Source organism: Campylobacter portucalensis (assembly GCF_009690845.1).
Classification (GTDB): domain Bacteria; phylum Campylobacterota; class Campylobacteria; order Campylobacterales; family Campylobacteraceae; genus Campylobacter_B; species Campylobacter_B portucalensis.
In genome coordinates, this window is the sequence record NZ_VWSJ01000004.1 from 57,672 (window position 1) to 114,251 (window position 56,580).

Here is a 56,580-nt window from a genome sequence, read left to right on the forward strand (position 1 = left end):
GAAACATATGCTAATTCTTTGAATCATTTATGGCTAGCTTAATAGCTAAATTTTGCTTTAAATAAGTGTAAATTTAAATTCTATCTTGTATGATATAAAAAATTTCTTAGCAACAAATATCCAATATTATAAGAAGAAGTGATTTGCTGAAGTTAGCCATAAAGCTAGATTTGATATGGCAAATACGTAAAAGCATAATTGAAGGAATTTTTTTGTGGATAGAATAATTAAGATAAATATAAAAATTTTTGAATTATTTTGAGATAATAAAACCTTCAAATTGAATGTAAAAAATAATGAGAGCTTTGATGCTAAAAAGTGTTGTGGAATAAGTGGTGGCAAGTTTATATTTTAGGGAAAAATAGCCAAAACTGCTTTTACTGATTTTAGGCGGATGTATTGACTTAAAAGCCTTAAAATTTACTAAGATGCGAAAATTTATAGTAGATTTGCTAAGCCAATTATAGTAAAATAACATATCTAACGAGATCGAATTTTAGACTTATGCTAAACATATACTAGTTGATTTTAAGAACTTTTAGCTAATTATTATTTTATTTAAAAACAAGTTTAGATATAAAAATTAATAAAAAATCGGTAAGAAAAATTTTTTAAGCTAAAAAAATTTAAATACACGCAAATTTCAAGATCAGAAAAGACTTGAAGCCTTTTCTGGAGTTATTGTTAATTTTTAACTATTATATTTACTCTTCTATTTGGTGCTAGACACTCAATTAATTCTTGTTTTTTAAGCTTTTTATCGCACTCTTTTACAGGTTCACTCTCGCCAACTCCATAAAATAAAATTATTGTTTCATCAAAACCATTCTTTGTAAATTCATCTTTTACACTTTTTGCTCTATCAAAAGATAAGACTAAATTTGAAGATTCTTTGCCAATCATATCTGTATGTCCAACTATTTTTATGGTTTTTGCTTTTTTAGAATTTATTTGAGATATGATGTTATTAATCTCTTTTACTCCATCTTGTTTTAAGGTTGATTTTGCAAAATCAAATAAAATATCGTTTGAGATAGTGAAATTTTGAGTATTTACTAAATCTTGACAGCTTTGTGGCTCATAAAAGAAACTTCGAGCTTTATATTTGTTATCAAAAATGATTTTAAATTGACATATTTTATCTTCTTCTTTGGCTGCTTGTTTTAGATTAAAAAGATAATCCCATTCAATAACACCATATAGTCCTTCATCAAAATGTGGATGATCTATTAAGCTTTTTATCTCATCTTTAGACATTCCAGCTTCTATTTTTCTTAAATTTTCTAAGCTAGGATAAGTTGGACCATTTCTAGAAATATCTTTTGGATCTGGAAATTTAACTTCATCTCTTGACACTATCCCGTCTTTTGGAATTCTATCGCTTACTTTGTAAGAACATCCACTAACAGCTAATAAAGTCAAGCTAAAAGCTAGTAATTTTAAACATTTTTTCATATTTTTCCTTTTTTCGAATTTATGTTTTGATATATTTTTGAATTTTTGCGATACATTGGTTGAATTTGATTTATATAAACTAGACTATTTTTTATGTTTGATATTTCATAATTATTTTTTGTTCCAAAAGATGTTACTGACTCATTTTTTAACTTAAATAGTTTTACATTTTTAGGAAGAGATTTTTCAAGACCTTTTTTCTGAAAAGTCTCATAGCTTCTATCGCCATATTCTCCATCTAATTTATCATCTTCCATTATAAAAAGATATAGAGTTTTTGTAGTTTTTGCTAATGAATTTAGATGTTTTTCAAGCAGATCTATACGAGGCATTATAAGTAAAATTTCATCTGAATTTATAAGTGGTTTATTCTCATAATTTTTAAAATCTTTATATATTTTATAGCCCGTTTGAGATAATTCTAACAAAATATCTGCTTCAATCCTATCAGCTTCTCCAATAAGCGGAGTTGGAAGATTTGTTTCCATCATAAAACCAGCACGAAAAGTCTCTTTTAGAAAATCTATATTGCTAGATGCAAAAATAGACATTTTTAAAGCAAATAAAACAAAAAAAGTTGATATCAAAAATTTAAACACACTTTGCCTTTATATAAATTTAGCCCACTATTATATCATAATTTTTATTAGTTAATGTAAAATTAAAACATAAAATTTATCATTAAACTCTTAAAAAAATATCAAAACTAAAATTTAAAGCAATATCTTCATTAAAAAATTCCACTCTATAAATCATATCGTGAATGCAGTTACTAAAAATAACAATCCCTTCATAATTGCCATTTTGGTATGAAAAATCCACGTTAATCTCGCCCATATACATATTTGTGCCTTTAATTTTTGCTTTTAAATTTAAATTTGGAGTTAAACCTGAAATCTTTAATAAAGTCTGATTCATAGCGCGAAGTGGTTTTGGTGTAAGAGATACATTGATTAAAGCTCCTTGATAATTATACACACAATCTTCTATACTTAAATGGCATTTTAAATTTAATTCAGGCAAGGTGGATGGAGTTTTATCAAAGGTATTATAAATTTTCCAACCCGCAAAAATAGCTACAATAAATAAAAAACTAACTATTTTTTTCATATCTCAATATCTAGTTCTATTCCGATTGGACAGTGATCGCTTCCATAAATTTCATCCAATATAAAGGCATCTTTTAGATGGGGTTTTAAATTTTCACTAATAAAAAAATAATCTATCCGCCAACCTATATTTTTCACTCTAGCATTAAATCTATAGCTCCACCACGAGTATTTTTCTAAATTTGGATATAAATATCTAAAAGTATCTATAAAACCACTTTCTAAAAGCTTACTTATCCACTCTCTTTCGCAATCTAAAAATCCACTTCTTTTGCTATTTGCTTTTGGATTTGTAAGATCTATTGGCATATGTGCTGTATTGACATCGCCACAAATTATGATTTTTTTATCCTCTTTTTGTAAATTTTTTATATAAGATAAGAAAGAATCGTAAAATTTCATCTTATAATCAAGCCTATCATCGCCATTTTGACCATTTGGAAAGTATATATTAAATAAAACTATATCATTAAAACGATGTTCTAAAACCCTTCCTTCATCATCGCTAAAAAACATAGATTTCATACAAGTTGTTTGAAAATTTACCAAACTCATTACGCCTGAATATCCCGCCTTTTTTGCTTGATTTATGTTTATTTCTTTAAAAGGAAGTTCATAAATTTCAGATGGAATTTGATCGCTATTTGCCTTAATCTCTTGAAGTGCTAAAAAATCAGGATTAAATTCTTCTATCCATAAAAATGCATCCTTATTAACTGCTGCTCTTATACCATTAACATTCCACGAAATAAATTTCAAATTTAATCCTTTTTTTGACTTTATTATATAAAATTTTTAATTAAAATATCTTTTAATTTTTTGGTAAATTTATAAATATTTAGCTAAAATATGGCTTTAAAATTTTAAAAGGAAATTATATGCAAAAATTAGGCTTTGTTTTTGGTGGTTTATTTTTGTTATCGTGTGTATATTTTTTTATGTGGGGTTATGAATTTATCGGTAGTGCAAATAAAATTCTTTTTACTTTAGCCGCAATTTTTGGTATTTTTATGGCTTTTAATATCGGTGGAAATGATGTTGCAAATTCATTTGGTACAAGTGTTGGTGCTAAAACTTTAACCTTAACTCAAGCTCTTTGTGTGGCCGCTATTTTTGAGGTAAGTGGTGCAGTTTTAGCGGGCGGAGAAGTAACATCAACAATCAGAAATGGCATAATTGATTTAAGTAAGATAAACGTATCTTCAAATGATTTTATTTTTATAATGACAAGTTCTTTAATGGCTGCTTCTATTTGGCTTTTTGTGGCTACTAAAAAAGGATGGCCAGTCTCTACAACTCACGCCATAATAGGAGCAATAGTTGGTTCTGGCATAACTCTTGGTTTTATAATAGACAATCCTACTATCTCTCCTTTTTCTTTAGTTAAATGGTCAAAAATAGGATCTATAGCATTTTCTTGGGTATTATCTCCTTTACTTGGTGGAATTTGTTCTTATATAATTTATAGGGCCATTAAAAAATATATACTAAACTACAACGCAATAGCTGAACTTAAAATAGAAAAAATAAAAAAGAGAAAGAAGAAACTCAAAAAAGAGCATAAAAAAATTTATGATGAACTAGATGAGTCGGGTAAATTGAAACTCAATGAAGCTATGAATCGCGATATATACACAATGAAAGATCCAAATTTTAATGTTGATGAGTTAGACAGTGAATATTTTATTGAAATGTGCAAACTAGATAAACAAAAAGATGAGCTTAAATCGCATCACGCTCTTGAATTTGGTGTTCCTTTAATAGCTGCAGTTGGAGTTGGTCTTGTAAGCAGTATGCTTATATTTAAAGGGCTAAAAAATTTGGATTTAGGATTAAGTATTTTACATAATTTTTTAATTATAGCGATGATAAGTTCTATAACGTGGTTTAGTGTTTTTATATTTGCTAAAACTCAAAGAAGAAGTGATTTATCAAAATCTACATTTTTAATGTTTTCTTGGTTGCAAGTTTTTACAGCTTGCGGTTTTGCTTTTTCTCATGGTTCAAATGATATTGCAAATGCAGTTGGACCTTTTGCTGCTGTTATCGATACATTAGCTACAAATAGTGTAAATAAAGAGACGTTAATATCTCCTGTTGTTATGGTAACTTTTGCTATTTCTTTGATAGCTGGGCTTTGGTTTATTGGAAAAGAGGTTATTCAAACGGTTGGTTCAAATTTGACTAAAATTCACCCTGCTTCTGGCTTTAGTGCTGAATTATCTGCTGCAAGTATAGTGATGATGGCTTCTATTTTAGGTCTTCCTGTATCATCTACGCATATTTTAATTGGTGCTGTTTTGGGTATAGGGATAGTAAATAGCGATACTAACTGGAAATTAATGAAGCCTATAGCTTTAGCTTGGATTATAACTTTGCCAGTTGCAGCTTTGATAAGCTCTATTTCATTTTTGATTATAAGGGCTATTTTTTAATTTATTTTATAAATAAATTTTTAAAAAATTTGCATATTAAAATGTTAAATTTAAAAAGCTTAATAAAATTAATCAGATTTTTTATTATCAGTTTTAATAGAATTTGATGTGAGTTTTCTATTTTAATATAACGCCAAAAACTAGTGCTTTTTAAAATAAATTTTTCTTAATCCTTTTAATTTGGCAATTCTAGTCTTATAATATCCCTAAAATTTTCAATTCTATAGCATTGTGCTTGATTTGGTGGCATAGAAGTAGTTTTGCATCATAAACTTTTAAGTATCAGAGTAAATTTAAGATCAAATTGCTACAAAAATCTAATTTTACGATTTGGTATTTACCATTCGCTTTAAAGGCTCAAATAAGGACCCGTTTTATATCTTCTTTTAGTTTTTTGCTTACAGTTACGAGTAAAACGCAGGAAACTTTAATGCTTGCACACAACTTTTTTATAAAAACAAGCAAGATTTTTATAAAATAGCTCTTTTATTTCGCCACTGAGTTTTAATTTGCAAAAAATTACTTTTTGTTAATTTTCACACTCTTTTAACTTTTAAATTTGAATTTTTTAAAATTTATCTTATTTTTTGAAATTTTACAAATTCTAGCAACCTTTATGACTTTCAAATAAAAATAAAAACTTCAATTTTTCACGAATTGAGTCTAAATTTTAGCGTTAAAATTTCATATCTAAATTTAAATATTAATTTTTAAATTTAGATATTAAGGCTTTTAAAATAAAAGTAAAATTATTCAGCTTTGTTGCTAAGCAGTATGGCTATTAATTTTGTTTTTGGATTCATATTTAAAGCTATTTGAATACTCATCGTAAGTGGCACTGCTAAAAATAATCCGCCAACTCCAAAAACAAATCCCCAAACCAATAAGCTTGCAAGCACAGAAATTACAGAAAGCCCAAGTCCATCTCCTAAAAATTTTGGCTCGACAATAGAGCCTATTATTGTATTTGGCACTAAATATATTAAAAACACCCATACAAAATCTACAAATCCACCACTCAAAAGAGTAACAAAAAGTGCTGGAATGGCTGCTACTACAGATCCTATCGTTGGAATATAATTTAATACAAAAGCAACCACACCCCAAAGAGTTGCATATGGAATTCCTAGCACACTAAGTCCAATACCAATAATTATGCCTGTTAGAGCCGATGATATGGTTTTTATAAGGAGGTATCTTTTTAGATTGTAAGCAAATTCGTGAACAAATTTACTGGTTTGAGGATTTTTTTGATCTATATAATTAATTTTTGCTTTCATAGTAACTGCTTCAAAGAGCATAAAAGCTACTAAAAGAACTATAAAAAATGACATAGATAAAAGTGTGCTTGTTTTTTTTAAAAAAGCACTTGTGGTAGAAAATATGCTATTTGGATCAAAACCTATTAAATTTGCATCGATATAAATAATGTCTTTTTTATTTATCGTATCAATTAAATTTTCAAAAAATACTTTAAATTTTTTTTGAAATTCTGGTAATTCAGCCGTAAAATCATAAATAGCGTTAAAAGTTATATTTCCTAACACACCCAAAATTCCAAAAAAACAAAAAATTACTATAAAAAATGAAGCAACTCTAGGAATTTTTAGTTTCTCTAGATAATCAATTAGCGGAGAAATGATAATTGCTATAAAAATAGCCAGCAAAAATGGCACAAAAATTCCGCTTGCAGCTTTAAGTCCTGCAAAAATAATCACAATACAAGCTAGGCAAATTAATGTTACATGAGTTTTCAAAAATATCCTTTATAAAAATGGTTATTTTATCTTTATTTTTATAAAATTTATATAAAATTGAGTGAAGTTATAAATTCTGCAAAAAAAAGAAAGACGCTAGATTAGAAATTTTGATTACATTGATCTAAGTATTAAACTTTTACAAATTTAATTAATAATCAATCAAATATCATTTTGGCAATAAATTTTTAATAAGCCATATGTAGGTATTGCAAATGTTTTGAGATCAAATATAAAATTTTATATTTAGAGATGCTTTAGCATTACTATATTTAAACTAATAAATTATTTTTAAAAAACTCTTATATAAAAATGATTTTTAATTCTAAATAATATAAACATAAAAAAATAGTTTAAATTATAAACAATAAAAATAATATTATAGGCAAAAATGAAGATGATATTTTAAAGGAGATTAGGGTAATATAGATATATTTATGACAATAAAGGTATTCTTTTAAAGAGCTTTTATGACCCCTATTTTAAATAATCTAAATTAGTTTTAAAATTTAATGACTTTGAAATTTAAAGCTTAACAAAATTTCCTCTTGTGATATAATTTTTTTATTTGATACTTTTCATAATGCTAAAACCAGTACTCTTAAATGCGAAATAAAATAATCTTGCTACTAAGTTTTGCACTCTTTTAGCATTAAATTTAAATTTGTTTAAAAATTTTATAGGTTTAAATTTCACAACACAATCTCAACAATCAGCCCTAAATTTAACAATATGATTTCAATAAGTTCAGCGGATTCAATAAACTAGCTCCAATAAATAAAGTTTTATAACTCTAAATTTATAAATTAACCTTGATAAGTTGTTGGAGCGAGAGTATGGGGTATTGTTTCTGTAAAAGCAAGATTATATTTAAGTAAAATATAGACATAAATTTTAGCTTTTGATGATAGTGGCTTAAAAAAGTTTTTTAATTATAAAACAACAAAAAGAAGAAATTTATAAGGCTTAGATAACTTAGTTTTAAATAATTTCAAAATAACTTAAAATATAAATTTAATATATGATAAAATAGTTTTGATATAGTTTTAACTAAGTGTTTGGGCTGGATAAATTTATAGACCTCTAAATTTAGAAGTCTATAATAACACGAAATTCTATCTAAAAGCTTTATTGATATCAATCGGTAAAGCCCTGTATCCAATGGTCGCACCTAGTCCTTTTAAGCGAATTTCAACCTTTACGTCATCGCTTCCATAAGCAATCTCATTTAAAATAGGCTCTGTTTCGCCAACTCCTATCATAAATTTACCAAGCCCAGCAGTAGCTGAGTAGATAAACATAGTGTCATATTGTGGCTGATACTCAACAACTGAAGTTATCGGACTATACCAATCAAATCCTCTTTGTTTGCCATATTCCCAAACTTGCTTAACAGTCATATTTTTTTCATCTACGATATATTCAACTGCACGACTATATTTCATATCAGGAAGTGCAGGCTGTTCCATCCCTCGACTATCACCATTATCAAAAACGCTTATATGTCTTAAATGAGATTTTGATTTTTCAGGAATCACATAAGCAGTGTGTTGTGTCCAGACAAAATCAAATCCACCCTTTTCATTTAAGTATCCAGGGCATTTTGAGCCATTTACTTCGCATTTTATTTTTTTACCATCTTTATCAATTGGCTTTAAAAGATATTTTTTAAATTCTTTACTCCATCCCTCAGGACTGCCTAAAATCCATTTGATTTTTTTATCTCTGCCAATTTTAACTACAGCACTTTGATGCCTAACTGATAAAATAATGCTATCATCGTAAGGATCATAATTTACACTATTTATATGAGCCCAGTTTCTACCAACCCCAACTCCTGCAACATCACCAAATGGCATTGAGGCATCTTCAAGATCTTCTTTTGAAACAGTTTGACCCGCTTTACTTGCATCAACATTTAAACAAACTGCACCTTGATCCATAGCTAAAATATTTACATCTCTATAAGGATCTAAAATATCATAAATTTTCCACTCATCTACAACTTTTCCACTCTCATCAACTTCAATAATAACATCTCTAACACTTCTTACATTTTTACCATCTTTTCTTTTTTCATCAGCTGATGCAACTCTTATTAAGTATGTTCCTTTTGGAGTTTGTTCTATATGGTGTGAAAAATCAATATATGATAAAGGCAAGCGGCGATTAAAAATTTCTCTACCCATTAAATCATATTTCATATATCTTTGACCCATTCCCCAAATCAAAGCCCCATCATCAGTTTGTTGAAATCCCATCATATTTCCTTTTTCATAGATATTTGATGGATCTCTTATTTCATCAGCTTTCATATACCACCTAATATCGCCATTTGCATCTATAATCCAGTTATATGGCTCGTTGTCCCACTCCATAGCACCGCCAACAGGATGATTCCATACAGCTTGACCTGAATTTGGAGTTGAGGCTCTAATGATGTGATTTAGAAGATATAATCTATCTTTAAATTTATTATCCATTTTGATAACTTCTGCTTTTGGTAGCGTGGATATTTGATTATTTCCAGGACCTGGCATATAAACAGCTGGAGCGTAAATTTTATAAGTTTCATTCATAGCTTTGCCATCTCTTTTATAGCTAACCTCAACTATATTTTGATACTCTGGATAAAGTCCCCAAATAGGAATTCCTCCGTGAAGCCTTATTTGATTATTTGATGGATTATAATTTATATCAATTCCACCATTATCTTTGCCTTTGACGCTTACTTTTACATCTGTAACATCATATCCACCATTTAAAATAACTGCAGTTAAGGGAGCCACTTTATAAGGATTCATATAAATTGCACCAAGATTTCCTGCTGGTTTATAGCTAATTGGACCGCTTGCTCCACCAATTGCTAAAAGCTTAGTTACGCCAACGTTTAAAATCATACCTGCAACTAACACAGAGCCTAAAAACTTTTTCATAATTTTTCCTTTCGATATTTATATTAAATTTAGAGTGCTAAATTTGCACTCTAAATTTACTTCGTAAAAGCTTTTTCTAAGCTAATTGGCATCGCTTGATATCCAATACCAGTACCTGTAAATTTTATCTGAACGCTAGGTTCTTTTGCACCCCATTTAAATTCTAAAAGTTCAGGTGATGCATCGCCAATTGTAACACCTTTACTAATATCAATGTGCATTCCAGCAGTTGCAGAATACACCAATAAAGAGTCTTTATCATCGTGATATTCTGTTAAGCTAGTAACTGCACTAAACCAATCTCCGCCTCTTTCCTTGCCATATTCCCAAATTTGCTCTATTGTCATATTTTTTTGATCTATTTTATAAACAACAGCTCTTGAATATTTCATAGTTGGAATAGCAGGTTGTTCTAAGCCTCTTCCATCGCCGTTATCAAAAGCTGCTAAGTAAAGAATATCTTTATTTGTTTTACTATCTATAATAAATGCAGTGTGTTGAGTCCAAGTCCAGTCAAATCCGCCTTTATCATCTTCGTATCCAGGGCATTTTGAATATTCATCTTCACAAATGATTTTTTCTCCTTTACTATTAATAGGTTGTAAAAGCTTATCTTTAAATTTATCACTCCAACCTTTGTGAGCTCCAACTATCCATTTTACTTTTTTATCTCTACCGATCTTAATCATAGCACTTTGGTGGCGAGATGATATAACGATACTATCATCATTTGGATCATAATCAACCGAATTTACATGAGCCCAGTTTCTACCTGGTCCTGTTCCAACAATATCTCCAAATTTATCACTATCATCAAGTTTTGCCAACTCTTCTTGACTCATTGTTTGACCTGCTTTACTTGCATCTATATTTAAACAAACTGCACCTTGATCAAGAGTTAAAATAACATCTTTTCTGTAAGGATCTAAAATTTCATAAAGCCTCCAGTCATCAACCACATTTCCATCTTTATCAACTTCTACAATAGTATCACGAACGGTTCTGACATTTTTACCATCGGGGCGTTTTGTGTTTGATGAGCCAACTCTAAGTAGATAATTGCCATTTTGAGCGTTGTTTAATGAGTGAGAAAAGTCATTATATCCTAAAGGAAGTTGGCGATTAAAAATTTCTCGACCCATTAAATCATATTTAACATATCTTTGCCCAAAACCCCATGCTAAAGCACCATCAATATCTTGCCTAAAACCCATTTGAATGCCAGTTTTATACATATTTCCTGGATCTAATATTTTATCTGAGTCAAAATACCACCTAATTTCACCTTTTGTATCGACAATAAAAGCGTTTGAAGAATCATTCCACTCTAATGCTCCCCCTGATGGATTATTCCAAACTGCTTGAGAGCCTCTTCCAGGCATTTTACCAGGCACATTATTTATAAGATATAATCTATCAGAAAATTCTTTATCTACCTTTTTTACTTCTACGCTTTCAAAAGGCATACCTGTTTGCATCATAAGACCAGATGGTGTTAAGCCAACAGGACCTGTTGTGATTTGATATGTTTCTGTGATGGTTTCGTCTTTAGAGCCAACAGCTGATTTTGTATATGTAACTTCAACTTTATTTTTATACGCTGGATAAAGCCCAAATATCGGAATCCCTCCATATGTTTTTAAAACTTGATCATTTACTTTATAACTAATAATCTGCCCATCTTCTTTTGGTAAAATTTTAACAAAAACATTACTTAAAACGTATCCATTATTCATAATAATAGCAGTTAATGGGGCTAATCCATAAGGGTTTAGCTTAACAGCTCCTAATTTTCCTTGAATTTGCCAATCAATTTTAGCTCCACTTGGACCGCCGATTGCTAAAGCTTGCGTAGTGCCAACGCTTAAAATCATACCTGCAACTAATGCAGAACTAAGTATTTTTTTCATAGTTTCTCCTTTTAATTTAAGTGTCAAATTTGATACTTAAAGCATAAATTATTTACTTAAAGCTTTCTCAACGCTAAATGGCCACGCTTGATAGCCTGTTGTATCAAAAAGCTGAATTTCAACCGATGGCTCTTTTGCACCCCATTCAAACTCAACGATTGTTGGATTTGGCTCACTTAAAAACGCACCAGTTTTAAAATCAAAAACAGTTCCAGCTGTAGCAAAATATCCCATTATAGAATCTTTATCTCTTTGATATTCAGTTAGCGATGCAACTGGACTATAGAGTGAATTTTCTCTTTCTTTTCCCCATTCCCAAACTTGCTCAACGGTTTTTTTCTTTTGATCTATTTTATACACGACCATTCTGCTGTATTTCATTGATGGAATTGCGGGTTGCTCCATTCCTCTTCCATCGCCATTATCAAAAGCACTTACATAAATAATATCACCTTTGCTTTTTTCATCGATTTTAAATGCAGTGTGTTGTGTCCAAGTGAAATCAAAATTTGAATTCTCACAAACACCTTTTTCGTTACAATCTATCTTTTTACCTTTATTATCAACTGGCGTTAAAAGACTGTTTTTAAATTTATCACTCCATCCTTCACTTGCACCTAAAATCCATTTTACTTTTTTATCTCTACCAATTTTAATAATAGCACTTTGATGACGAGATGAGATTATTATACTATCATCAACTGGATCATAATCAACAGAATTTACGTGAGCCCAGTTTCTACCAGGTCCAGAGCCTAAAATATCACCAAAATGGTCATTATCATCAAGTTTTGCCAACTCTTCTTCGCTTATGGTTTGACCCGCTTTGCTTGCATCTATATTTAAACAAACTGCCCCTTGATCGAGAGATTTTAAAACGCTATCTCTATATGGATCTAAAATATCAAAAAGCCTCCACTCATCAACCACATTTCCATTCTCATCAACTTCAACGATAACATCTCTAACTGTTCTTACATACTTTCCATCTGCTCTTTTTAAATTTGAACTAGCAGCTCTTATAAAAAAGTGTCCATTATCTGCATCGTCCATTGAGTGAGAAAAGTCATTGTAATTTGAAGGTAGGCGGCGGTTAAAGCTTTTATGTCCTAAGATATCGTATTTTGCATATCTTTGACCATATCCAAAACTAAGCCTGCCATCATTATCATTTTGTTTAAAACCCATCATAACGCCAGCTTGATAGATTGTTTCAAGGTCGTAAATTTTACTTGGAAGCATATACCATCTAACTTCACCTGTTGTATCAATAATAAAATTTCTTGGATAATAATTCCATTCTAGTGCTCCACCTATTGGATTATTCCAAACAACTTTTGTGCCAATACCGCTTTTTTCAACGATATTATTTACAAAATATAGTCTATCTTTAAATTTAGGATCTAGCTTTTTAACCTCTGCTTTTGTGAAAAATGTACTTTTTTGCATATCGATGCCAGCTACTTCGTTATAAAGTGGAGCTGTAAAAATTTTATAAGTTTCGTTTATTTTTTCCTCTTTTTTGTTATGAACTCTTGTGTAGCTTACCTTAACTGTGTTTAAATAATCAGGATACAAACCAAAAATAGGAATGCCTCCATGAGTTAGTAAGTTTCTTTTGCTAACTGTGTATGCTATTTTTTGTCCATTTTCCTTTGGAACTATTTCAACACTTACATCTTTTAAAACATATCCACCATTTTTAATGATAGCTGTTAATGGTGCTATCCCATAAGGATTGACAACTGTTTCGCCGATTTGTCCTTGTTTGTGATAATTTACATTTGCACCACTAGCACCACCCATAGCAAATGCTGAATTTACGCCTACGCTTAAAAGCATACTAGTAACCAAAACCGAACTAAAAAGTTTTTTCATACTTTCTCCTTTTATAAATTTAACTAATTAAATTTAAGTGTCAAATTTGACACTTAAAATACGTTTGCTTACTCAAAAGCTAATTTATAATCAACAACCAAAGCTCTATATCCAATGATATTTCCATCAACCATTTTTATTTCAAGCTCTGGTGTAGTTGTGCCATATGCAAATTCATGTAAATACGGAGTAAGTTCTGCTTTTCTTTTTCTAAATGCAACCAAATCACCCATTCCAGCAGTTGCACTATAAACCATCATAGTATCAGTTTTAGGTTGATACTCAGTAACTGAAGTTATTGGACTATACCACTGTAAACCTCTTTCTTTACCAAATTCCCAAACTTGCTTAACAGTCATATTCTTTTCATCTATTTCATACTCAACTGCACGACTATATTTCATTGATACTAATGCAGGCTGTTCCATTCCGCGGCTATCTCCGTTATCAAACGTGCTAACTCTTCTTATATGACCATTTGATTTTTCAGGAATTACATAAGCAGTATGTTGTGTCCATGAGTAGTCAAATCCACCTTTATCATTTAAATATCCAGGGCATTTTGAGCCATTTGCTTCGCAAATTATTTCTTTACCATCTTTATCAATTGGCTTTAAAAGATATTTTTGAAATTCTTCGCTCCATCCTTCAGGACTTCCTAAAATCCATTTTATTTTTTTATCTCGAGTGATTTTAATCACTGCACTTTGGTGTCTTGATGAGATAATAATGCTATCATCGTAAGGATCGTAATTTACGCTATTTACATGTGCCCAGTTTCTACCAGGTCCAACTCCTGCAACATCTCCAAAAGGCATTGAGTTATCTTCAAGGTCTTCTTTTGAAACAGTTTGCCCTGCTTTACTTGCATCAATATTTAAGCAAACTGCACCTTGATCCATAGCTAAAATATTATTATCTCTATAAGGATCTAAAATATCTGATAATTTCCACTCATCAATAACATTTCCCTCTTTATCTAACTCGATAATAACATCTCTAACTGTTCTTACATTTTTACCATCTTTTCTTTTCATATCAGAATTTGCTACACGAAGAAGATATGTATCCTTAACTGTTTCTTCTGTATGATGAGAAAAGTCAATATAACTTCTTGGAAGCATTCTATCAAAAATTTTTCTACCCATTAAATCATATTTTTTATAAGTTTGACCTTGACCCCAAAGTAAATTTCCATCTTTTGTTTGATCAAAGCCCATTAAATTTCCCTTTTTTCGGATATCATAAGGATCTCTTAGTTTGCTTACATCAAGTTGCCATCTAATATCACCATTTGTATCAATCATCCAAACATAGCTTTCATAATCCCACTCTAAAGCTCCACCTACAGGGTGATTCCATACAACTTGACCAGCGTTTGGAAGAATTGAACTAAGATGATTCATTAAATATAAATTATTTTTTACTTTATCGCTAGCTGGAATGATAACTTCAGCTTTTGGAAGGAAAGTTTTTTGAGATGTGCCAGAACCGTAAGTGGTAATAGGCGGAGCGTAGATTGAGTATGTTTCATTCACTTTTTCAGATTTTTGATTTCCTGGCATAAATTTTGTATATATAACTTCTATTTTATTTATATAATCAGGATAGAGTCCAAAAATCGGAATTCCTCCGTGTTGCAAAATTTTAGAATTAGATACATTGTATTTTATATCTATACCTTTTTCGCCTTTACCTTTTACGAGAACACTAACATTTTCAAGATGATATCCGCCCGTTGTAATTATAGCAGTTAGTGGTGCAATCCCATAAGGATTCATTATAACAGCACCAATTTTTCCTACTGAATTATATGTTTTTGGACCACTTGCACCGCCTGCTGCAAATGTTGAATTTACTCCTACACTTAAAAGCAATCCTGCAACTAAAATTGAACTAAAAAACTTTTTCATACTTTCTCCTTTAAATTTACCTAATTAAATTTAAAGATTCAATTAGGTAAATTTGAGTGCCAAATTTGACACTCAAAGTATAAATTATTTACTTAAAGCCTTTTCAATACTAAATGGCCACGCTTGATAACCCATAGCATTTGTCATCTTGATTTCAATACTTGGCTCTTTTGCACCCCATTCAAATTCGTTAATGTGCGGACTTGGAAGACCTGTTGGATTTCCTGTTGCTATATCAAATTGCATACCAGCAACAGCAGAATAAACCATAACTGAATTTTTATCGGCTTGATATTCTGTTAAACTTGTAACCGAGCTATACCAATCAAACCCTCTATCTTTTCCGTACTCCCAAACTTGCTCAACTGTCTTTTTCTTTTGATCGATTTTATAAATTACAGCTCTTGAGTATTTCATAGTTGAGATTGCAGGTTGATCCATTCCGCGACTATCACCATTATCAAATGCACTTACATAAATAATATCACCTTTGCTTTTTTCATCGATTTTAAATGCAGTGTGTTGTGTCCAAGTGAAGTCAAATCCGCCTTTATCACTCTCAAATCCAGGGCAAATTGCACCATTTTCGCCACAAGAGATTTTTTTACCTTTGCTATCAACTGGTGTTAGTAATTTATCTTTAAATTTATCACCCCAACCAACAGGATTGCCTAAAATCCATTTAATTTTTTTATCTCTTCCTATTTTTATAATAGCATTTTGATGGCGACTTGAGATAATAATGCTATCATCTTCAGCATCGTGATCTACTGAATTTACGTGAGCCCAGTTTCTACCAGGTCCAGAGCCAACTATATCACCAAATTTATCATTTGTATCCATAGCAGCTAAATCATCTTCACTTAGAGTATGTCCGCCTGCTTTTGCATCGATATTTAAACAAACTGCACCTTGATCAAGTACTTTTAAAACATTATCTCTGTATGGATCTAAAATTTCATAAAGTCTCCAATCATCAACAACTTGACCATTTTTATCAACCTCAACAATCACATCTCTAACTGTTCTAACATTTTTGCCATCGTGTCTTTTTAAATTTGCATTTGCGACTCTTAAGAAGTAGTTTCCATTTGGACTATCATCCATTGAGTGTGAAAAATCAACATAACCAGCAGGAAGCTCTCTATTGAAAATTTCTCTACCTAAAATGTCGTATTTAACATATCTTTGACCATAACCCCAAGTTAAATCGCCATCATCATTTTGTTTAAAGCCCATCATAACGCCAGCATTGAAGGCTGATTTTAGATTATAAATTTTGCTTGGCTCTAAATACCATCTAATTTCGCCTGTTGTATCAATGATAAAAATTTGAGGATTATAGTTCCACTCTAAAGCCCCACCTGTTGGATTATTCCAAACGACTTTTGTACCCTTTCCTGTTTTTGGCTGGAAATTATTTACAAAATATAATCTATCTTTAAATTTATCAGTTGGTTTTTTGATAACTTCTATCTTATCAAAAAATACGCCCTTTTGACCTTTCATACCACTTACATCAGCAAAAACAGGAGCTGTATAAATTTCATAAACTTCTTTTACTTTTTCTTCTTTGCCTTTGTAAATTTTAGTATATTCAACCTCAACTTTATTTACATAATTAGGATAAAGTCCAAAAACAGGGATACCGCCATGAGTCTTAAGCTCTCCGTTTGCAACTTTATATTTTATCTCTTGACCATTTTCTTTTGGCACAATTCTTACACTTGCATTTTTAATGCTATATCCACCATCTTTAATAACAGCAGTTAAAGGTGCTATATCGTAAGGATTAACGACCAATTCACCTAATTGTCCCTGCACAGCATAATCAATCTTTGCACCACTTGCCCCGCCAATTGCCATAGCAGAAGTAACACCAACACTTAAAAGCATACCAGCAACTAAAACTGAACTTAAAATTTTATTCATTTTTTATCCTTATTATTTATTTTTGCAAAATTTTGTATAAAGCCAGCTACCCAACATAATAACAAGCAAAGCCAGCGATAAAACATAGGCTATCAAAGTGCATTGAGCCATATCCATAAATTTAGCCGATGGAATCAAATACCAACCATCTGCATAAAATTCAGTAAAGAATTTTTGGATAGCATCAAGCTCCACTCCTTCAGGAACGATAGGAGCGTCATATCCACAATCTCCAGTAGGTTTAAACCAATCAGGTGCCCACTCAGCTAAAGGAAGTCCAAAAGGAAAATTAGGATCGGTTGAGCATCCTTGCACACCAAAAGGATCATCTCCGTGAACTGCTTCATGAATTCCGTGCAATTTAACACTATACATTATGCCGATAATAGCACCATAAATTCCAAAAACATAACCAATAATTTTACAAACTACATTTTTAGGATTAATAATAGCAACTAATCCGCCAAGTGCCATAACAAGCATTGAAAATCTAATATAAACGCATTGTTCACACGGTAACATATAAAGATAGTTTTGAAAAAAACTATGAGCTAGAATAACTAGCCCAAGCATCGCAACTACCATTAAACCCCAAAGAAATCTCTGATCTTGCCACTTGCTAATTGCACATATTGGCGAACTTTTAAAGTCTTGACATATACTCATTTATATTTTCCTTATTTCATTTCGTGAAGTTCTTTTATGGTATTAGCCATCTGATCAATACCTTTAACAGATTTTGTTAAAATAAGATATTTTCCATCAACAACGAAAGCTGGAACGCCTTGAATTTTTGCTACCATATATGAGTCGCTATTATTATCCATACCCCATAAATTTAGAAGTTCTTTTACTCTATCGCCATTTAAAGCAGCTTCATAATCAGCTTTTGAAATTCCAACTTCATCAAGTGCTGTTTTTAAGAATGCATCAACATTTTCTGGCTTGCTAGCATCAGCTCCCCATCTCTCTTTTTTATCGTGATAAGCTTTATATAGTGCAAATTTTGCTTTTTTAAATTTTGAATTATCATCAAGTAAATTTGTGCCAGCAGCCTCATCTTTTGCTATCATAACAGCCAAAAGCTCGCTACCATATTTACCAAATACACCTTTTGTTGCTAAATGGTATGGAACAAATTTCATTTCAGGAAGTTTTTCCATAACTTTTTTAGTTACTGCTTTATCGTATTTATAGCAAAATGGACAATCATAGCTAAATACTTTTATAACTGTATTTTGTGCATTAGCAATAGGTTTTTCTAATTTTACATAATCTTTTCCTTCTTCTGCAGCATTTAAACTAACACCTGCTACTAAAGCCAAAACGGCAACTGATTTTGCAATACCTTTAAAAAATGAATTAACTTTCATTTTATCTCCTTTAAAATTAATTTTACGAATTATACAAAAATATTCTTACTAAATTATCACGCCAAAATAAATTTTAGCTTAAATTTAGCAATTATATTTTGAAAATAATCCATAGCCACAAATTTTTATGATATATTAGATTATTTTGGGTGACTTTTTAGGAGATATTATTAGTAATTTTTAGGATTTTATAAATTAATTTAGTAAAAATGGTGTCATTACTGACCTTTACAACCCGCTAGCCCTTGATTTAGATGGCGACGAAGCTATTTCACTAATCGCTGATAAAATTTGAATGATGTATTTGATGAAATTTTAATATAAATAAAATGATAAAAAATAATCTGTTAGAGTAATTTAATAGATTTTTTATTTAATAAAATAACGATAAGTAGTGAAAAACTTGCGATAATGTGATATAATATGTAAAAGACGTTGATTTGGAGAAAAAATATGAAAATTTCTTATAAACCGTTATGGCACTTATTAGTTGAAAGAAAAATGAATAAAGAAGATTTAAAAAAAGCCTCTGGTATCAGTAGTAATATAGTAGCTAGAATGGGTAGAGATGAAAGTGTAAATTTAGAAACAATAGTAAAAATATGCACAGCTCTTGATTGTAAAATTGAAGAAGTAATAGAGATTTATAAGGAGGAGAATTAGTATGAAGCCTTTTATAAAATGGCCTGGTGGTAAAACTGAAGAGCTGAAAATAATTTTAGATAATCTTCCAGAAAATATTAATAGATTTTATGAACCATTTGTCGGTGGTGGAGCAGTTTATTTTGCAGTTGATAATATAAAACAATATTATATAAATGATAAGTCTAATGAATTAATAAATTTATATAAATCAATTCAATCAAAAAATAATATGTTTTTTTACGCAATAAAAGAGATAGATAAATGTTGGAAAATTTTAGAAAAAATAAGTGAAGATTATATATATGAATTATCAGATTTATATAATGAATATAAACTTAACAGAATTTCAGATATTCAACTTAAAGTAAATATAGAAAAATTTATTATAAACAATGCTGAAGAATTTAATGGTATATTAAATGATGAGTTTATTGTCGATGAAAAAAGAATTTTATTAGAATTAGAGAATAATCTTTTTAAGAAATTAAAGCGAATGAAAAAAATAGAAAATGAAAAGGGAAAAATGTCTATAAATGATGTTAAATTAAATATAGAAACTGGATTTAAAAGTGGTTTATATACACATTTTAGATTTTTATATAACAATTCAAAGGAATTATTATTAAATGAAAATTTTATAAGTGCTATGTTTTACTTTATTAGAGAATACTGTTATTCATCTATGTTTAGATACAATAAAAATGGTGGATTTAATGTTCCTTATGGCGGAAGTAGCTACAATAGCAAATATTTAACAAAAAAAATTGAATATATTGAGAGTAAAGAAATAATTAATAGACTTGACAAAACTCTAATATATTCTCTTGATTTTGAAGAATTTTTTTCAAATATAAAACTTGAAGAAAATGATTTTATATTTTTAGATCCACCTTATGATTCTTCTTTTTCAACTTATGCTAATAATGAATTTTCAAATAAAGATCATAAAAGATTGGCAAATTTTTGTAAAAATACAAAAGCAAAATTTATGCTAGTTATAAAAAACACTGATTTTATATATGATTTATACAAAGAATTTGTTATTAAAAATTTTGACAAAAAATATATAGTTAGTTTTCAAAACAGAAATGATAAACTAGCTAAACATTTACTAATTACAAATTATGAGTTGGAGAAAATATAATGCATTCAGAAGCAGAAATTAGAAAAGCTATAAGACCTTTACTTGATAAGTATGGTGAATTAAACACATCAGAGATTAAACAAAGATTAGAAGAGGTACTTGTATATAATGAAGATGACAAAGTAATGTCTGCTACTCGTAAAGAAATTCTAATTTTACAAAGAATAGGAAACATTGTTGCTCATCAAAGCGAGTTGATTAAGGAGTATTTAGAAGGGTTTGTTGTAGATAAGGGAAGTAAGCCTGCAAAATTTATTGCTTTAGAGGGAATAAGAAGCAATAAAAAACCATTATCTTCTGATAAAATAGATAAAAGAAAAAATAGTTTGAGAAGTTTTGTTGGAAGAAAAATAGATTGGAGTAAAAAGAGAGAAAGAAACACAGATGTTGGAAATATGGGAGAAGAGTTTGTATATGAGTTTGAGAAAGAAAGAGTTTTAAATTTTGATTCCACATCAGTGTCTAGAGTACTTCATCTAAGTATTTTACAGGGTGATGGTTTAGGATATGATGTTAGTTCCATCAATGAAGATGGAAGCACTAGAAGGATTGAAGTTAAAACTACTGTTGGAGGGTTAGAAACTCCATTTTATATGAGCAAAAATGAAAAATTATTTTTTGAAACTTATAAAGATGATGGTGCTTATGTATATAGAGTATATGATTTTGATGTTAATACAAGGAGGGGGAAAGTTGAAATAATTAGTGCCGAAGAGTTACTAGAAAATTACAATTTTGACCCAGTTACATTCGCTGTAACAAAAAAATAAATTTAAAGACAATTAGATAAAAATCTAGTTGTCTTTTTATTGCAAGAAAGGAATGGATACGCAAACATAAAACAAGAAAAAAGTAAAAAATAAAACTTAAAGAACAAAAATTACAACAAAAATAAAAACTCAATGAAATAAATTAAAAATTCCTGCTTTTGATGGACTATAAGTTACAATCATATAGTAAAAACATTGATGATTTAATATATTCTCTTAAAGCTTTTATATTATCATAATCTTTACTATCGATACTAATTAACTTCTGTAAATTTACACTCTTTAATTTTATGAATTTCTATATTTGAATTAATTTTATACTTCACAAAATTTTAATGTAAATTTACTTTTTTTGCAAAATAATTTAATATAGATAATCTATTGTCAAATATCGGTGCAGGTCATAACAACTCTTTTATATCCTTATCTATCATCATATTAAATTACCTAAACTGTATTATAAATTAATACGTCAAAAACAAGCAAGTCTTTAAATTTTGCTTCGCCACAATTTGCGATTTTTATATTTATATTTTTCAATTCTAGCTTTTTAAGCTCTATTTGCAATTTTAAATTTTCATTTTAGCTTCAATTAATTTTTGTGTTTTGTAAAATTTGCAAAATATACGTTGGTAATTAAAAACTATAATTGTTACTATTTTTCTTTTATCTAAAATTAGGCTTATATTTCAATATCTATAATATTTGAAAAATAATTTTTCTAAATTTTGCATTTTTTTTCAATAAATTTAAGAACTATTTTCATTAACTCAAGCCCTTTACTTCTATGAGAAATTTCTAGCTTAATATTTTCATCAAGTTCGCTAATTGTCTTATCAAATCCATTTGGAATAAACATAAAATCATATCCAAAGCCATTATTTCCACGCTCTTCATCTATAACCTTACCGTGCATAAATCCATGAGTAGTATAACTTCCAAATTTACAAACTATACAAATAGCAGCAGTATAAAAAGCCCTACTCTCTTGCAAATTTAAAGCTTTTAAATTTGAAATAAGCAAAGCTCTATTTGAGGTATCAGTTGCGTTTTTGCCACTATATCTAGCCGAGTAAATTCCAGGACTAAATTTTAAAGCCTCAACACTCAATCCACTATCATCACTTAAAACTATAAATTCATTTTTTTGCTCATCACTTAAAGCATTAAATACTGCATTTGCCTTAATAAGAGAATTTTCTTTAAAACTCAAACCATTTTCTTCTATTTCAAAAGGCGTTAAAATATCCTCAAATGCATAAATTTTATAACTTTTATAAAAATCTTTTATCTCTTTTACTTTATCTTTATTATTTGTTGCAAGCACTATTTTCAAAATGCAATCCTTATGTTAAAATTTAACTGAATTTTAACATATTTCATACAAATATTATTAAAATTTGAGTAAAATTATAGCTTTTAAAAAGGAATTTTATGTATAAAACTATTTTATCTTTATCTTTTATAGTTGCTACTAGATTTTTTGGGCTTTTTATAGTACTACCTATTTTTGGGCTTTATGCTTCAAATTTAGAGCATTCTACCACAATTTTAGCTGGAGTTGCTATTGGAATTTATGCTTTAATGCAAGTTATTTTTCAAATTCCATTTGGACTCATTTCTGATAAATTTGGGCGAAAAAACACAATGGCTTTTGGTCTTATTATTTTTATAATTGGTTCTTTGATATGTGGCTTTTCAAACGATATTTATCTGATGATTTTAGGCAGAGCTATTCAAGGAAGCGGTGCTATTGGTGCTGTTGGAATAGCAATGATAAGCGATTTTACAAAAGAAGAAGATAGAGGTAAAGCTATGGCAATAATGGGCATTATGATTGGATTAAGCTTTGCTTTATCTATGGCTATAAGTCCGATTTTAGCTAATAAATTTGGTCTTGGAATGCTTTTTCATATAAGTACTATACTTAGCGTATTGTGTATATTTTTACTATATATGGTTGTTCCAAAAGATATAAAAATCAAATCTTTAAGTCAAAATTTATCACTAAAAGAAATTATAAGCGATAAAGACTTAGCTATTATGAATTTAACTAATTTTTTACAAAAAATGTTTATGACAATGGCATTTTTTATCACGCCAATTGTTCTTGTAAGAGCTCTTAAATTTAATGAAGATAGTTTATGGATTGTGTATGTGTTGGCGATGATTTTTGGTTTGATTGCTATGGGGTTAGCTGGATTTTTAGGAGAAAAAAAAGGATTTGCTAAAAATATATTGATATTTGGCGTATTGTTTTTTATGGTCTCTTATTTGTTTTTTGCAATCAGTTCTAATCAATATGCTTTTATAACTGGAGTTATCTTATTTTTTATAGGATTTAATATGCACGAGCCAATAATGCAAAGTGTAGCTTCAAAATTTGCAAAAGCTTCACAAAAAGGAACTGTTTTAGGTATATTTAATTCAGCAGGATATTTTGGAAGTTTTATAGGTGGGCTTTTAGGTGGTATTATGCTTGAAAATTTAGGCGTTAAAGAGTTATCATCTGCGGTTTTTATAATTAGCATTATCTGGCTTTTGCTTTTAATTACCTTAACTAATCCAAATATTTTCAAAAACATATATTTTGAAAAAGAGTTTGATTTTTCAAGACTTATCGACGTCAAAGGTTTTATTGAGTGTTACAAAAAAAATAGTGGATTTGTAGTAAAATACAACTCAAAACTCATAAAAGAAGATAAAATTTTAGATATTTTAGGAGTTAAAGATGGAAAAATTTAAGGGCGGGCTCTATTTTATTTGGTTTGTTTTTAGTATAGCTATAGTTGTTATATCGATGTCTATTTTTAAAACAAAAATTTTAAGTATCCGTCGCGGTTGGTCAAAAATGCAAAGATTTGCTCTTGGATATAAGGTAGAAAAAATCGGCGAATTTGATGAAGAAGCAAATTTAATCTTAATAAATCACAAAAGTATGGTAGATATTATGATTTTAGAAGAATTTCATCCTAAAAATTTAGCTTGGGTAGCAAAAAAGGAGATAGGCGATATCTTTTTTTTAGGCAAAATTTTATCACTTCCTAATATGATAAGCATAGATAGAAACAATCCAAGGTCGATTGTAGGCTTAATAAAAGATGCTAAAGATAGAGTAAAAAATGGTAGGGTAATAGCAATTTTTCCAGAAGGCACAAGAGGAAGAGGAGATAAAATCTTAAAATTTCAAGATGGTGCAAAAGTGGTAGCTAAAAAGTTAAATTTAAGAGTTCAACCCATAGTTTTAAAAGATACTTTGCAAATTTTAAATGTTAAAGAATTTACCGTAAAAAAGGGATTAGTTAAGATGAAATGTCTTGAAGTGGTTGATTTAAACGATGAAAATTGGTATGAAAAAACTAGATTAAATATGCAAAAAGCTTACGATGAGCTTTAACTCATCTAAAAAAGTAAATCCAATTTGATTTTTATCGATTTTATAAAAAACATATAATTTGTATTTTTTATATCTCAATTATCTTTTAAATAGGATAAAATCCTTTAAATGCCCTTAAATTTGAATTTATTAATCATATATGGCTCGATGCCGTCGTTTATATGGATTTACTAATTAATTTTTTAGAATAAAATCATAATAACTGTTATCTTGCATAAATCTTTTTGAATACAAAAAAATCTAAAAAATTATTTGCAATTAAATACGATTTTTAAAAATTTAAATAAATTTTGTCTTGAAATTTCACTAAATTTATAGATTTTATCCTCAAATTTTCACAAAAATATTTTAAATTTTATATCTACTATCAATACCATAAACTCTTATTTTTTTATTTTATTTGAGCAAATATAAAAATCAAAAACTATAAATTTAATTTAAATGAGATTGGATAAATTTAGCCCCAAATTGAGGCTAAATTTTTAACCAAAAATAGGTAAAAATAAAAATAATTTAATAACTATAACATTAGCTATATCTACAAAAAATCCACCCATTATAGGAACTACAATAAAAGCTATACTAGATGGTCCGTGATGATTTGTAACTGTTTGAAGATTTGCAATAGCAGTTGGTGTAGCACCCATACCAAAACCACAATGCCCTGCAACCATACAAGCAGCATTATAATCTTTGCCACAAATAGAAAAAGTTACATATCTTACATATAATATTATAGCTACGGTTTGAATAACTAAAAGTACCATTAATGGAACAGCTAATTTTGCAAGCTCTACTAAATTTAAAGTCATAATAGTCAATGCCAAAAATATCGATAAACATACATTTCCTATTACTCCAACCTCTCTATCAAAAACTTGATGAATATTGAAATATGAAAATGAATTTCTTATAATAATACCTGAAAATAAGCACCAAACAAAACTAGGAAGAGCAATAGCTGTACCTTTTGTAATAGCCGTAAGAGTTGTGCCTGTAAATAGAGCTAAAGCAAAAAGACCTAAGCTTTTTATAAAAGAACTTGATGTAATAAGGCGTTGTTTTTCTGGCTCTGAAAAAATTTCATCACTCGTATCACCTGCATGATTTTGATCTGTTGGCTTTAAATTATATCTATTTATAAGATATCTAGCTACAGGACCGCCGATTAAACCGCCTGCTATAAGTCCATAAGTTGCACTAGCCATAGCAACTTCAATAGCTACCTTATAATCATATGGAGCTTTCATAAATGTCTCGCCCCACGCAGCACCTGTGCCGTGACCTCCGCTTAAGGTTATAGAACCAGCCAAAAGACCTAATAGTGGATTTTCCCCCATAATACTCATAACACCTACGCCGATTAAATTTTGAATAAATAAAAACACACAAACTGCTATACCAAACATAAGAAGTGTTTTGCCGCCCTTTTTTAAGCTTGCAAAATCTGCCCCCAAACCAACGGACACGAAAAACATCAAATAAAGAGGATTTTTAAAGCCTTGTTCAAATTGAAATTTTACATCAAAAACAAAACTTAAAACCAAAAATAAAATAGCAAATAACAAACCGCCTGTTACTGGAATTGGAATGTTGTATTTATTTAAAAATTTAGTCTTTTTAGTCAGTAAATATCCAACCATCAAAACAGCACAAACAATTAAAAAAGTAGAATAAAAATCAAAAACAAGAGTGTAACCTGTTTGATTTGCTACTCCTTTAAGAAAAGCAAAGCTAAAATTCTCCATATTCTCTCCTAAAATTTAATTTAATGGTTGAATTTTAATATATTTTAACTTTAAAAAAAATATATCTTTAAAAAAAATTAAAAATTTAAGACAAAATTTTGTTTTATTGTTTCAATTTTGCTAAAATTACACAAATTTTAATTCAAAGGATAGATATGGCAAATTTACTCATAATTGGGGCTGGTGGAGTAAGCCGCGTAGCTACTGTTAAAGCAGCACAAAACAAAGATACTTTTACTAAAATAACTCTTGCAAGCAGAACAAAAAGTAAATGCGATGAGATAGCTAAATTTATAAAAGAGCGTTTAAATGTGGATATTCAAACAGCCGAAATTAACGCTGATGATACTGAAGCTGTTGTAAATTTAATTAAAAAAACAGGGGCTGAAATTTTACTAAATGTAGCACTTCCTTATCAAAATTTAACCCTAATGGATGCATGCATAAAAACTAAAATCCACTACATCGATACTGCAAACTACGAGCACCCTGACACTCCAAAATTTGAGTATAAGCTTCAGTGGGAAAAAGATGATGAGTTTAAAAAAAGTGGAATTTTAGGACTTTTAGGAAGTGGTTTTGATCCTGGAGTTACAAATGTATTTTGTGCATACGCGTCACAATATCTCTTTGATGAAATTCATTATATTGATATTTTAGATTGCAATGCTGGAGATCATGGATATGCATTTGCAACAAATTTTAATCCTGAGATAAATTTACGTGAAGTTAGTGCAAATGGAAGATACTGGAAAAAAACTGCTAATTCAAGTAGCGATAGAGTAACAAATTGGGATAGTGATGAGTGGGTAGAGACTAAACCTATGGAGATCGGCTTTAAATGGGATTATCCTGAAATTGGGGTAAAAGATACATACTTGCTTTATCATGAAGAGCTTGAAAGCCTTAGCAAAAATATCAAAGGCTTAAAGCAAATTCGCTTTTTTATGACATTTGGAGAAAGTTATCTAACTCATATGAAATGCCTTGAAAATGTTGGGATGCTTAGAGTTGATGAAGTTGAGCATAATGGCGTTAAAATAGTTCCTATTCAGTTTTTAAAGACTTTGCTTCCTGATCCTGCAAGCTTAGGAGCTAGAACTAAAGGCAAAACAAATATAGGCTGCGTGATTCGTGGGCTAAAAGATGGCAAAGAAAAACAAATTTATATCTATAATGTTTGTGATCATGAGGAGTGTTACGCTGAAACTGGAGCTCAAGGAGTTAGCTACACAACAGGTGTTCCTGCAATGATTGGCTCAAAGCTAGTTGCAAAAGGAATTTGGAGCGGTAAAGGTGTATTTAATATGGAAGAATTTGATGCAAAACCTTTTATGGATGAACTTATGACTCAGGGACTTGCTTGGAAAATCATAGAGATGAAACCAGGTGAAAGTTATAAGGTTGGAGAAATTTAATTGGTAAATAAGTCAGGCAAATACCTGACTTAAATTTTAAAATTTAGTTTATTTATATCTAAACGATTAGTCTTTTTATATTGTTTTCATCCTTTTAAATTCGCACTTTTTCGTCTGGAAAAGCCCTTTTTTTGCTTACAGTTAAAAACAAAATTTCTTAACTTTTGAAGCCCGCATATCTTAATATCGCAAATTTCAACAATCCAACGTTAAAATTTTATATCTCTAAAATCACTAAATCATCCACAACGCTAAATCTAAAATTTATAAGACTTCAACTTATATTAAAAAGCTAATTTTAGTGTTGGAATAGATAAGTTATTTGTTTTATCTAATAAAAATTTATTAATTACATAATAAAACTTGTATGAAAAATATGAGAGTAAAGGATATTTTATAGTAAAGAATTACAAGAATAAATTTAAATTATCAAAATAAAGATCTTGAAAATAGTTTTAGATTTAGAAGATATTTTATCTTAGATTTTTGTGGCGTAATTTATTAGTAAAGGTGCAAGTTTGGATATAAATTTTATAAAAATTGATAATAAAGCAAGATTTTGTTTTATTAGCATTAAAATTTAATAAAAATAGGCTTTGTTTTTAAATCTTAGCTCAACAAAACAAAATTCTTTTTTAATATAATTTTTTGCTATTTAGCATAATATCCAAATCAGCACTTTAAATGCAAAAATTTTCTCTTAATTCTTCTAAATTTAGTCCTATAATCCCTAAAATTTTCAATTCTATTAATATCATTTACAAACTCTTTTACTTTTAAACAGCTGTCCAAAAAAAAAGAAAGAGTTATCTTATAATTAGTTTTTAAAGTCAAATTATTTCATTAAATTTAACAATTAATCTCAAATTTTACTACGATATTTTTTCATCAAAACTAGAAAAATGTTTCTATAAGATAATTTTGTTGCTTAATTTTGTACTATTTTAGTTTTGTTTTTCTAAATTTTCAGCAACCCTTATGGCTTAAACTAAGATATAAAGTGTTTATTATAAATTTATAACTTAAAGCTAATTTGCTAGAGTTTAGGTTTTGTTGATTTATAAATTTTATAGATTTATAAAACTTTTAAATGTAAATTTAGCCCCAATTAGGGCTAAATTTATAAATTTATATTTGAATTTTTAGTTAAAACTCTTGATCTATATACATTTGAAACATCAGTTGCATCACCGACTAAAAGTGCATTTGTTGCACAAATCGCCGCACACATTGGAATTTTACCTTCGGCTATACGGTTTTGACCATAAAGCTCTCTTTCTTCGTGTGAATTTGTCTCTTCAGGACCACCTGCACACATCGTGCATTTATCCATTTCGCCTTTAATGCCAAAAGCACCATCTCTTGGAAATTGTGGTGCTCCAAATGGACATGCATATAAGCAATACCCACAACCTATACAAGTTTTTTTATTATGTAAGACTATTCCATCTTCTCTTATGTAAAAGCACTGAACAGGGCAAACTTGAGCACAGGGCGCGTCTGTGCAGTGTTGGCAGGCTATAGTGCTAGCTACTTCTTTACCAGGAACGCCCTCATTTACTATTATCACTCTTCTTCTATTTATGCCAACTGGAACTTCGTGAGCTGCCGAGCAAGCAACTTGACATCCATAACACGCTATACACCTATTATCATCAACGAAAAATTTCATTCTTGCCATAATTATCTCCTAAGCTTTTTCTAGCCTGCAAAGACCAGCATTAAATTCTGAAATTTGAGTTACTGGATCGAAGCCGTAGTTTGTGATTGTATTTGAGCTTTCGCCAACTGTATAAGGTTTAGCATCTTTTGGATATCTATCGCTTAAATCAACTCCTTGCATAACGCCCGCAAAGTGATATGGAAGACAAATTCGATCAGGTGTAACTGATTGTGAATATATGCATTTGATTTTTATTTTTGTGCCTTGTGGTGCATGCACCCACATCATATCACCATCTTTTATCCCATATTTTGCTGCTAAAATTGGATTTACATGAGCAAACATTTCAGGAGTAATTGATGCTAGATATTTACTAGTTCTTTCTATCATTCCAGCACCGCTTAAATTTACAACTCTTAAAGAGCTTATTATTGTTGGAAATTCTTTACTCCAATCTTTTTCTTGTTGTTCGCTTTTAAATTTACTTGCTACACGGAAGTTTCTCTCTTGATCTTCAAAAGTTGGGTATTTTTCTACCAAATCCCATCTAGGTGAGTGAATCGGTTCTCTATGTTTTGGAATTTGATCTGCAAACTCCCAAACTATAGTTCTAGCTTTTGCATTTCCGCATGGACTAACTCCAGCTTCACGACATTTTTTAGCTATAATTCCACTATAATCGGTACTCCAAGAGCCTCCCATTTTAGCTTTTTCTTCTTCGGTTAAAGTTATACCTAGAATTTGTTCAATATTATCTTTTGTTATTTGAGCGTGTCCACCTTTTACTTTAGAGCCAGGAAGAGTTACACTTTCATCAGCCAACTGGCTAACACCATTATGTTCTAAACCAAATCTATTTCTAAAGCCCATTCCACCTTCTGCATAAGGTTTTGTTGTGTCATATAAAATTGGCGTTCCAGGGTGTTTTTCATCCCAGCAAGGCCATGGAAGACCATAGTATTCACCTTCAACAGGTCCTCTACCCATTTGAGTATCTGGATCGAAATTATGCCAATTTTCTTGATGTTTTCTAAGCCTTGCAGCAGTTCGTCCGTTATTGCCAATGCTTTGTGTATTTCTTGCAATCTCATCTGTCGCATCATCTGGCCAAATAAAATCATCTTTTACTTGTTTAACTTCTCCATTTACTATGCCCATTTTCATTCCACGCACATACTCATCATAAAAACCAAATTTTTTAGCAAATAAAAACATCACTTCTTGATCTTCTTTACTTTCAAATATAGGTTTAATGACTCTTGTTCTCCATTGTGCAGCTCTATTTGTAGCCGTTACATAACCTTCGCTTTCAAACTGAGTCGCCACTGGTAAAACATAAATTCCATCTTTTCTATCACTTAAAATAGCAACTTCATTTAAAAATGGCTCAGCAATGACAAGCATATCAAGCTTATCGATAGCTTCAGCTATTTTAGTAGTGTGTGCCATCGAAGTAATTCCTGTTCCTTGCACCCAAAGAACTCTTAAATTTCCACTTGAAAAAGTCTCTTCTTCTTTTAATACGCCTTGCCACCATTTTGAAAGAGACCAGCCTTTTTCATTTCTCCAATTTCTATCTTCTGGATTTTTTGGATCATGATAAAAATACTCTCTAAAATTTGTCCCTTTTACCTTTTCGCCAAGCTTTTCTCTAGGTTCTTTTGTAGATACTGCAAATCTTTTAACAAATTCATTAAAATCAACTCCCCAGCCTTTGCAATGATGTTTGAAAGCACTATCTCCAAGACCATAATAGCCAGACAAACTATCAGCCAAACAGTTCATATCAGTTGCACCTTGAACGTTGTCATGACCTCTTAAGATATTTGTTCCACCACCAGGTTTACCCATATTTCCTAATACGAGTTGTAAAATGGATAAAATTCTTGTATTTGAGTGTCCAACTGAGTGTTGAGTGATCCCTAAAGACCAAAATAGAGTGGCTGGTTTTGTATTTGCATACATTTTGGTAAATTGTATTAATTCTTCAGCCTTGCATCCTGTTACATTTGCTACTTCTTCTGGTGTCCAATGCTCGGCTTCTTTTTTTATCTCCTCAACGCCATAAGTTTGATTTTTGATTACTTCTTTATCTTCCCAACCATTTTTAAATATCAAATGAAGCATTCCATAAACAAAAGCGATGTCTGTTCCTGGTCTGATTCTAATATACATATCAGCTTTAGCTGCTGTTCTTGTATAAACTGGATCTATAACAACTAATTTTGCATTATTTCTATCTTTTGCTTGAATAATGTGCTTCATAGCACCAACAGGATTTGCTACTGCTGGATTTGCACCAATTACTAACATCATTTTTGCATTTTTTGCTACATCTCCAACGTGATTTGTCATAGCACCATAACCCCAAGTATTTGCCACACCGGCAACTGTTGCACTATGTCAAATTCTAGCTACGTGATCTATATTGTTTGTGCCCCAAAAAGCTGCAAATTTTCTAAAATAAAAAGCTTGTTCATTTGAAAATTTAGCAGATCCTAAAAATTCAACAGAATCTGGCCCATCTTCTTCACGAATTTTAAGCATTTTATCGCCTATTTCATTAACAGCTGTTTCCCAACTGATTCTCTCCCACTTTCCATTTACTTTTTTGAGTGGATATTTAAGTCTCATTTTTGATTTTGTTAAATCCATTTGATCGATGCCTTTTGAGCAGTGGCTTCCTTGGCTAATTGGATGATCAATTGCCATATCTTGTCTTATCCAAGTATTTGTGCTTTCATCTACTTCTGCTAATACACCACATCCCGCCGAACATATCGAACAGATTGTTTTTTTTATAACTGAATTTGGAAAAGGATTTTTGATTTCTTCTTTAGTTGCTTCTCTTAATGTTGGGTTGTTACCAAATACGGTAGTTGTACCGGCCCCAAGAGCAGCAAGTTTTAAGAAGCTTCTTCTTCCTATATTTGTCTGACTCATTTTTATCTCCTATTTTGCAATCTTATAATATTGATCCCAAAGTTGATTTTTGCTATAAAGTACCTCTTTTTTAGCCGCTTTACCGCAAATAACGCCATTTGATTCGTTTGTTGCTTCGTGTTTATTTAGCACATCATTACAGCACTCATTTGCTAAAGCTACTGTTGTTGCTGCACTAGCTATTAGAGATTTTTTTAAAAAATCTCTTCTTTTTTCTTTCATTTTCATCCTCCTTATATTAATTTATTATCAAAATTATATGTAAATTTTGCATATTTTATATTTAAAAAAACTAAACAAAATTAAATTTTGTTTAGTTTTTTACTATGCAAATTTATCATATTTGTTATTAAAAAATATTTATTTTTAAAATTAAAATAAATATTTAAGAATAGTTTAATTTAAATATCTAAATTGCTCCAGTCGTATTTATCTCGTACGCTAGCTATTTTTGATATATAGGGTTGTCTTTCTATAGACTCTTTTGCTACGCTAAAATCTGCTTTTTGTGGTTTTGTGATACCTAATAACGACCTCTCAAAAGCAAAAAAACTCTCCATCAAATTTGCTAAAGCCAAGAAAAATTTAGCAAATTTACTATCTTTTATAAATTCAATCATCTCATCGATAAATTCATTAACGACATTTACAAAAAGTTCAGTGCTTAAAAAATTGCTTTTATCAACTTCTTCTTTTAAGAGTGAAGACATTAGGTAAAATATAAATCCTACAAAATCTTCGCTATCTTTGCATAAGTTATTATCTCTTCTAAATTTACTTTTTTTTAATGTATTTATCACAATCATTTTTGAAGTGCCATCATCTCTTCCATCTTTATAAAATGATGCTGTTAGTGGGACATTTGCATAAGAGTAGTCAAAAAGTAGTCGGTTTTGCTCCTCTTTGAATTCTTCAAAGCTAAAATTTTCTAAAATTTCAAAAAATTTACCATCTCCTTCATCCAACAAAGAGCTTTTTAAATATGCAAGCTCTTCTTTCCAGACTCTAAATTTTGTGTCATTTTCGCTAAAGAAAAATGGTATAGCAAAAAATTCATAATAATAACTTCTTGCAATTGTTATATTTTTATTCACTTAAAATTTCCTCCTTAAATTTTTTAGTTAATTGTAACTGAGCCTGTATCATCAACTTAGCTTTACAATCAGCACAGCAATAAAGCGTCTTAATCTTTTGTGGGTCATTTGCAAATTTGGGCGTCATAATGTCAGCTATTTTTCTTATGGCTTTTTCTGTAGCAAATTCCTTGCCACACTCTATACATTTAAACAATTTATCTTTTGCTAGAGTTTGGTATTCAAAATATTTAGGTTCAAGCCTCATCTCGCCGCGTGTTAAAAATATCGTATCTTTTTCAGCACAGCTTTGCGTACAGTATCCACAGGTGGTACAAATAGAGGCGTTAAATTTAATACTATTATCACTTGTATCAGCCACCAATGCTCCCACATTACATGCTCCAACACAGCTTAAACAAAGAGTGCAAGAGTTTTCGTTTATCTCTACACTTCCATATCTTACCCACTCTCCGCTTTTTGCAACACCTAAATTTTCATCTCCTACCAAGAATTTAACTCTTTTTGCAAAAATTTCTCTTTTTGATAAATTTCTTTGACTCATAATAAATTTAGAGCCATCTATATATTTAATTTCTTTTAAATATTTTCTTAACTCAATCTCATCTTGTGCCACAAAAATAGCTGTTTCGTTAAATTTAGCCCTATAGATATCGTTGATTAGATTTATGCTATCTTTTGTGCCTGGACTTACAAAATCGCTATAAAATATTAAATTTGCTCCGCTTATTTGTAAAAGCGACATTAAGTGAGTTTGACTAATAAATTTCTCACCCTCAATAGCAAAAGGTAAAAACCCTTCAGGTAGCGTAACATCACAATCTTGAATATCCATCATTCTTGGAACTATTACTATTTTTTTATCTTCATACATACTCGCAACTTCAAAAAACGCATCAGCAGGCATTTTTGCATAATCCATCGCACCACTTGGACATACAGAAATACATCCCCCACACTCCATACAGTCAATATGAGAAAAAACTAAATGACGTTTTTCATCATCTTTTAAAATCGCTACAGTTGGACAGACATCCACACATTTTGCACAGTGCTCGCTTCGTCTTTCGTGATATTGGCAAATTTTATCATCATAAGTTATAGCACTTTTGTACTTATATACAGGACTTCGTTTTTCTAAATATTCTAAAATTTCATCATTTAAAAGATCTTTAATCTCTAAAACCCCGCTTTGTCTAAGCATATAATCTTTCGCATCTCGAACTAAAATAAAATCACTTTGCACCTCTAACTCATCATTTTCTCTAAGCACGGTAGTGAAGAGATCGCCTATTTCGCCATATAAAAATTTAATCTCATTGTGCATTAATAAAATCACCTTAAAATCTGATTTTTTTAGTAACTCTATAAGACTATTTTCATCCTCATTGCTTATTAAAATGATATTTTTACCTATTTCTTTTTTATAATCCATATCAAGGGCTTTATCAAAAGCACAGGCTCTTGCTTCGTATAAAATTAAAGAATTTTTAGCTTTTGTAATAGTATCATCTAAGCTATTTTTCAAGTAATAATTAATTTCAGGTGCATAAATTTCAGCCTTAATATCTTTGGAATTTGAGACTAAAAATCCTTTATCGTCTATGCTATTTTTTTCTATAATTTCTATTTCATCTGGCAAAACAGCTTCAAATTCTTTTAAAAAAACAAATTCTTTCATAAATTTATAGCCTTTCAAAAAAACATTTTATCAATTTATGTTATTTTATAATAATTAACTTAAAATCTTGTTTAAATAAAAATACTAGTTTTAGCAAAAGAAATCAAGCTAAATTTATCTAATTTTTGATATACTTCTAAAATATCTAGTTTAGATAAACAGGAGAAAGAATGAAAATAAATCTTCCAAAAGTTGATAAAATATCAAATTTAGATGAGTTTAAAAACTGTTTTAATCCACTGATTTTAAATTTAGCAAAAGAGATTATAGAAAATGAGCGAAAAAAAGCCATAAAAGGTGAATTTTATAAAAATGAAAATGAGATTATAGAAGAGATTAAATTTAAATATAAAGAGCTTGAAAATTTAGAATTAAAGCCCCTTATAAACGCAACTGGTGTGGTGCTTCATACAAATTTAGGAAGAAGTGTTATAAGTGAAAAAATTTTAAAAAGAGCTTTTAGGATTATCTCTTCATATTCAAATTTAGAGTATGATTTAAGTGGCGGAAATAGGGGGCTTAGATATGATTATAGTGCAAAATTATGTTCTATGCTTTTTGGTTGTGAGGACGCTTTAATAGTAAATAATAATGCAAGTGCAGTTTTTTTAGTGTTAAATACATTTTCAAAAGATCTTCAAAGCGTAGTTAGTCGTGGTGAGCTTGTTGAAATAGGGGGGAGTTTTAGAATTCCAGAGGTTATGAAAAATTCTAGTGCAATTTTAAAAGAAGTTGGCACTACAAATAAAACTAATATAAAGGACTACGAAGAAGCTATTTGTGAAAATACGGCAATTTTAATGAAGGTGCATCAATCAAATTTCAAAATTCAAGGTTTTAGTCAAAGTGTGGGATTGGATGAAATTGTATCTTTAGCTAAAGAGCGTAATATTATAAGTTATTATGATTTAGGAAGCGGATATATAAATGAAATGCCTTACTCATTAGGAAAAGATGAGCCAAGCGTGGATAAGCTTTTAAAAACAGGGGTTGATATTTTAAGCTTTAGTGGAGATAAACTTTTTGGAAGTGTGCAGTGCGGTATAATTTTAGGCAAAAAAGAGTTGATTTTGAAATTAAAGCAAAATCAACTTTTAAGAATGCTTAGAGTTGATAAAATCACTATTGCTATTTTAAATGAAACTTTAAAAGCGTATATAAATAAGGAATTTAGGCTAATTACAACCCAAAATCAAATTCATAAAAGCTTAGAGGATTTATCTAAAATGGCGGAATTTGTCCAAAAAAACATACCTCAAAAAACAGAAATCATTACAACTAAAACATTTATAGGTGGCGGATCTCTGCCTTGCAAACAATATCCAAGCATAGCTCTTGTTTTTGATAAAGAGGCAATTTTGACTGAGAAATTATTTAGAGAAAAAGGAGTGATTGGTCGTATAGAAGAGTCTAAATTTTTACTTGATTTTAGGTCTATTTTAGATGAAAATTTAGAGGGCTTAATAAAAATATGCAAAGAGCTAGGAGAGAATTTATGAATACTATAATAATAGGCACAGCAGGTCATATCGATCACGGTAAAACAGCCCTAATTAAGGCTTTAAATGGTTTTGAAGGTGATGAAATGAAGAGCGAAAAAGAGCGTGGAATCACTATCGATTTAAGCTTTTCAAATTTAAAAAATAAAGATAGCAATATAGCTTTTATAGATGTTCCTGGTCATGAAAATTTAATCAAAACAATGATTTCTGGTGCATACGGATTTGATGCTGCAATGCTTGTAGTAGCAAGTGATGATTCTATAATGCCACAAACAAAAGAGCATATTGAAATTTTATCCTTACTTGGCGTAAAGAGCATAATTTTATGTATCTCAAAATGTGATTTAACGGATATTGATCAACAAAAAAGTGTTGAACTAGAAGCGAAAAAATATATAAAAAAATTTAGTAATTTAGAAATTTTAAAAACATTTTTTATTAGCGTAAAGGATGAAATTTCTATAAAAGAGTTAAAAAATTATCTTTTTACACTAAAACCAAAAGCCCACGATATAACTCTTTTAACAAGATATTATATAGATAGAGTTTTTGCTTTAAAAGGTGTTGGCACGATTGTTACTGGAAGTTTAATAGATGGCAATATTAAAAAAAATGAGAAACTAATATGTTTAGATAACAATAAAGAAATTTTAGTAAGAAACATAGAAGTGCATAGCGAATTTCAAGATTTTATCCAAGCGCCAAATAGAGTGGCTTTAAATTTATCAAATGTATCTGTAAGTGATTTGCAAAAAGGTTTTATTTTAACCAAAAAAGGTTTTTTTAGGGGATTTAAAGAAGTTGATTGTGTTTTTTATGGAAAAATTTCTCACAATCAAGATGTGGTATTTTGTGTAGGAAGTAAGCAAATTTCAGCTAAAGCTTTAATTTTAAGCGTTAAAGACGACTCAAAATTTATTACATTTAAATTTACAAAAGATATGTTTTTGAAATTTGATGAGCCTTTTGTGATTTTATTGAATTCTCGTGTAATTGGCGGAGGAAGAGTTTTAAATCCAATTTTAGAACCTTTAAAAAAACCAGAAAAAATCAAGCTTTTAGCTTATCTTTTAAATAAAAATTTCATAAAAGTTTTTGAAACTTTAACACAAAATCATAAGCATGGATTTGGGCTTATATCATCGTTTCAAAGATTTAATATGGATCACGAAAATGCTTTAAATATCGCTCTAAATTTAAAAGATGTTTTTGTTGATAAAAAAAATTTATGCATATATCCACTTGAGGCTAAAAAAGATGTGAAAGATTTTATAAAATTTATCATTTCTAAAAATGAATATGCTATTTTTTCAGCTACTAGTATAAATTTAAGGCTATCTTGGGCTAGTGATGAATTAGCAACTTTGTGTTTAAATGAGTTACAAGAGCAAAATTTGATTGAAAAATATGGAGCTTTATATATCAAAAATGGAGTTGATTTTGAAAATTTAAGCCAAAATTTAAGCCAAAAAATTTTTAATATTTTAGAAAAATCATCCATAACTCCACCTGCACCATATAACCTATATGATGATTTAGATATTGATAGATTAGCAGGCGATAATGCTTTAAAAAGCCTAACTCAGGCAAAAAAAGTAGTTCGTTTAGCTCACAATATCTTTATAACAACTCAAAATTTAAATTTGGTTTTGCAAGAAATTAGGCAAATAATAAAAGAAGTAGGTTTTGCAAATGTGCAAAATGTTAAATTAAAATTAAACATAAGTCGCAAATTTGCTCTTGCTTATCTTGAATATTTGGATAAATTCGATGATATTAAAAATATGGAAAATAATAGAGTGCTTTTAAATACTATTTAACTTTTTCATATATAATTTTGCAAATTTTTAATAAAAGGTTTTATGAATGAAAAAAATGTTTTTAACTTCGGTTTTAAGTTTAAGTGCTGTTTTTGCTGCAAGTGATTCTGAAATTTTAAGTTTATACAACAACCCTATGTCAGCTGGACACGGACTTAGCGTAAAAATAGAAAAAAGAGAAGCGATAAAAGAATTTCCAGGTATAGATATGGTGGTTTTAAAAATAACTCAAGGCGAACAATCTCAAAACGATGTTGTATTTACTCATGGAGATTTTATAATACCTGATCTTTTTAATATCAAAACAGGCGTTAGCTACAAAGCTGATTTTATGGAAAAATCACTATCTAGCAAACTATCAAGCATATATAAAAAAGAGAGTTCAAAAAACATAATAAAATTAGGAAATGACCCTAAAAAGCCAACTATTCTAATTTTAAGTGATCCAGAGTGCCCATATTGCAGAAGAGAACTTGATAGTATAGAAGATAGATTAAAAGAATCAAATGTTGAGATGATTATGACAGCCATTCATGGTGCAACTTCTCACGCAAAAAGCTTTAAAATTTATCAAGAAACAGAAAAAGCAAAAAGCGATGCTGAAAAGATTAAAATTCTTAAAAAATACTATGATCCAAGTTTGAAAAAAGTAGATGGCGTAAGTAGTGATGATATAGCAAAAATGCAACAACTTGCAGATAAATACTTTGAAACAGGCGTTAGAGGCGTGCCATTTATAATTGAAAAAGATATGTTAAAATAACCTTCATTTTAAATTGATTTTTGATAGATTTAATTCTATCAAAATCTGCAAAATTTTCAAAATCCACTAAACACTCCATTTTAAATTTTATATAAAATTTAAAATTTTTTAAATTTGTTGATGAATTTATATTAAAAATTTTTTAGTATAATGTCTAACTTCAACAAAAGGATTTTTATGCAAAATATAGAGTATAAATTTAGTTTTAAAGACTCTCTCTTAGGTGCTCAGTTTTTATTTGTTGCTTTTGGTGCTTTAGTATTAATGCCTATTTTATCAGGTCTTGATATAAGCGTTGCTCTTTTTACTGCTGGAGTTGGAACACTAATTTTTCAATTGATTTGCGGTAAGCAGGTTGTGCCAATTTTTTTAGCAAGCAGTTTCGCTTTTATCGCTCCGATATCTTTTGCAGTCGAAAATTGGGGACTTCCTGTTGCGATGGGTGGAGTTTTTGCGGCTGGAGTAGTTTATAGTTTGTTTGGAGTTTTTGTTAAATTTAAAGGAAAAGCTTTTATAGATAAATACCTTCCACCAATCGTGGTTGGTCCTGTTATTATGACAATTGGCTTAGTACTGAGTCCATCAGCGGTTAATATGGCAATGGCAAGTGGCGATATGCTAGCTAGCTATCAGACTTTAAATCCAAATTTTACTCAAAATGATGCGATGATTATAGCAGGCGTTTCGCTTTTGGTAACTCTTCTTTGCATAATGTTTGCAAAGGGTATGCTAAAACTTATACCTATATTATTTGGTGTTTTTGCTGGATATATTATGGCCTATTTTTATGGCATTGTAGATTTTAGTGCTGTAAAAACAGCTTCTTGGTTTGCTATACCAAATTTTACAACGCCTAAATTTGAATTAAATGCGATGCTTTATATGATTCCTGTAGTTATAGCTCCTATAATAGAACATATTGGCAATGTGATTGCTATAAGCAACGTTACAAACTACGACTACACAAAAAAGCCAGGTCTTCATAGAACTCTTTTAGGTGATGGTATAGCAACAAGTGCGGCAGCTTTAGTGGCAGGACCACCTTGTACTACTTATGCAGAAGTTACAGGAGCAGTTCGTTTAACTAGAGCTTTTAATCCAGCTATAATGACTTGGAGTGCTATTGTTGCTATATTATTGGCTTTTGTGGGCAAGCTTGGTGCTTTAATATCTACCATTCCAGCTTGCGTTTTGGGCGGCATTATGGTACTTTTATTTGGTATAATTGCAAGCGTTGGTATGGAGACTTTGATTAAAAACAGAGTTGATATGGATGAGCCTAGAAATATGATAATCATAGCTTTAATTTTAGTTCCAGCGCTTGGTGGAATGGTGCTTGATCTTGGTTTTGCTAGTTTTTCTCAAATCGGACTCGGAGCGATAGTTGGCGTGATTTTAAATTTAATTCTACCTCGTAAAAAATCAAACTCTTAATTTATATCAAACAAATTTAGCCTTTTAAAGGGCTAAAATTTAGCCTTTAAAGGCGTTAAATTTATTAAAGTAGTTTAATTTAGACTCAACAAAACCTAAACTTCAACAAATTAAATTTAAGTTATGATTTTATATATGAAAAAAGTATATTTTTGTTCTCAAAATTATAAGAAAAATTTTTCTGTATTAATTTATAAGCCATAAAGGTTGCTGAAATTTAAAAAACAATCTTTAAATAAATTTACGAACATTCATAGAGCTTAAAATTTAGTAGCAAAATTATTTTTAAACACCTCTTTTTTATTTTTTATGTAAAAGTGTCTTGGTAAAACTTGAGCTTAATTGTTAAATTTATGAAATATTTTGACCCTAAAGCCAACTATAGAATTTTTGCAAGTAGATGTTTTAAAGGTAAAAGTGGGTTTTAAATGATATCAATGGAATTAAAATTTGTGAATTTTAATAATAAAATAGCTAAGTTTAAGGTAGTTAGGAGAAATTTTTGCATTTTAAAGTCCTAGTTTTAGCATATGCTAAATAGTAAAAACTTTATCAAATTTGATTAAATTTTGTTTGAGTCTATTATGTTTTAAATTTAAACTAATTTAGCACTTATTTTAATGACTAAAATCTTAATTTACTATTTTTGTATGTCTAAATTTTAGTGAAAATACGCAAATTTTAGTAATTTTTGTTAAGTTATTTGTTATCATCTCATTAAATTATTTTTAATTATATTTCATTTCAACAAAACTTTTGTTTTTAGAATCTCATTTATTTTTCATATCAACATAACCTATTAGCAAATAAAAGTATCTTTTAAATAATAAAATTGCATCTTGTATATTTTAAATTTTAATTTTTCAGTACGATACGTTTTAAATGTGTTGAGGTTTGAAAATTAAATTTTAGATAAATTTAGATTAAAAGCCTTTGTGCTTATCATAACATTATCACCAACCTTAATATCTTCAAGATCACAAACTACTACTTGAGTGAGTTGCTGTGCTATGGATATGGTTACTAAAAATACACAATCAATCCTCTGTATCTCTAGCACACGCCCATAAAAAGCAAATTTTTGACTACCCTTTGTTTTTAGTAAAATTTGTTTTGGCGTGCCGATATTTGTAAATTTACCACCCTCTAAAATCGCCATACGATTGGCTAATTTATATATTTCATCGCTATCGTGGCTTATTAAAATCGTAGTGATATTAAATTCTTTGTGAATTTTTAAAATTTCATCTTGTAATTTTGATCTCAAATTTACATCAAGTGCTGATAATGGTTCATCTAAAAGCAAAATTTTAGGCATTCTCATCACTGCTCTACCTAAAGCCACTCTTTGCTTTTGTCCTCCGCTCAACGTGTGTGGTTTGCGATTTTTAAGTTTTGTTAAATCCAGCAGAGATAAAATTTTATCGCATAGAAATTTATCTTGATTTGCAAAAAGTAAATTTCTCTCAACACTTAAATTCTCAAATAAAGCATAATCTTGAAATACAAAGCCTATGCTTCTTTTTTGAGGTGGCAAAAATACCTTATCATCTTGATAAATTTCATTATCTACTTTTATATAAGCTTTGCTTTTCTCAAGTCCAGCCAAACACCTAAGTATTGTTGTTTTACCGCTTCCGCTATCTCCGCTTAAAGCTAAAAATTCACCATTTTCTAACTTCATAGAGACATCTAAATTTAAAACTCCATTAACGCCTAAAAGCTCTTTTTTTATACTAAATTCTATCATTTTTCTCACTAAATTTATTTTTTTGTTTTTGATTAAAAGCATAAACGCCAAAAAGCACTAAAAAGCTCATCCCAAGCATTATTAAGCTATAGATATGTGCAGATTTGTAGTCTAATATCTCTACAAATTCATACACGGCGATACTTGCTACTTTTGTTTGTTTTTCTATACTACCGCCAACCATTAAAATTATCCCAAATTCTCCTATACAGTGAGCAAAAGTTATAACAATAGCAGTTAATATCGATGGTTTTATATTAGGTAGTGCTATTTGAGTGATAGTTTTTAATCTACCTTTACCGCAAAGATATGAAGCTTCTATCATATTTTTATTTAGGCTTTCAAATCCGCTAAGTAAAGGTCCAAACATAAAAGGAAGAGAGTAAATGCAACTTGCAAATAAAATCCCTTCAAAGCTAAAAACAAGATCTAAACCAAAATTATCGTGTAAAAATTTACCTAAAAATGAATTTTTAGAAAAAGCCAATAGTATATAAAACCCCATCACAGTTGGTGGCACTACGATTGGCAGAGTGCAAACGCTCTGTATTAAGGGCTTAAATTTACTACTGCTTTGACTTAATACCCAAGCTAGAGGTATTGTTATAAAAAACAAAATCGCAGTTGTCAAGAAAGCTAGCTTAAAAGATATCATAAATGGCGTAAAATCCATCTCACACCACAAACACATCGCTAGCTTTTATTAAAAATGACACTTCATCGCCGATTTGAAGATCTAATCTATTAGCAGAACTAGTAGTGATCAAACTCTCTATTTTAATTCCGTCTTTATCACCCACAATCTTACTTAAAACTTCCCCTTTTTCTATATCTTTTATCTTGACTTTTATATTGTTTGAGTGGCTAAATTCACCATTCTTAGCTACTGCTACGCTACTTTTTTTGAAGCCTATTTCATTTATTTTTGATTTTTGATTTGCAACCACTACGCAAGAGATTTGACCCACATCGCTATTAAGTAAAATTTCTTGCACCCCACCATCTCCTCTAACCTCTAAAACCTTAGCATTAAATTTATTCATATCCATACCTTTTAAAAATTTCTTTTGCTTTTTTACTTTTTAAGAAGTTGTAAAAGTCTTTTGCAAGTTTATTGTTTTCATACTCTTTTAACAAAATCATTCCTTGATCTAGGGGTTTGTATAAATTTCTATTTACTTCTATAAAATTTTCACCCTTTTTATATACATTTTTTCCTATTAAGGCCGATTTTGCTATAAAGCCTATATCTGCTGCACCGCTTAATACGTGTGGCATTACTCCAGAAATACTTCCTGCATAGACTAATTTATCTTTTATATCTTCATAAATTTTAGCCTCTTGAAAAGCCTGTTTTGATGCTATTCCATAAGGTGCTGTTTTTGTGTTAGCTACTGATATTTTTTTTATATTTTCATCTTTTAAGATTTCAAGTCCTCTATTTAGCTCTTTTTCATCAGCACTAAACATCACTAAAACACCCCTAGCATAAATTTCAGGCTGATTTTTACTGTAACCATTTTTATATAAATCATTAGCAAAGTCCATATTTGCTGCCATAAATATAGCGTAATTTGCTCCAGATTTAATTTGTGAGTTTAATTTACCACTACTACCCAAAGAGACCACTATATCATCATTTTTTCTGTCTTTTAAAAATTCTTTTTTTAACTCATCAAAAACATATCCTAAATTAGCTGCAGCTGCTACTCGTATCTCATCAGCAAATAAAACATAAGTGCTTAAAAATATAATTGCTAACCATTTCACCTTAAAATCCCCCTTATTTGTAAAGTTTGTAAATAGAATTTTATAAAAATACAACTTAAAAAGAGATAAATTTTAAGCTAAAATAAATTTTTAAAATGAAATTTAGATGAAATTTGCTACTAAATTTCTTATATTTTTAAATTATTTCTTGCCAATTAATACACTTTATAATTAATATATGAAATTTTTCAATTATATTTACTAAATTTTTATTAAAATTTAAAAAATCGTTTTTTTTTTTTTTGATTTTTTCCCATTATTGGCTTATTGCAGAATATAAATTTTTATTTTTTACATTTTTTTAATTTTATTTTTATAAAAACAAAGTATTATTAGCCAAAAAATAATTAAAAATTTAAGGAGAAAAATTATCAATGACTGATAAATTTACTAAAAACACTACTACCCCCCCCCTATTTTTTATTTTTTATTTCTTATACTAAAACTTGTCTTGCTTTAGCTGCTATTTTAGCACTAACTACCAATTCTTATGGCAGATGGTCAGATAATGGAGCTGTTACTTCTACAAATAGTAGCTCTGATCAACAAGATTCGATAGGGATATATAAAAGTTGGCATGAAGGAGGCGTAGAACATTTAAAAAATGGCTTTAATTCTGGTTTATCTCATAAATTTGTGGCACTCAATCTATCAGATGATTGGGCGATGTCAAATAATTATTCAAATAATGATGGTTTAACAAAAGTTGGCACCAGATCTATCGCTATAGGCTGGAATTCGGCTTCAGCGGGACAAAATAGCGTAACTATAGGTGCTGATTCTATGGCTATAAAATTTAACAAAGATAATATTGATCCATTAAATCTTTCTATATCTAAAAATAATAAAACATACTGGGAAAAAATGTTTGAAAAAGGTCAATATATAAACAATGTTACCATAGTTGGTTCTAAATCATATGCTGAATTAGAAGGTTCGGTTGTTATCGGTCATGGTTCTATAGCTGAGGAAAATCCATCCACAAACAAAAAAGATGATAGCCAACAAATATGGCATAAAGGAGAATCTGTCGTGATTGGCACCCATTCCAAAACGCGCGGGAATCAAGCTGTGGCAGTTGGCTCTCATACATACGCAGAAGATCACTCTGTAGCTGTAGGTAATGAAGTATTTGCAAAAGGTCAAGGCTCTATTGCTATAGGTAGTGCAGTGAGTTCTGTATATACAGATTTTGTATATGAACAAGATGTTGAATATTTGCAAGACGTTTATGCAATGACTTTTAATAAACTTAACGAAGATGGCTCTTTTAGTGCCTTAAACCCAATAGGCAAGGATCATTATGGTTTTGAAATGAAAAATGGTAAGCTAGATAGACACTATATAAATTGGGCTAAGAAGTCTCCAACTATTGCAACGAAAGAAGGCTCTATTGCTTTAGGTACAAGGGTTTTATCTACAGGCTTAGGCTCTATTGCTGTTGGACCAAATTCTTCAGCTCTTAAAGATTATTCTACGGCTATTGGTACGTATTCTAGAGCTGTTGGTGTTGGTGCTACTGCATTTGGTAGTTTTACAAAAGTTTTAGCAGATCAATCAGTTGCTGTAGGAAATTCTATAGATGTTTTAAAAAAAGGCGGTATGGCATATGGATACAAAGCGAAAAGTGGCGGGGAGAACTCTATTGCTATTGGTTCAAATGTTTTTGCCAATATACAAATGGATTATTTTAATGCAGAGACAAACAATGGTAATAATTATGATAAACAAGGGTATGGAATACCAGGACATGCACTAATAAAAGATGAAATTCATACCGCTCAAAATCAAGAATTAAAATTTTCATCTATTACAGATAATTTTGATAGTATTTTAGAAGGGCACGAAATTGTAAAACATGATGACACATTTAATAATCAAAAAGCACAGCACAATAAAGGACTTAAGACTGAGTTGCTTGTAAATGCACATAACGCAGTTGATGATAAAGATAAATTTGATCAATATATGAAAAAAATAGAAGAAGAATTTAAAGATATAGATAAAGATGGAGTTATCAATCTTTTAGATTATCAAAGAAAAATTTATGGAAATAATATTGATCAACCTGGTTATAAACTTAATCTAAAATCCAGAAATTGGATAGCAGTAGAAGATGGTAGTAAAAACGCTATCACTATTGGTACAAATTCAGCCTCTAACGGCAACAACGCTATAGCTATTGGAACAGGTGTTTTTTCTAGAAGGGATAACTCAATGGCTCTAGGCTCTTATTCTTATGCTTTACATTATAATTCAATGTCAATTGGTGTTTTATCTAGAGCATTTTCTAGAAATTCAATGGCTTTAGGTGTTGGTTCTGGGGTTGATTTTAATTCAGAAGGTTCAATGGCTATTGGTATGGGTGCTTTAGTGCCACAAGATAACAAAAATTCTATAGCCTTAGGATACAAATCTATAGTTGATTATACGAAAGAAGATTATAAAAAACAAGCATGGATTCCTAAAGGAAGCTATGTTGTTCCTACTAGCCAACATATAGGTATAATCTCAGTAGGCTCAAAAGGAGCTGAAAGACGTATAACAAACGTAGCTGCAGGTGCATTGGATTCTGATGCTGTTAATGTAGAGCAAATAAGAGCTTTAGAAGAGAGAATAAATATAAATATAGGTGATTTAGAATTTAGGGATATGAGCAGTTCAAATTATATCTCTGTAAAATTAGATAAGGAAGATAAAGGTAAGCTAGATAGAGTAAAAATATTAAGACAATATATGAATTTAAAAGCTAAATATTTAACTATAATAGCAAATAACAAGAACGATGACGGTGAGGTTAAAAATCCAGAGATAAATGAACTAGCTCAAAAGATAAATGAAAAAATATTAGAGATAGAAGAGCAAGCTCAAAAGAATTATAAAGATTTTGATACTATGGTTAAAAATATTTTTCAAGATGAAAATACTCAAATCCAGAAACTAAAAGTTACAGATAAAAACACCTCAAAAGAAATCTTAAATGCCATAAAAACTAATCTAGACAAAGATTTGGAAAAATTAGCCAAAAAAGAAGAAGAGATCAAAAAGAAGATAACAACAAACTACCTAAATGATGGAGCAGAAGGAAATCACTCATTAGCATTTGGATACAAAGCAAGAGCTAAGGCAAACGAAGCCATAGCTCTTGGCTCATACTCTAATGCAGATAGAAACGGCTCAGGTGTATTTAAAAATGACAATATAACTTTAAGTAATGGGGCTTCTAGAGGTGGCAATAGCAAAAACTACTACATACCTACCTTAAACGGCTCAAGTTCATTATCAAACAACAAAGACAATAACGCTACATGGAACGCTACTCTTGGAGCTTTAGCCATAGGTGATCCAGATAAAAATTTCACACGTCAAATCACAGGCGTAGCAGCAGGTTTAAAAGATACCGATGCAGTTAATATAGCTCAATTAAAAGAGACTATAAATTTAATCAAAAGTGGCGGAACTCAAACAGCCCAAAACGCAAAAGGCATCGATATAAAAGATGCAAATTCAAGCGAAAACAACATCACAATCTCTAAAGAAAAAGGCATTGTTATAGAAAATAACGACAATAATACAACCATAGGAAAAGATGGCATTAAAGTTGTAAATAAAGAGGGCAACACAACCATTATAAATAAAAATGGTATAAATATCACTACAAATGATAATAACTCAAGCACAAATATAAACCCAGCTAAAATAGTATTAAAGAGATTAGATGGTGATAGAAATTTAACAGCTACCATAACTCCAGATGATATAAACTTCACAAATTCTAAAGATCATAATCAAACCTATCTAGGTAAAAATGGCTTAATCATCCAAAGAGGTAGTAATAAAATCACTCTTAATGAAAACGGCCTTGATCTAAACGGTACTGATATTAAAAACGCTAAAAATGGCTTTTTAAAATTTGCAGGCGATAATAATCAAAGTGATGAAAATATCTCTACCATTAAATTTGGAGAGATTCTTAAAATAAGCGGCGGCGAAAGTAATCAAAGCAAAACCACATCAGGAAATATCGGAGTATTTGCAAAAAAAGATGGTAACCTAAGCATCCGCCTTGCAAAAGATATAAATTTAACAGATAACGGTAGCATATTCTTTGGTGATAAAGATACAAATTTAAGCAAAAAAGGGCTATTTGTTAAAGCAGATGGCAATATCACAAGCCTAACTAAAGATGGCTTTAAATTTGAAAACAACGAAACAAACACAACCATCAATAAACAAGGCATTAAAGTTGTTACAAAAGATGCAAACACCACAATCAAAGACGGCTTTAAATTTATCACCCTTGAAAATAACATAACAATCGATAAAGATAGCTTTAAATTTACAGCTAAAGATGGAAATAGCACAACCATAAATAAAGATGGTTTTATAGTTTTAAATAAAGATAAAAACACGACCATAAAACCAGGCGAGATAAGTTTATTTGAAAAAGATAGCAAACCAAAAACCATCCTCTCAACAAATGAGATTAAATTTATCTCTGCTAATGATAAAAACATAACTTCTCTTGGCAATAAAGGTCTATTTATCCCAAGCATAAATGGTGGTAACATCACAATCACAAAAGATGGAATCGACCTAAATGGCACAGAGATAAAGGGCTTTAAAAATGGCTACTTAAAATTTGTAAGCGATGAAAAAGATAAAAACACAACCATAAATCTTGGCAACACTCTTAAAATAAGCGGAGGCGAAAGTAACCAAAGCAAAACTACATCAGGAAATATCGGAGTATTTGCAAACAGTGATGGCAATATAAGTATTAAACTCTCAAAAGATATAAATTTAACAAATAGTGGTAGCATATTCTTTGGTGATAAAAACACAAGCTTAAGCAAAAATGGCTTAGTTATAAACAAAGATAGCAATTCTTCAAATTTAACAGCAAGCAGATTAGAGTTAAAATCTCAAGATAAAAACGCAAGCTATAGTGCTAATGGAGTTGAATTGAAATTTAAAGAATCAAATGGCTCTATCACCACAATTACTTTAAATAAAGATGGTTTAGATTTAGGCGGTAAGGCATTGAAAAATTTAGGTGAAGGAAATTTATCAAAAGGAAGCAAAGAAGCTGTTACAGGTGGTCAGCTATATGAGGCATTGAATGGAAAAGGCGGTATCAAAGAGGCGTCTAATAAAATAAAAGAGCTTATAGGATCAGAATTTATAGATGATAATGGCACATTTAAAGAGGGTGCTTTAAATACAAATTTAAGCAGTAATCAAGGCATAATTGAAAATAAAAACATTATCCAAGCCATAAATAACCTAAATTTACACGGAACTAAATTCTTCCACGTAAATAGCGATGCTAAAGTATATGGCGAAAAAAATAGCAGCAAGAAAGATAATTATGACTCTGCAGCAAATTCATATGGGGCTATATCTATAGGCATTAATGCTAAAGTTAATGAAAATTCTTGGAATTCAATCTCAATGGGTAGAGATTCAAATGTAACTGGTGCAAACTCTATATCTATAGGATTTGGAAATAGAGTTGTTGGATTTGGCTCAGGTGCTATAGGCGATCCAAGCTTTGTAGAAGCAAACAGCTCTTACTCAATTGGAAATAACAACAAAATTTATGCAAACTCAAGCTTTGCTTTAGGAAATTTTATAGAAATAGGAAAAGACAAAAACTCAACAAAAGAGATTTCAAACGCCTTAGCTTTAGGTGATCACTCAAAAGTAAAAGTAGCTTTTGGAGTAGCATTGGGTGCAAATTCTAATGCCGACACAGAGGCTTTTATTATAAAAGATGAAAAAGAAAATGACTACAAAACAGGGTTTGATCCATTATCGAATGCAGATACATTAGAAAAAAATATGGCTTTAAAAGATATTGAAAAAGATATTGTAGATAAGCTAGCACAAGCTCATAAAGATTTAAATGAGAAAAAGTCTGAACTTTTAAATGCTAAGATTGCACACAATGAAGCTAAATTAAAACAATCAGAAGCTCAAATGATTATTAAAGATATTGAGATTGAATTAGCTCAACTTGAAGCTAGAAATAAAACAAATGAGAATTTAATTGCTAAACTTGAAAAAGAAGTTAAGTCTGCTAATGGAAGCAATAATACAGCTTCTCAAGATAGGATTACAAAACTCAAAAAAGATCAAGAGATTTATAAAAAGCGTCAAGAAGAGCTTGAAAAAAAGAAAAAAGAAACTCAAGAGCAAAAAGAACAATTTGCTAAAGAACTTGTAGTTGCACAAACAAAAGTTGAAGAAGCAACTAAAAAAGTTGAAGATAGTCAAAACACATTGTTAATCGCTCTCAAAGACGACAAAGCCAAAAATATATCAACTTGGATATCAACCTCAGGTGCTGTCTCTGTAGGTGATTTAGAAAATGGTATAACTAGACAAATCACAGGTGTGGCAGCAGGCAGAGAAGATAGCGATGCAGTGAATGTGGCTCAATTAAAAAGATTATCAAATGTTTTAAACAAAAATGTGGCTTCTAATGTAGAGAGCAAATATGATAAAAACCCACAAGCAACAGGCAAAAATTCATTTGCAGCTGCACCTGGATCAAAAGCGATTGCGGATGAATCAACAGCTATTGGTGTAGGAGCAGAAGCTGGCGGTAAAAATTCAGTAGCTTTAGGATTTGGTTCAACAACACAAATTGGAGTTGATGAAAAAGGTAATCCTATCCACAGAGATAATGTAGTATCAGTTGGATCTCCAACAAATGAGAGGGTTATATCAAATGTAGCTCCTGGAGTATTGGGCACAGATGCTGTAAATTTAAACCAACTAAATGCAGCTTATAAGACAATACAAGAGTTAAGAGAGGATGCATTTGCAGGCATTGCTTCTGCAGCTGCTATTGGATCGCTACCACAATCTACCATCCCAGGCAAAAGACTTATATCTTTAGGTTCTAGTCATTATAAAGGAGAGAATGCTTATGCTATTGGATTTAGCGGTTTAAGCGATAATGGTAGATGGATATTTAAAGGTGGATTAAGCTATGATTCGAAAAAGAATAATCTAGTAAGCGGTAGTGTTGGATTTTATTTTTAATTAGTAGCGTTTTAAACGCTACTAAATTTACTTAAAATTTGATAGTTTTTCAAGAATTTTGACTTAATATCACTCAATTTTAATATAAAATTTAAATGATAAGTTCTAAAAGATGAGAAAATGTTCTTAAATTCTTAATTTTATATAACCACATAATTTAAACACATATAAATTTGTATGACAACAAATAAGGCTAAATTTAACTCAAAATTTATTTCTTTTGTTGATTTAATAAAATTTAATATCAATCTTTTTATATTGCATCTTAAAAACTCACACTTTATAATAAATTACACTGCAAAAATACAAGATAAAACTATATTTTGTTTTAAGTTTGATTTGTCATTTATATAGAACTAAAATAAAAAGCCTTTTAATTTAAATCTATTTTAAATATTTCCCTCAAAAATTCTCATTTATATAATTTACTAAAACTTCATTACTCATATCTTTCGCATAGGATTTATCATTAAATTTAATAAATTAATAAAAATAGCTTATCTATTTCATTGCTAAATTTAGATATTTTTTTGACTCATTATTAAAAATTTTATTTGTAATATTTTTAAGATATTGTAAATTTAGTTTTTGATGAAAATGCTTTAAAATCTTCTAAATTTATAGTTGTATTTTAAATTGATTGGAGCTGTTTAGCTAAATTTATCCCACATAATAGACAAGTTTTTATTACATATTTCTATCCCATTACTTGCTAATGGCAGTTTGAAATGGTTTTTATATTTGAGTATTTAAATAATTAAAGCAATTCGCCTTAACTCCACCCATTAGCATAAATTTGCATAATATAAGGATTATTTTTCATATCATTAAGATTTATAGATCATTTTCCATAAGAGTTTAAATTTTGTATGATTTTGTTTATTTAATTAGCAGATATGTTTGAGTGCTTGGCTATAATTTATATAAGCTTTTTTACATTTAAGCTCAACTACTTCAAATCGTATCTTTCTCATCTAAATTTAGTCTAAAATTTAAATCTTCATATAGATATATTGTTTAAAGCGTTTAGTTTTTGTTATCTATGATAATATATTATCGCTTACGTATATATTATGCTTCTATCTTTATAAATTTATATGGTTGCCTAAAATTGAAGAAGTAAGAAGTAGATTGTTGGAATGTAATTGATTTTTGTATTGGTTTTATATTTCAACATTTTAAAACATAAGCTTTGATTTTTATATATAATCATTAATTTTATTTAAAATATTGAATTTTAATTTCTTTTATCGACTGGTAAAAACTCTCTTGCAGGGATTAAAGAGTTTTTATTTTTACCAGCTTTATTACTTCCAAATTGATGAGTTAAGCCATATTTAAAGCCATTTTTACCCTGTGAATTATTTGAAACCACTACTTTATTATTTGTAGCATTTATGTACCAGTTATCAGCTAGATTTCCACTACTTCTTAAAATTTTATCACTTTTATTGTTTTTGATTTTTGACTTTTGGGTTATGACTGACAAGGCTTTCCACTTTTCCCCAAAAGGGCTTTTTTCATCTTCAAAGCTATGCTCTATCTCATTTCTTAGCATATTTCCTATTGAATTCATTAATGGTTTAGTATTTAAATTTTTTAAATTTTCTAGTTTTTTTAAAACTTCATCTAAGCCTTTTATTTCTATTGACATTTTTTATCCTTTTTTGGTAAAATAATTTAAAATCAGATGATTGATGGTCGCAACGCAGTAGCGGGTTGTAGCTTTTTAGCTAGAGAGATTGCAGGTGCAACTCCTGCCGTCATCTGATTTTTATAAAATGCTTTTGGTTTATTTCGTTTTTTCTATTTTCCCAGCCGTAACCATATAATTTGTTAAACCAAATTTCTTTAAATCTCATCTAAAAAACCTTTTATTTCTATTGACATTTTTTACCCTTTTTTGGTAAAATAGCAAATACGAGATAAGAGATGCCGTCAGATGGGAGACCGAGCGACTAAAATAGTCGGTTTATGGCCGGGTTCGAATCCCGCCCTTATCTCAATCTTATATACCTGCTTTTATCTTTTATCATGCTTTCAAAATCAACTTTTTTAATTTTGTTAATTGTGATTACAAAATTATCAGTTTTAAATTTCTTAATTATATAGTCTGTTTTTACTATCAAAGAATTTACCATTGCCTTGTCTGCAAGACTTGGATAAAAATATATAATATTTTTATTTTCTTTATCATAGTAGCAATGTTTAGCAGTGTCAATAACTCTTACTATTTGCTTTATTTCGTTAATGGTTGGTTCTTTTTGTCCTGGTTTAGTATCTCTTAAAATATGATTTATAGTGTTTTGATAGATAGATATGCTTTTAGCTTTTGGTTTGATATTCAAATTTGATAAAGCTTTGATGATACCCTCTTTTAACTCGCCTATTTGGGCTATTTGATAGGCTTTTTCTTTTATAATATCGCCACTTGCTAAGGTATCTGTCATCTCATTAAGCCCTTTTTGCCACACATAAATATTTTTTTCGTGTTCGAAATTTGATATTTTATCTTTTAAAATTTTACTTTCAAAAGCATTTAAAAATTTACCTTTTTTCTCTTTTAAAATTTCATCTATTTTGTCAAATTTACCAGGATTATATGCAAAATCTCTATCTGCTATATTTATTAAACCTTTGCTATTTTGTAGCGGTTTTATGTCGTATTCTTTTAGTTCTAAATCATCTAATACCTGCACCTTGCACCTACACCCCCAACCATTTGGCGGATAGTTTCTATCCCAAAATTTATCCGTTTTTGGTAAAGTTACGCCGTGCATATTTTTATGTTCTGGTCTTGTCTTTTTATCTAAAACAGCTACATATCTAAAATAACCCCCAAGGCTATTCATCTGTGAGTCATATCTAGCTTTTGCGTAACTTGTTCGCATATTTGTATCAAAAATAGTCTTTAAACGCCTTGAGCCTACAAAAATATCTCTTGCTTCTTTTGTTTTTGGATCTATTACTGTAGTTTTACCATACCACCCCTTTTTTTTAAGTAGCGGTTTAATGTCTTGTTTCCAATCTTTGAAATTTTTACCGTGTCTGTAAGCATCTTCTAAACTAGTTTTTATATCTGTTAAAAGATCCATTTTTGTTATCTTAGCTACCGTAAAAACTCTTTTATGAGTATCATGCATTACCTCATCATAATTAAAATGAATTTCAGGGTTTTTTCTACTTAAATACTCTACAACTTCGCTAGGTTCTTCAAAAAAAGAAATCATCTTTTATCCTCTTCAAACATACCATAAATTTTACTATTTGCAACAGCTTTAAACATTAAATTTTCCATCTCTTCAAGCGGTGCATCATAAAGCCCCATAAACTCATCAAAAGCCTCTTCATATGTATCACATCTATTTAAAATTTCATTTAAAGCCTTTTCTAACTCATCATCTGTTTTTTTAAGCCCATCGCTAAAATCTTTACTATCTAAGGCTTTATCAAATTTATCTAAATATTTTGGCTTTTTTAAAGACTCTTTAAACGCCGTTTTATTAGGCTTTAAATTCTCATTTTCGTTTTTCGTTTTTACGAATTCTTTCATTTCTTCTTCATCCAAAATAACACCATAAGTTTTTTCGATATACTCTTTTGATGGCACAAAACCCATATTAAAAAGCTTTAAATCTCTTTCTGCTAAGTCTAAATCGCCATCTGCTTTACTTATTAAAACTACGTCTATATCTAAATTTAAGCCGTTTATTTCTTTAAAAATTTTAATCGTTCTTTTAAAAACGTCAAGGACTATATTTTCATCTGAAATTGATATATCCTCTCTTATTTGGTTATGAATATTTGCAGCCGCTAAACTTCCACTACTTACATTTGACGTTAAATTTCCGCCTAATATTACATTTCTAATTTGTTCATCAAGGTAAGTTATAAGCTTATCATGAGAGCTATCTTTTCCAGGTTGAGTTATACTTATTTCTTCGTCTTTGTCAATTACTGCAACATCACCACTTAACATCGAAAACAACTCTTTTGCTAAGCCCTCAGCATCAAAATCAGTCTTTGCAATAGCCCACGGGCTGCCAAATTTCTATTTCTTTATAATTTATTTTAAATACATTATGATATTTTACGATTTGTTGGTATGATTTTAGATATTCAACGCAGGGCAATTAAACCTTCAATTAATTAGCTAAATGAAAATTATTTCAAAAAATTAATTTTAAAAAAAGAATTTTCTAAAAATAATGCTAAAAATAACTGACCATTTATTTAAATTTTTATTAAAAGAAGCTTAATTAAACAGATTAAATGCCGTTTTGCCCTCTTATTCGTTTAACTCTAAGTTATAATTCATCGCTTTTGCTTTAAATTGCATAAATTTACAAATGTGAAAATATCTTTAAGCTCATATTTTGCTAAATTTTGCTTTGAATTCTCTTTTATGATATTTTTAATAAGATTATTTTTTTGCTTTTGGCATTAAAATATCTTGTTTTCTAACAAAATAATAAACCTTTTTTCTAAATCTTTACATAGTTTTTTGGTTTCTTGTAAAACTTCTTATATGTCTTTTTAATTTTGGAATATCGTTGCGTATAGTATCTTATATGATTTTATTTTCTGTGCTTCCATAATCATGCTAAGACAAACTCTGGCAAATGCAACAATATCTGAGTCATTATCTTGATAAGCCAATACAAAAATCTCTTAAATACGGGCTATAAATTATTATCAAAGGCGATAGTAGTATTAATTCATGAGTGTTAATATAAAAGCATTACTCAAAATAGGCTTATAATCATAAAATAAATAAAAATATTTAAGCCAAGAGTATATTAATAAGAAAGTAAAAGAGCAAATCAAAGCATTAAATTTACATAGTCCAAGAGCAGTTAAATCTAAATTTTAATATCACTATGATAAAAGATAGCGATTCATCAAATAAAACAACATCAATTTATAATGAGATATTTTATATTTTTTATTGCAAATGCTACCAAACAATAAACAGCTCAAGATCGAAACTCTTTTTAAAATTTTTATTTTAGGTTTATAGATTATTTTTACTTATGTAGTGCTATTTTTTAGATTAAATTTAAATTTATGCATTTATATGCGAGTCCAAATTTTCAATAAAGCAAAAGTAAATTGTATCTTTACATTATAATCTTTAAATTTTTTAAATTTATAATTTGGTTATTTTGTAAGATTAAAATTTGGCGATAAAATTTTAATAGATATCAAATTTAATTCTTTTGATTGTAAATTTAAGATAGATTGTAATGATTCTTGCTCATTCAAAATCACCACCAACAACCACCAA

At 29.6% G+C, this 56,580-nt stretch carries 37 protein-coding genes and 1 pseudogene; 12 read left to right on the forward strand and 26 right to left on the reverse strand.

The window, feature by feature from the left end; translation table 11 throughout:
* Positions 1-684: 684 nt before the first annotated feature.
* From F1B92_RS01775 to F1B92_RS01790, 4 genes are all read right to left on the reverse strand, one after another.
* Positions 685-1,455 carry an OmpA family protein gene (locus F1B92_RS01775; RefSeq protein ID WP_154570193.1) on the reverse strand — a complete coding sequence of 257 codons (771 nt, stop codon included), beginning with the start codon at positions 1,453-1,455 and terminating at the stop codon, positions 685-687.
* Complete coding sequence (locus F1B92_RS01780; protein WP_154570194.1) at positions 1,452-2,054, reverse strand: hypothetical protein; 603 nt, start codon at positions 2,052-2,054, stop codon at positions 1,452-1,454. Before F1B92_RS01780 ends, F1B92_RS01775 begins: the two co-directional genes overlap by 4 nt.
* Positions 2,055-2,136: 82 nt before the next feature.
* Positions 2,137-2,565 (reverse strand): hypothetical protein, encoded by a 429-nt coding sequence (locus tag F1B92_RS01785; protein ID WP_154570195.1) that lies wholly within the window; start codon positions 2,563-2,565, stop codon positions 2,137-2,139.
* Positions 2,562-3,323, reverse strand: coding sequence for an exodeoxyribonuclease III (locus tag F1B92_RS01790; protein WP_154570196.1), 762 nt, complete (start codon positions 3,321-3,323; stop codon positions 2,562-2,564). The genes F1B92_RS01785 and F1B92_RS01790 overlap by 4 nt, the downstream gene beginning before the upstream one ends.
* Positions 3,324-3,442: 119 nt before the next feature.
* On the opposite strand from F1B92_RS01790, the gene F1B92_RS01795 reads away from it, so the two are divergent.
* Positions 3,443-4,999: an inorganic phosphate transporter gene (locus tag F1B92_RS01795; RefSeq protein ID WP_154570197.1), complete on the forward strand. Its 1,557-nt coding sequence runs from the start codon at positions 3,443-3,445 to the stop codon at positions 4,997-4,999.
* 749 nt (positions 5,000-5,748) lie between these two features.
* Here F1B92_RS01795 and F1B92_RS01800 read toward each other — a convergent pair.
* The 8 genes from F1B92_RS01800 to F1B92_RS01835 all read right to left on the reverse strand — a co-directional run bounded on the left by F1B92_RS01800 (position 5,749) and on the right by F1B92_RS01835 (position 18,698).
* Positions 5,749-6,756, reverse strand: coding sequence for an AI-2E family transporter (locus F1B92_RS01800; RefSeq protein ID WP_154570198.1), 1,008 nt, complete (start codon positions 6,754-6,756; stop codon positions 5,749-5,751).
* A gap of 1,115 nt (positions 6,757-7,871) precedes the next feature.
* Positions 7,872-9,692: an aryl-sulfate sulfotransferase gene (locus F1B92_RS01805; RefSeq protein ID WP_154570199.1), complete on the reverse strand. Its 1,821-nt coding sequence runs from the start codon at positions 9,690-9,692 to the stop codon at positions 7,872-7,874.
* Between the two features lie 56 nt (positions 9,693-9,748).
* Entirely contained in the window at positions 9,749-11,602 is a 1,854-nt protein-coding gene (locus F1B92_RS01810; protein WP_154570200.1) for an aryl-sulfate sulfotransferase, read from the reverse strand.
* Between the two features lie 48 nt (positions 11,603-11,650).
* A complete protein-coding gene (locus F1B92_RS01815) occupies positions 11,651-13,480 on the reverse strand; it encodes an aryl-sulfate sulfotransferase (RefSeq protein WP_154570201.1) in 1,830 nt (609 codons plus the stop codon).
* Positions 13,481-13,548: 68 nt separating this feature from the next.
* Positions 13,549-15,393 carry an aryl-sulfate sulfotransferase gene (locus F1B92_RS01820; RefSeq protein ID WP_154570202.1) on the reverse strand — a complete coding sequence of 615 codons (1,845 nt, stop codon included), beginning with the start codon at positions 15,391-15,393 and terminating at the stop codon, positions 13,549-13,551.
* An 84-nt stretch (positions 15,394-15,477) separates the two neighbouring features.
* Positions 15,478-17,325, reverse strand: a complete 1,848-nt coding sequence (locus F1B92_RS01825; protein WP_154570203.1) for an aryl-sulfate sulfotransferase — start codon at positions 17,323-17,325, stop codon at positions 15,478-15,480.
* A gap of 12 nt (positions 17,326-17,337) precedes the next feature.
* A complete protein-coding gene (gene dsbI, locus F1B92_RS01830) occupies positions 17,338-17,991 on the reverse strand; it encodes a protein-disulfide oxidoreductase DsbI (protein ID WP_154570204.1) in 654 nt (217 codons plus the stop codon).
* Between the two features lie 11 nt (positions 17,992-18,002).
* Positions 18,003-18,698: a thiol:disulfide interchange protein DsbA/DsbL gene (locus F1B92_RS01835; protein WP_154570205.1), complete on the reverse strand. Its 696-nt coding sequence runs from the start codon at positions 18,696-18,698 to the stop codon at positions 18,003-18,005.
* Positions 18,699-19,151: 453 nt separating this feature from the next.
* Between F1B92_RS01835 and F1B92_RS01840 the strand changes: the two genes are divergently transcribed.
* Genes F1B92_RS01840 through F1B92_RS09050 form a run of 3 tightly spaced genes read left to right on the forward strand, consistent with a single transcriptional unit; the run spans position 19,152 to position 21,257 of the window.
* Entirely contained in the window at positions 19,152-19,361 is a 210-nt protein-coding gene (locus F1B92_RS01840) for a helix-turn-helix domain-containing protein (protein ID WP_154570206.1), read from the forward strand.
* Between the two features lies 1 nt (position 19,362).
* A complete protein-coding gene (locus F1B92_RS01845; RefSeq protein ID WP_154570207.1) occupies positions 19,363-20,487 on the forward strand; it encodes a DNA adenine methylase in 1,125 nt (374 codons plus the stop codon).
* On the forward strand, positions 20,487-21,257 hold the full coding sequence (locus F1B92_RS09050) for a DUF3883 domain-containing protein (protein WP_229770873.1): 771 nt from the start codon (positions 20,487-20,489) through the stop codon (positions 21,255-21,257). Before F1B92_RS01845 ends, F1B92_RS09050 begins: the two co-directional genes overlap by 1 nt.
* Positions 21,258-21,978: 721 nt before the next feature.
* Here F1B92_RS09050 and rdgB read toward each other — a convergent pair.
* Positions 21,979-22,593 (reverse strand): RdgB/HAM1 family non-canonical purine NTP pyrophosphatase, encoded by a 615-nt coding sequence (gene rdgB / locus F1B92_RS01855; protein WP_154570208.1) that lies wholly within the window; start codon positions 22,591-22,593, stop codon positions 21,979-21,981.
* A gap of 98 nt (positions 22,594-22,691) precedes the next feature.
* Between rdgB and F1B92_RS01860 the strand changes: the two genes are divergently transcribed.
* Together F1B92_RS01860 and F1B92_RS01865 are read left to right on the forward strand one after the other, a co-directional pair.
* Positions 22,692-24,002 (forward strand): MFS transporter, encoded by a 1,311-nt coding sequence (locus F1B92_RS01860; RefSeq protein ID WP_154570209.1) that lies wholly within the window; start codon positions 22,692-22,694, stop codon positions 24,000-24,002.
* On the forward strand, positions 23,989-24,654 hold the full coding sequence (locus tag F1B92_RS01865; RefSeq protein ID WP_154570210.1) for a lysophospholipid acyltransferase family protein: 666 nt from the start codon (positions 23,989-23,991) through the stop codon (positions 24,652-24,654). The genes F1B92_RS01860 and F1B92_RS01865 overlap by 14 nt, the downstream gene beginning before the upstream one ends.
* 482 nt (positions 24,655-25,136) lie before the next feature.
* Here the strand turns inward: F1B92_RS01865 and gltS are convergent, their stop codons facing one another.
* A complete protein-coding gene (gene gltS / locus F1B92_RS01870) occupies positions 25,137-26,402 on the reverse strand; it encodes a sodium/glutamate symporter (RefSeq protein ID WP_154570211.1) in 1,266 nt (421 codons plus the stop codon).
* A 155-nt stretch (positions 26,403-26,557) separates the two neighbouring features.
* Here gltS and F1B92_RS01875 point away from each other — a divergent pair, with 155 nt between their 5' ends.
* Complete coding sequence (locus tag F1B92_RS01875) at positions 26,558-27,820, forward strand: saccharopine dehydrogenase family protein (protein ID WP_154570212.1); 1,263 nt, start codon at positions 26,558-26,560, stop codon at positions 27,818-27,820.
* A 1,120-nt stretch (positions 27,821-28,940) separates the two neighbouring features.
* Here the strand turns inward: F1B92_RS01875 and fdh3B are convergent.
* The 5 genes from fdh3B to F1B92_RS01900 form a co-directional block, all read right to left on the reverse strand.
* Complete coding sequence (fdh3B, locus tag F1B92_RS01880) at positions 28,941-29,501, reverse strand: formate dehydrogenase FDH3 subunit beta (RefSeq protein ID WP_154570213.1); 561 nt, start codon at positions 29,499-29,501, stop codon at positions 28,941-28,943.
* Between the two features lie 9 nt (positions 29,502-29,510).
* Complete coding sequence (locus tag F1B92_RS01885) at positions 29,511-32,426, reverse strand: formate dehydrogenase subunit alpha (RefSeq protein ID WP_154570214.1); 2,916 nt, start codon at positions 32,424-32,426, stop codon at positions 29,511-29,513.
* Between the two features lie 9 nt (positions 32,427-32,435).
* Entirely contained in the window at positions 32,436-32,648 is a 213-nt protein-coding gene (locus F1B92_RS01890) for a twin-arginine translocation signal domain-containing protein (protein WP_154570215.1), read from the reverse strand.
* Positions 32,649-32,827: 179 nt separating this feature from the next.
* Positions 32,828-33,520, reverse strand: coding sequence for a molecular chaperone TorD family protein (locus tag F1B92_RS01895; RefSeq protein ID WP_326833068.1), 693 nt, complete (start codon positions 33,518-33,520; stop codon positions 32,828-32,830).
* Positions 33,513-35,201, reverse strand: a complete 1,689-nt coding sequence (locus tag F1B92_RS01900; RefSeq protein ID WP_154570216.1) for a 4Fe-4S dicluster domain-containing protein — start codon at positions 35,199-35,201, stop codon at positions 33,513-33,515. Before F1B92_RS01900 ends, F1B92_RS01895 begins: the two co-directional genes overlap by 8 nt.
* 170 nt (positions 35,202-35,371) lie before the next feature.
* On the opposite strand from F1B92_RS01900, the gene selA reads away from it, so the two are divergent.
* The 4 genes from selA to F1B92_RS01920 all read left to right on the forward strand — a co-directional run bounded on the left by selA (position 35,372) and on the right by F1B92_RS01920 (position 40,720).
* On the forward strand, positions 35,372-36,700 hold the full coding sequence (gene selA, locus F1B92_RS01905) for an L-seryl-tRNA(Sec) selenium transferase (protein WP_154570217.1): 1,329 nt from the start codon (positions 35,372-35,374) through the stop codon (positions 36,698-36,700).
* On the forward strand, positions 36,697-38,523 hold the full coding sequence (gene selB, locus F1B92_RS01910; protein ID WP_154570218.1) for a selenocysteine-specific translation elongation factor: 1,827 nt from the start codon (positions 36,697-36,699) through the stop codon (positions 38,521-38,523). The genes selA and selB overlap by 4 nt, the downstream gene beginning before the upstream one ends.
* 46 nt (positions 38,524-38,569) lie before the next feature.
* Positions 38,570-39,286: a thioredoxin fold domain-containing protein gene (locus tag F1B92_RS01915; protein ID WP_154570219.1), complete on the forward strand. Its 717-nt coding sequence runs from the start codon at positions 38,570-38,572 to the stop codon at positions 39,284-39,286.
* 177 nt (positions 39,287-39,463) lie between these two features.
* Positions 39,464-40,720 carry a uracil-xanthine permease family protein gene (locus F1B92_RS01920; RefSeq protein WP_154570220.1) on the forward strand — a complete coding sequence of 419 codons (1,257 nt, stop codon included), beginning with the start codon at positions 39,464-39,466 and terminating at the stop codon, positions 40,718-40,720.
* Positions 40,721-41,621: 901 nt separating this feature from the next.
* Here F1B92_RS01920 and F1B92_RS01925 read toward each other — a convergent pair.
* From F1B92_RS01925 to modA, 4 genes are read right to left on the reverse strand one after another with little or no spacing between them, the layout of a single operon-like run.
* Positions 41,622-42,470, reverse strand: coding sequence for an ATP-binding cassette domain-containing protein (locus F1B92_RS01925; protein WP_154570232.1), 849 nt, complete (start codon positions 42,468-42,470; stop codon positions 41,622-41,624).
* Positions 42,457-43,161, reverse strand: coding sequence for a molybdate ABC transporter permease subunit (gene modB, locus F1B92_RS01930; RefSeq protein WP_229770875.1), 705 nt, complete (start codon positions 43,159-43,161; stop codon positions 42,457-42,459). Before modB ends, F1B92_RS01925 begins: the two co-directional genes overlap by 14 nt.
* Positions 43,145-43,513 carry a TOBE domain-containing protein gene (locus F1B92_RS01935; RefSeq protein ID WP_154570221.1) on the reverse strand — a complete coding sequence of 123 codons (369 nt, stop codon included), beginning with the start codon at positions 43,511-43,513 and terminating at the stop codon, positions 43,145-43,147. Before F1B92_RS01935 ends, modB begins: the two co-directional genes overlap by 17 nt.
* A complete protein-coding gene (gene modA, locus F1B92_RS01940) occupies positions 43,506-44,240 on the reverse strand; it encodes a molybdate ABC transporter substrate-binding protein (RefSeq protein ID WP_326833069.1) in 735 nt (244 codons plus the stop codon). The genes F1B92_RS01935 and modA overlap by 8 nt, the downstream gene beginning before the upstream one ends.
* 666 nt (positions 44,241-44,906) lie before the next feature.
* Here modA and F1B92_RS01945 point away from each other — a divergent pair.
* Positions 44,907-51,293, forward strand: coding sequence for a YadA-like family protein (locus F1B92_RS01945; protein ID WP_229770877.1), 6,387 nt, complete (start codon positions 44,907-44,909; stop codon positions 51,291-51,293).
* 1,237 nt (positions 51,294-52,530) lie between these two features.
* Here the strand turns inward: F1B92_RS01945 and F1B92_RS01950 are convergent.
* The 3 genes and pseudogenes from F1B92_RS01950 to F1B92_RS01960 form a co-directional block, all read right to left on the reverse strand.
* A complete protein-coding gene (locus F1B92_RS01950; RefSeq protein ID WP_229770879.1) occupies positions 52,531-52,947 on the reverse strand; it encodes a phage virion morphogenesis protein in 417 nt (138 codons plus the stop codon).
* 343 nt (positions 52,948-53,290) lie between these two features.
* Positions 53,291-54,523 carry a phage head morphogenesis protein gene (locus F1B92_RS01955; RefSeq protein ID WP_154570224.1) on the reverse strand — a complete coding sequence of 411 codons (1,233 nt, stop codon included), beginning with the start codon at positions 54,521-54,523 and terminating at the stop codon, positions 53,291-53,293.
* A pseudogene (locus tag F1B92_RS01960) lies at positions 54,520-55,332 on the reverse strand (phage portal protein family protein); the annotation flags it as partial. The pseudogene F1B92_RS01960 and the gene F1B92_RS01955, both read right to left, overlap by 4 nt.
* Positions 55,333-56,580: the final 1,248 nt, after the last annotated feature.

Bases quoted from the DNA above. Each gene is read 5' to 3' on its own strand.
- selB (WP_154570218.1), top strand. From the start codon at position 36,697: ATGAATACTATAATAATAGGCACAGCAGGTCATATCGATCACGGTAAA.
- dsbI (WP_154570204.1), bottom strand. From the start codon at position 17,991: ATGAGTATATGTCAAGACTTTAAAAGTTCGCCAATATGTGCAATTAGC.
- F1B92_RS01875 (WP_154570212.1), top strand. From the start codon at position 26,558: ATGGCAAATTTACTCATAATTGGGGCTGGTGGAGTAAGCCGCGTAGCT.
- F1B92_RS01845 (WP_154570207.1), top strand. From the start codon at position 19,363: ATGAAGCCTTTTATAAAATGGCCTGGTGGTAAAACTGAAGAGCTGAAA.
- gltS (WP_154570211.1), bottom strand. From the start codon at position 26,402: ATGGAGAATTTTAGCTTTGCTTTTCTTAAAGGAGTAGCAAATCAAACA.
- F1B92_RS01805 (WP_154570199.1), bottom strand. From the start codon at position 9,692: ATGAAAAAGTTTTTAGGCTCTGTGTTAGTTGCAGGTATGATTTTAAAC.
- modB (WP_229770875.1), bottom strand. From the start codon at position 43,161: ATGTGTTTGTGGTGTGAGATGGATTTTACGCCATTTATGATATCTTTT.
- F1B92_RS01950 (WP_229770879.1), bottom strand. From the start codon at position 52,947: ATGTCAATAGAAATAAAAGGCTTAGATGAAGTTTTAAAAAAACTAGAA.
- F1B92_RS01920 (WP_154570220.1), top strand. From the start codon at position 39,464: ATGCAAAATATAGAGTATAAATTTAGTTTTAAAGACTCTCTCTTAGGT.
- F1B92_RS01915 (WP_154570219.1), top strand. From the start codon at position 38,570: ATGAAAAAAATGTTTTTAACTTCGGTTTTAAGTTTAAGTGCTGTTTTT.
- F1B92_RS01795 (WP_154570197.1), top strand. From the start codon at position 3,443: ATGCAAAAATTAGGCTTTGTTTTTGGTGGTTTATTTTTGTTATCGTGT.
- F1B92_RS01825 (WP_154570203.1), bottom strand. From the start codon at position 17,325: ATGAATAAAATTTTAAGTTCAGTTTTAGTTGCTGGTATGCTTTTAAGT.
- F1B92_RS01890 (WP_154570215.1), bottom strand. From the start codon at position 32,648: ATGAAAGAAAAAAGAAGAGATTTTTTAAAAAAATCTCTAATAGCTAGT.
- F1B92_RS01810 (WP_154570200.1), bottom strand. From the start codon at position 11,602: ATGAAAAAAATACTTAGTTCTGCATTAGTTGCAGGTATGATTTTAAGC.
- F1B92_RS01865 (WP_154570210.1), top strand. From the start codon at position 23,989: ATGGAAAAATTTAAGGGCGGGCTCTATTTTATTTGGTTTGTTTTTAGT.
- F1B92_RS01815 (WP_154570201.1), bottom strand. From the start codon at position 13,480: ATGAAAAAACTTTTTAGTTCGGTTTTGGTTACTAGTATGCTTTTAAGC.
- F1B92_RS01955 (WP_154570224.1), bottom strand. From the start codon at position 54,523: ATGATTTCTTTTTTTGAAGAACCTAGCGAAGTTGTAGAGTATTTAAGT.
- F1B92_RS01925 (WP_154570232.1), bottom strand. From the start codon at position 42,470: ATGATAGAATTTAGTATAAAAAAAGAGCTTTTAGGCGTTAATGGAGTT.
- F1B92_RS01860 (WP_154570209.1), top strand. From the start codon at position 22,692: ATGTATAAAACTATTTTATCTTTATCTTTTATAGTTGCTACTAGATTT.
- F1B92_RS01900 (WP_154570216.1), bottom strand. From the start codon at position 35,201: ATGAAAGAATTTGTTTTTTTAAAAGAATTTGAAGCTGTTTTGCCAGAT.
- F1B92_RS01835 (WP_154570205.1), bottom strand. From the start codon at position 18,698: ATGAAAGTTAATTCATTTTTTAAAGGTATTGCAAAATCAGTTGCCGTT.
- F1B92_RS09050 (WP_229770873.1), top strand. From the start codon at position 20,487: ATGCATTCAGAAGCAGAAATTAGAAAAGCTATAAGACCTTTACTTGAT.
- F1B92_RS01820 (WP_154570202.1), bottom strand. From the start codon at position 15,393: ATGAAAAAGTTTTTTAGTTCAATTTTAGTTGCAGGATTGCTTTTAAGT.
- F1B92_RS01785 (WP_154570195.1), bottom strand. From the start codon at position 2,565: ATGAAAAAAATAGTTAGTTTTTTATTTATTGTAGCTATTTTTGCGGGT.
- F1B92_RS01935 (WP_154570221.1), bottom strand. From the start codon at position 43,513: ATGAATAAATTTAATGCTAAGGTTTTAGAGGTTAGAGGAGATGGTGGG.
- selA (WP_154570217.1), top strand. From the start codon at position 35,372: ATGAAAATAAATCTTCCAAAAGTTGATAAAATATCAAATTTAGATGAG.
- F1B92_RS01775 (WP_154570193.1), bottom strand. From the start codon at position 1,455: ATGAAAAAATGTTTAAAATTACTAGCTTTTAGCTTGACTTTATTAGCT.
- F1B92_RS01840 (WP_154570206.1), top strand. From the start codon at position 19,152: ATGAAAATTTCTTATAAACCGTTATGGCACTTATTAGTTGAAAGAAAA.
- F1B92_RS01945 (WP_229770877.1), top strand. From the start codon at position 44,907: ATGTCAAATAATTATTCAAATAATGATGGTTTAACAAAAGTTGGCACC.
- fdh3B (WP_154570213.1), bottom strand. From the start codon at position 29,501: ATGGCAAGAATGAAATTTTTCGTTGATGATAATAGGTGTATAGCGTGT.